Genomic DNA, 55,326 nt, shown 5'->3' on the forward strand with positions numbered 1-55,326 from the left:
GGCGTCGTGGCCAAGATCATCAAGTAATGAATCGACGGGGCGGGCCGAAAGGCCCGCCCCGTTTTGTCGGTTCTTTTCCTGGCGAAAGCCGGGGCCATTGAACCGGCAAGGCGAGAAGTACCCCGGCGGGGCAGGGATTCCAGCCTCCACCGGTCTCCGGTAATAAAAATTCGCCGGATTTGCTGCAAACCAGCAAAAACATCGCTATAATGCGCGCCCCCAGATGGCCCAGCCATCCCGGGATATCGCAATACCCGCGCCGGTCCCCCCTGGGAGGTATGCCGGCGCTACCGCGAAAAGAAGCGCAGGGAGTGCTTCGTGTTCGCCAGACAAGGAGAGTCGCGTGCCTGCCGCCCGGTTTCAGGGGTGGACGCCCCGCTATTGACGGGGCCAGTCATGCGTCCTATACTTTTCTGTCTGGGCGGGCCGGTTTACCGGCCTGCCCAGTTTTTCAGGATGAAACCCCAGGCCGCTCAGGCTCACCGTTACCGCGCTTTCCGGCGGTTCCGGGACGGGGCTGAACGTCTGGACCCTACCGGGGCAAGGCATCCCAGAAGCCGCGCCCGTCGCTCTTTAACGAAGGAAATTCCGTCATGGCGGACCAAAAGATCCGAATCCGGCTCAAGGCGTACGATCATCGCTTGATCGACCGCTCGGCCAGCGAGATCGTTGAGACGGCCAAGCGGACCGGCGCGCAAGTGCGCGGCCCGATCCCGCTGCCGACCAAGATCGAACGCTACACCGTCCTGGTTTCCCCGCACGTCGACAAGGACGCCCGCGACCAGTACGAAACCCGCACGCACAAGCGTGTGCTCGATATCGTCGACCCCAACGACAAGACCGTGGACGCGCTGATGAAGCTCGAACTCGCGGCCGGCGTCGACGTCCAGATCAAGCTGACCTGAGGCCAACGACCATGACCGCGAAGAAGTATTCGTTGGGAATCGTCGGCCGCAAGGCCGGCATGACCCGCGTGTTCACCGAGGACGGCAAGTCCATTCCGGTGACGCTGATTGAAGCCACCCCGAACCGCATCACCCAGATCAAGACCCAGGAAACCGACGGCTACAGCGCCGTGCAGGTTGCCGTCGGCACCCGCCGTGCGTCGCTGGTCACCAAGCCGGTCGCCGGCCACCTGGCCAAGGCCAAGGTCGAAGCCGGTCGTGGCCTGTGGGAACTGCGCGTCGAAGCCGACAAGCTGGGCGACTTCACCGTCGGCGGCGAAATCAAGGCCGACATTTTCGAAGTGGGCCAGAAGGTCGACGTCCAGGGCGTGACCAAGGGCAAGGGCTTCCAGGGCACCATCAAGCGCTGGAACTTCACCATGGGCGACGCCACCCACGGTAACTCGCTGTCGCATCGCGCGCCGGGTTCGCTGGGCCAGCGCCAGACCCCGGGCCGCGTTTTCCCGGGCAAGAAGATGTCCGGTCACATGGGCGCGGTGCAGCAGAGCACCCAGAACCTTGAAGTGGTTCGCGTCGATGCCGAGCGCGGCCTGATCGCCGTCCGCGGCGCCGTTCCGGGTGCTGCCGGTGGCGACGTGATCGTGCGTCCGGCTAGCAAGGCTTAAGGAGAACGACAATGGAACTAGCCATTACAGGTAGCGCCAACAAGCTGTCGGTTTCCGACGCCGTGTTCGGTCGTGAATTCAGCGAAGATCTGGTCCACCAGGTCGTCGTTGCCTATCGCAATGCCGGTCGTGCCGGTACCAAGGCGCAGAAGACCCGCGCCGAAGTCAACGGCACCACCAAGAAGTCGAAGAAGCAGAAGGGCGGTGGTGCCCGTCACGGTGCGCTGACTGCGCCGATCTTCGTCGGCGGCGGCGTGACCTTCGCAGCGAAGCCCCGCAGCTTCGACCAGAAGGTCAACCGCAAGATGTACCGCGCGGCCATCTGCGCGATCCTGTCGGAGCTGAACCGCCAGAACCGCCTGATGGTGGTGGATGCGTTCGACCTCGACACCACCAAGACCAAGACGCTGATCGAAAAGCTGAAGGGTCTGGAAGTCGGTCAGCGTCCGCTGATCGTCACCGAAGACGCCTCCGAGCATCTGTACCTGTCCGCCCGCAACCTGCCGTATGTGGAAGTGCGCGACGTGCAGGGCCTGGATCCGGTCGCCCTGGTGGGCGCCGACAGCGTCGTCGTCACCGCCGATGCCGTCAAGAAGATCGAGGAGTGGCTGGCATGAGCAACGAGAAAATCTTCAGCGTGCTGCGTGCTCCGCGTGTCTCCGAGAAGACGGCGCGCCTGCAGGAAGTTTCCAACCAATACGTCTTTGAAGTTTCGAACGACGCCACCAAGGCCGATGTGAAGGCCGCCGTGGAAAAGTTGTTCGACGTCAAGGTCGAGGCAGTCAATGTGGTCAACGTGAAGGGCAAGAACAAGTCCTTCCGTTTCCGCAACGGCCGTCGCGGCGACTGGCGCAAGGCGTACGTGCGTCTGGCCGAGGGCCAGGCTATCGACGTAACGGCCAAGGCCTGAGGTAGACCCACATGCCATTGATGAAATTCAAGCCAACCTCCGCCGGCCGCCGTTCCGCGGTCCGCGTGGTGACGCCGGACCTGCACAAGGGTGCCCCGCATGCTGCGCTGCTTGAAAAGCAGAGCAAGACCGGCGGTCGCAACCACCACGGCCGCATCACCACCCGCCACATCGGCGGTGGCCACAAGCAGCATTACCGCATCATCGACTTCAAGCGCGACAAGGAAGGCATCCCGGCGCGCGTTGAGCGGATCGAATACGATCCGAACCGCACCGCGCACATCGCGCTGCTGTGCTACGTCGATGGCGAGCGCCGCTACATCATCGCCCCGAAGGGCCTGAAGGCCGGTGACCAGGTCATCGCCGGCAGCGACGCGCCGATCAAGGTCGGCAACACGCTGCCGCTGCGCAACATCCCGGTCGGTACCACCGTGCACGGCATCGAGCTGAAGCCGGGCAAGGGCGCCCAGATCGCCCGCGCCGCCGGTGCTGCCGTGCAGCTGGTTGCCCGCGAGCAGGGCTTCGCCACGCTGCGCCTGCGCTCGGGCGAAATGCGCAAGGTGCAGGTCGAGTGCCGCGCCACCGTTGGCGAAGTCGGCAACGACGAGCACAGCCTGGAAAAGCTGGGCAAGGCCGGTGCCAAGCGCTGGCGCGGCGTCAAGCCGACCGTCCGCGGTGCGGCCATGAACCCGGTTGACCACCCGCACGGTGGTGGTGAGGCCAAGGCCGGCCAGGGCAACCCGCATCCGGTCACCCCCTGGGGTGTGCCGACCAAGGGTTACAAGACGCGCAAGAACAAGCGCACTCAGCAATTCATCGTCCGCGATCGTAGGGGCTAATCGACCATGGCACGTTCACTCAAGAAGGGCCCGTTCGTCGATCACCACCTCATCAAGAAGGTGGAGGCCGCGGGCGGCAGCAAGAAGCCGATCAAGACCTGGTCGCGCCGCTCGATGATCCTGCCGGAAATGGTGGGCTTCACGATCGCCATCCACAACGGCAAGAACCACGTTCCGGTGCTCGTCAACGAGAACATGGTTGGCCACAAGCTCGGCGAATTTGCCGTCACCCGTACCTTTAAGGGCCACGGTGGCGACAAGAAAGCCGGCGGGAAGAAGTAAGGAGAGATGACCATGGAAGCGAAAGCCATCCTGCGCACCGCGCGCATCTCCCCGCAGAAGGCCCGCCTGGTTGCTGACCAGGTGCGTGGCCTGTCGGCCGAACGCGCCGTCAACCTGCTGAAGTTCTCGGACAAGAAGGCCGCCCACCTGATCAAGAAGGTGGTCGAGTCCGCTATCGCCAACGCCGAGAACAACCAGGGTGCCGACGTCGACGAGCTGAAGGTCAAGACCATCATGGTCGACGAAGGTCCGGTGCTGAAGCGTTTCATGGCCCGTGCCAAGGGCCGTGGTACCCGCATTCTTAAGCGCACCAGCCACATCACCGTGGTCGTGGGCGAGGGCAAATAAGTATGGGTCACAAAGTTCATCCGACCGGAATCCGCCTGGGCATCGCCAAGGACTGGAATTCCAAGTGGTTCGCCAACAAGCGCGACTACGCCGACTACCTGGCCGCCGACCTCAAGGTGCGCGAAATGCTGCGCAAGAAGCTGGCGCAGGCGGGCATCTCCAAGATCCTGATCGAGCGTCCGGCCAAGACCGCCCGCGTGACCATCCACACCGCCCGTCCGGGCGTGGTGATCGGCAAGCGTGGTGAGGATATCGAGAAGCTGCGCAAGGAAGTCAGCGACCTGATGGGCGTTCCGGCGCACATCAACGTCACCGAAGTCCGCAAGCCGGAACTGGACGCGCAGCTGGTGGCCGAGTCGATCGCCCAGCAGCTGGAGCGCCGCATCATGTTCCGCCGCGCCATGAAGCGTGCGGTCGGCAACGCGATGCGCCTGGGCGCCCTGGGCATCAAGGTCAATGTCGCTGGCCGCTTGAACGGCGCCGAAATCGCCCGTTCGGAGTGGTACCGCGAAGGTCGCGTGCCGCTGCACACCCTGCGTGCGGACATCGACTACGGCTTTGCTGAAGCCAAGACCACCTACGGCATCATCGGCATCAAGGTGTGGGTCTACAAGGGCGAAATCTTCGATTTCAGCCAGGTGGGCCAGGAAAAGCAGGACGACACGCCGCGCGCCGAACGCAATGAGCGCAGCGACCGTCCGCGTGGACCGCGCCGTGATCGCGAGGCGAGGGAATAATCATGTTGCAACCCAAGCGAACCAAATTCCGCAAGATGCACAAGGGCCGTAACGACGGCCTGAGCTGGAACGGCAACCTCGTCAGCTTCGGCGAGTACGGCCTGAAGGCCACGGCGCACGGTCAGCTGACCGCGCGCCAGATCGAGGCGGCCCGCCGCTCCATCAGCCGTTACGTCAAGCGTGGCGGCAAGATGTGGATCCGCGTGTTCCCCGACAAGCCGATCACCAAGAAGCCGATCGAAGTCCGAATGGGCTCCGGTAAGGGCAACGTGGAGTACTGGGTCGCCCAGATCCAGCCCGGCCGCATGATTTATGAAATCGAAGGCGTCAGCGAGGAAATCGCGCGCGAGGCGTTCCGCCTGGCCGCGGCCAAGCTGTCCGTCACCACCCAATTCGTGACCCGGACGGTGCGCTAATGGAACTCAAGCAACTCCGCGAGAAGTCGGCTGACGAACTGAAGGCCCACCTGACCGATCTGCGCAAGGAGCAATTCTCCCTGCGCATGCAGAAGGTCACCGGCCAGCTGCCGAAGACCCATGAAACCCGCCGGGTTCGCCGCGAGATCGCTCGCGTCAAGACCCTGCTTGGCGGCAAGAAGTAAGGAGCGCCCGAGATGAGCGATAACAAAGACAAAGCGCAACGCACCATCGAAGGCCGCGTCGTCAGCAACAAGATGGACAAGACCGTCACCGTGCTGGTGGAGCGTCAGGTCAAGCATGCCCTGTACGGCAAGTACATTCGTCGTTCCACCAAGCTGCACGCGCACGACGCGGACAACAGCTGCAAGGAAGGCGACGTGGTGCGGGTGACCGAAATCGCCCCGATGTCCAAGACCAAGAACTGGCGCGTGGTGGAAATCATCACCCGCGCGGCTGAATAAGAGGAGATCTGAATCATGATCCAGATGCAGAGCTACCTTGACGCGGCCGACAACTCCGGCGCCAAGGAACTGATGTGCATCAAGGTGCTGGGCGGCTCCAAGCGCCGTTACGCCGGCATCGGCGACATCATCAAGGTGACCGTCAAGGACGCCATCCCGCGTGGCAAGGTCAAGAAGGGCGAAGTCTACGATGCCGTGGTCGTGCGCACCCGCAAGGGCGTTCGTCGCCCGGACGGTTCGCTGATCCGCTTCGACGGCAACGCCGCCGTGCTGCTCAACAACAAGCAGGAGCCGATCGGTACCCGCATCTTCGGGCCCGTGACCCGCGAGCTGCGTTCCGAGAAGTTCATGAAGATCGTTTCGCTCGCGCCTGAAGTGCTCTGAGCGGAGGACATAGAAATGGCAAACCGTATCAAGAAGGGCGACCAGGTGGTCGTCATCGCCGGCAAGGACAAGGGCAAGAAGGGCGACGTGGTGCGCGTGGACGGTGACCGCGTGGTCGTCTCCAACGTCAACGTCGTCAAGCGCCACACCAAGCCGAATCCGCAGGCGGGCATCGCCGGCGGCGTGGTCGAGCGTGAATCCTCGATCCACATTTCGAACGTCGCGCTGTTCAACCCGGCCACCGGCAAGGGCGAGCGTATCGGTTTCAAGGTCCTGGAGGATGGACGCAAACTGCGTGTGTTCCGCTCCAGTGGTGAGGCGCTCGACGCCTGAGGAATGAGGTCATGACCACCCGTCTCGAAAAAATTTACAAGGAAGAAGTGGCGCCGGCTCTGATGAAGAAGTTCGGTTACACCAATCCGATGGAAGTCCCGAAGATCACCAAGATCACCATCAACATGGGTGTGGGTGAAGCGGCGACCAACAAGAAGATCCTGGAAAACGCCGTGGCCGACCTGGCCAAGATCAGCGGCCAGAAGCCGATCACGACCAAGTCCCGCATTTCGGTGGCTTCGTTCAAGATCCGCGACGGCTGGCCGATCGGCTGCAAGGTGACCCTGCGTCGCGCCAAGATGTACGAGTTCCTGGACCGCCTGATCAACATCTCGCTGCCGCGCGTGCGTGACTTCCGCGGCGTGTCGGGTCGTTCGTTCGACGGCCGCGGCAACTACAACATGGGCGTGAAGGAACAGATCATCTTCCCGGAAATCGACTTCGACCAGGTCGACGCGCTCCGCGGCATGGATATCGCCATCACCACGACCGCCAAGAGCGACGCCGAAGCCAAGGCGCTGCTGGAAGCGTTCAAGTTCCCGTTCCGCAACTGATATCGCGAGGAATACCACACATGGCCAAGACCTCAATGGTGAACCGCGATATCAAGCGGGCCAAGCTGGCGAAGAAGTACGCCACCAAGCGCGAAGCGCTGAAGAAGATCATCTCGGGCACCACCGCTTCCTATGAAGAAAAGATGGAAGCCGTGACCAAGCTGCAGAAGCTGCCGCGCGACTCGTCGCCGTGCCGCGAGCGCAACCGCTGCGAGCTGTCCGGCCGTTCGCGCGGCGTCTACCGCAAGTTCGGCCTCGGCCGCAACAAGCTGCGCGAAGCCACCATGCGTGGCGACGTGCCGGGCCTGCGCAAGGCCAGCTGGTAAGCCATCCGGCCTCCCGGGCACGCTCCGGGATGGCCAGAATCCAAGTCCGGCACATGCCGGACTTGTTGCTGTATAATTGCCGGTTCCCGCGGCCCGCCGCGGACCTGGGCCCCGTCGGGGCCGCCACCTGGGGCTTCCAGGCACAACCCAAGATTTTCGCGAAAGCGGATATCGGTGCTACTCAAAAGGCATTTACTTATGAGCATGACTGATCCCATCGCCGACATGCTGGTCCGCATCAAGAATGCGGCCGCGGTCGGCAAGCAGACGGTGAAGATGCCGTCCTCCAAGATCAAGGCCTCGATCGCCAACGTCCTGAAGTCGGAAGGCTACATCGCCGACGCGCGCGTGACGAAGACGGAAAACAACAAGGCCGAGCTGGAAATCGTCCTGAAGTACTTCGAAGGCAAGCCGGTCATCGAGAAACTGTCGCGCGTGTCCCGTTCGGGCCTGCGCCAGTACCGTGGCAAGGCCGAGCTGCCGAAGGTCCTCGGCGGCCTGGGCGTCGCCATCATTTCCACCTCCAAGGGCATCATGACCGATGCGCAGGCGCGCCAGCAGGGCGTCGGCGGTGAAGTCCTGTGCTTCGTGGCCTAACGGAGTAAGCCAATGTCCCGTGTAGCCAAAAAGCCGATTGCCCTACCCAAGGGCGTTGAAATCAACCTCCAGGCGGAAACGCTGACCGTCAAGGGCCCGAAGGGCACCCTGGCGATCACCAAGCCCGCCGGCGTCGAAGTGAAGATCGAGAACGGCGTTGCCAACCTGGCGCCGGAAGCCATCGAGCACGACGCCATCACCGGTACCATCCGCGCCATCCTCGCCAACATGGTGAAGGGCGTGTCCGAAGGTTTCGAGCGCAAGCTGGAACTGGTCGGCGTGGGTTACCGTGCCGCGATGCAGGGCAAGGATCTGAGCCTGTCGCTCGGCTTCTCGCACCCGGTCGTGTTCAAGGCGCCGGAAGGCATCACCATCGCCACCCCGACCCAGACCGAAATCCTGGTCCAGGGCGCGGACAAGCAGCGCGTGGGCGAAGTCGCCGCCAAGATCCGCGGTTTCCGTCCGCCGGAGCCCTACAAGGGCAAGGGTGTGAAGTACTCCGACGAGACCATCATCCGTAAGGAAGCGAAGAAGGCGTAAGCACGCCTTCGGCTTCGAGGAACCAGATCATGAGCATCAAGAACACCGCCCGCCTGCGCCGCGCCAAGTCGACCCGTGCGCACATCCGCGAACTGGGTGTGCCGCGCCTGTCCGTCCTGCGTACCGGCCAGCACATCTACGCCCAGCTGTTCACCGCCGACGGCGCCAAGGTCATCGCTTCTGCGAACACCCTGCAGTCCGACGTGAAGGATGGCCTGAAGAATGGCAAGAACAGCGACGCCGCCGCCAAGGTCGGCAAGCTGATCGCCGAGCGCGCCAAGGCCGCGGGCATCGAGAAGGTGGCCTTCGACCGTTCCGGTTACCGCTTCCATGGCCGCATCAAGGCCCTGGCCGACGCGGCCCGCGAAGGCGGCCTGCAGTTCTAATCTTGAAAGGCATGGGGGCGACCCCATGCCTTGACCTGCCGGCGCGGGCTGCGCCGGGCGCCCCGGTCCTTGTGTGACCGGAAGCGTGGCAACGAAGTACTCCACAACCATAAGTGGCCAAGCCACAAATCCACATCAACCAAGGATTTCGAAATGGCAGAACAACGTGAACCGCGGGGTCGTGATCGCGACCGCAACCGCGAAGAGAAAGTCGACGACGGCATGATCGAGAAGCTGGTCGCGGTCAACCGCGTCAGCAAGACCGTCAAGGGCGGCCGCCAGTTCACCTTCACCGCGCTGACGGTGGTGGGCGACGGCGCCGGCAAGATTGGCTTCGGCTACGGCAAGGCGCGCGAAGTGCCGGTCGCCATCCAAAAGTCGATGGAGTATGCCCGCAAGAACATGTCCAACGTCGACCTGAACAACGGCACCCTGTGGCACCCGGTCAAGGCCGGTCACGGCGCGGCGCGCGTGTTCATGCAGCCGGCGTCGGAAGGTACCGGCGTGATCGCCGGCGGCGCGATGCGCGCCGTGCTGGAAGCGGTCGGCGTGAAGAACGTGCTGGCCAAGGCTGTCGGTTCGCGCAACCCGATCAACCTGGTGCGCGCCACCCTGAAGGGCCTGAACGACATGCAGTCGCCCACCCGCATCGCGGCCAAGCGCGGCAAGAAGGTGGAGGAACTCCTCAATGGCTAACGAGTCCAACAAGACCGTCAAGGTCCGCCTGGTGCGCGGCCTGCGTGGTTCCCAGTCCCGCCACCGCCTGTCGGTGAAGGCGCTGGGCCTGAACAAGCTGAACGATGTGCGTGAACTCAAGGACAGCCCGCAGGTTCGCGGCCTGATCGCCAAGGTCCACTACCTCGTCAAGGTCGAGGAGTAATCATCATGCGTCTGAATACGTTGAAGCCCGCCGAGGGCGCCCGCGCCGAACGCACCCGCGTTGGCCGCGGTATCGGTTCCGGCCTGGGCAAGACCGCCGGTCGCGGTCACAAGGGTTCCTTCGCCCGTGCGGGCAAGGGCAAGATCAAGGCGAAGTTCGAAGGCGGCCAGATGCCGCTGATCAAGCGTCTGCCGAAGGTCGGTTTCCGCTCCAAGCTCAAGCAGGACACCGCGGAAGTGCTGTCCTACCAGCTGGACAAGCTGGAAGCCGGCGAGATCGACTTCGCAGCATTGCGTGCCGCCAAGCTGGTCCCCAGCACCGCCAAGCGCGCCAAGATCGTCAAGAAGGGCGAACTGACCAAGAAGTTCGTGCTGAAGGGCGTGCTGGCCACCGCAGGTGCCAAGGCGGCTATCGAAGCCGCCGGCGGCAGCGTGCAGGAGTAAGTGACGCATGGCGCAGGGTAATGCCGCCAGCGCGCTGGCAGGCGCAGGCAAGTTCACCGAACTCCGCCAGCGCCTGCTGTTCGTGCTGGGTGCCTTGATCGTCTATCGCATCGGCTGCTACGTGCCGGTGCCGGGCGTCAATCCCGACGCCATGCTCGCGATGATGCAGAACCAGGGCGGCATCGTGGACATGTTCAACATGTTCTCGGGTGGCGCCCTGCATCGCTTCAGCATCTTCGCGCTGAACGTGATGCCGTACATCTCGGCGTCGATCGTGATGCAGCTGGGCGTGCACATCTTCCCCAGCCTGAAGGCGATGCAGAAGGAAGGCGAGTCCGGCCGCCGCAAGATCACCCAGTACTCGCGCATCGGCGCGGTGCTGCTGGCGGTCGTGCAGGGCGGCAGCATCGCCGTCGCGCTGCAGAACCAGGTCGCTCCGGGCGGCGTGCCGGTGGTTTATGCACCGGGCCTCGGCTTCGTCCTGACCGCCGTGGTGGCACTGACCGCCGGCACCATCTTCCTGATGTGGCTGGGCGAGCAGGTGACCGAGCGCGGCGTCGGCAACGGCGTGTCGTTGATCATCTTCGCCGGCATCGTCGCGGGCCTGCCGGGCGCCGTGCTGACCACCCTGGAAGCCTTCCAGGCCGGTACGCTCAGCGCCATCTCGCTGATCATCATCGTGCTGGTGGTCTTCGGCTTCACCTTCTTCGTGGTGTTCGTGGAACGCGGCCAGCGCCGCATCACGGTGAATTACGCACGCCGCCAGGGTGGCCGCAGCGCGTACATGAACCAGACCTCGTTCCTGCCGCTGAAGCTCAACATGTCCGGCGTCATCCCGCCGATCTTCGCCTCCAGCATCCTGGCCTTCCCGGCCACGCTGGCGATGTGGTCCGGCCAGAACGGCGCGACCACCTGGTTGCAGCGCATCTCGCAGGCGCTGGCGCCGGGCGAACCGCTGCACATGATCGTGTTCGCGGCGATGATCATCGGCTTCGCGTTCTTCTACACGGCGCTGGTGTTCAACTCGCAGGAAACCGCCGAAAACCTGAAGAAGTCGGGCGCGCTGATTCCCGGCATCCGTCCGGGCAAGGCGACGGCGGATTACGTCGACGGCGTGCTGACCCGCCTGACCGCGGCCGGCTCGCTGTACCTGGTGGCGGTGTGCCTGCTGCCGGAAGTGATGCGGACCCAACTGGGCACGTCGTTCTACTTCGGCGGCACCTCGCTGCTGATCGTGGTGGTGGTGGTGATGGACTTCATTGCGCAGGTCCAGGCGCACCTGATGTCGCACCAGTACGAAAGCCTGTTGAAGAAGGCAAATTTGAAGGGTGGTTCCCGCGGCGGACTTTCGCGCGGATAATCGCTCCCCTGGCGCGGAAGCCTTCCGCGCGGCCGGCCCGAGAGGACCGGACCAACCAAAAGGGCGGCCCGGGCGGCGATCTCGCGCACGGGTGTGAAGCCGCCGGTCCCGCGCCAGAGTAGCGCGGGCGGGGCCGGGCCCCGGGGGAAACCCCGGAAGCCCGGCACCAGGCAGCTTCCGGCGCCGGAGCATGGGCACACTCCCCATGCCGGGCTTCGTGCCGACCCCTGGTCGGCGCGGGCTTCCCAGTAACCCGAGATCTTGCTAAAATTTCCAGTTCACTCCGTCCGTCTGCCCGTTTTCCTTGCCGGAAGGCGGCCTGCCGGGCCATCAAACACAGTTGGAGACCGCGTCATGGCGCGTATTGCAGGTGTCAACCTGCCTGCCCAGAAGCATGTCTGGGTCGGTTTGCAAAGCATCTACGGCATTGGCCGTACCCGTTCCAAGAAGGTCTGCGAAGCCGCTGGCGTCGCATCGACCACCAAGATCCGCGACCTGTCGGAGCCGGAAGTCGAGCGACTGCGCGCCGAAGTCGGCAAGTACGTGGTCGAGGGCGACCTGCGCCGTGAAGTCGGCATCGCGATCAAGCGCCTGATGGATCTGGGCTGCTATCGCGGTCTGCGCCATCGCCGCGGCCTGCCGCTGCGCGGCCAGCGCACCCGCACCAACGCCCGTACCCGCAAGGGTCCGCGCAAAGCCATCAAGAAGTAAGGGGCGACCATCATGGCCAAGCCAGCTGCTGCCAAAGTCAAGAAGAAGATCAAGCGCGTCATCACCGACGGCGTCGCCCACGTCCACGCTTCTTTCAACAACACCATCGTCACCATCACCGATCGCCAGGGCAATGCGCTTTCCTGGGCGACCTCCGGTGGTGCCGGTTTCCGCGGTTCGCGCAAGTCGACCCCGTTCGCTGCACAGGTCGCCGCCGAGAAGGCCGGCCGAGCCGCACTGGATTACGGCGTGAAGTCGCTGGAAGTCCGCATCAAAGGCCCGGGTCCGGGCCGTGAGTCGGCCGTTCGTTCGTTGAACAACGTCGGCTACAAGATCACCAACATCATCGACGTGACGCCAATCCCGCACAACGGGTGCCGTCCGCCGAAGAAGCGTCGCGTCTAAGGGGGCGATAAGAAATGGCTCGTTATATCGGTCCTACCTGTAAGCTCGCGCGCCGCGAAGGCGCCGACCTGTCCCTGAAGAGCCCGGCCCGCGCGCTGGACTCCAAGTGCAAGCTGGAGCAGAAGCCCGGCCAGCACGGTGCCGCCCGCAAGGGCAAGCTGTCCGACTACGCCACCCAGCTGCGCGAAAAGCAGAAGGTCAAGCGTATCTACGGTCTGCTGGAGCGCCAGTTCCGCAACTACTACAAGAAGGCCTCGACCAAGAAGGGCAACACCGGCGAGAACCTGCTGCAGTTGCTGGAAACCCGCCTGGACAACGTGATCTACCGCATGGGCTTCGCCGTGACCCGTCCGGCCGCCCGCCAGCTGGTCTCGCACCGCGGCGTGCTGGTCAACGGCAAGCCGGTCAACCTGCCGTCCTACCAGGTCAAGGCCGGTGACGCGATCGCCCTGTCCGAGCGTGCCCAGAAGCAGCTGCGCGTGCAGGAGTCGCTGACCCTGTCCGAACAGCTCGACCTGAGCCCGTCCTGGATCGAAGTCGACGCGAAGAAGTTCAGCGGCGTGTTCAAGGCCGTGCCGGAACGTTCCGACCTGCCTGCGGACATCAACGAAGCGCTGATCGTCGAGTTGTACTCGAAGTAATTCATTCACGCACCCCCGATGCCCCCGTCGGGGGTTTGCAGGAGACAAAGCAACATGACGGGTATCACTCAGCAAGTGCTGCGCCCCCGCGGCCCGCAGATCGAGCGTCTGACCGACAACCGCGCCAAAGTGGTCATCGAACCGCTGGAGCGTGGTTACGGCCATACGCTCGGCAATGCGCTGCGCCGCGTGCTGCTCTCCTCGATTCCCGGCTTCGCGATCACCGAAGTCGAGATCGACGGCGTGCTGCACGAATACAGCACCATCGAAGGCCTGCAGGAAGACGTGCTGGAAGTCCTGCTGAACCTCAAGGATGTGGCCATCCGCATCCACACCGGTGATTCCTCGACCCTGACCCTGAGCAAGCAGGGCCCGGGCGTGGTGACCGCCGCCGACATCAAGACCGATCACAACGTCGAAATCCTCAATCCGGACCTGGTCATCTGCAACCTGACCAAGGACACCGCGATCAACATGCGCCTGAAGATCGAGCGCGGTTTCGGCTACCAGCCGGCGGCTGCCCGCCGTCGTCCGGATGAAGAGACTCGCAGCATCGGCCGCCTGCTGCTGGACGCTTCGTTCTCGCCGGTCCGCCGCGTCGCCTACGCCGTGGAAGCCGCGCGCGTGGAGCAGCGTACCGACCTGGACAAGCTGGTCCTGGACATTGAGACCAACGGCACGATCGACGCCGAGGAAGCCGTGCGCACCGCCGCCGACATCCTCAGCGACCAGCTGTCGGTGTTCGGCGACTTCACCCACCGCGACCGCGGCGCGGCCAAGCCGGCCAGCAGCGGCGTGGATCCGGTGCTGCTGCGTCCGATCGACGATCTGGAGCTGACCGTGCGTTCGGCCAACTGCCTGAAGGCCGAGAGCATCTACTACATCGGCGACCTGATCCAGAAGACCGAAGTGGAACTGCTCAAGACCCCGAACCTCGGCAAGAAGTCGCTGACCGAGATCAAGGAAGTCCTGGCGCAGCGCGGCCTGTCCCTGGGCATGAAGCTGGAGAACTGGCCGCCGGCCGGCGTCGCCCAGCACGGCATGCTCGGTTAAGCCGCACGCAGTCATCGCAATACCCCGCGCCTTCGGGCGCGGGTGGTTTCACCAGAGCAACAACGTCGACGGGCCTGAAGGTTCGCGACGGTTTCCGGCCAGGGAGCACAGGCCGGTTCGGGCCATCCGCAGTCCAAGTTCCAACGCCAGGAAGGCGACAACGACGTCCAACAGCTTCAACATTCATCATCAGGAATCAAAACCATGCGCCACCAGAAAGCCGGCCGCAAGTTCAGCCGCACCAGCGCCCATCGCGAAGCGATGTTCAGCAACATGGCTGCCTCGCTGATCAAGCACGGCCTCATCCGTACCACCCTGCCCAAGGCCAAGGAACTGCGCCGCGTCGCCGAGCCGCTGATCACTTTGGCCAAGGTCGACGGGGTCGCCAACCGCCGCCTCGCCTTCTCGCGCCTGCGCGACAAGGAAGCCGTCGGTACCCTGTTCACCACCCTCGGCCCGCGCTACCAGTCCCGTCCGGGCGGTTACCTGCGTATCCTCAAGTGCGGTTTCCGCGCTGGCGACAATGCGCCGATGGCCTACGTGGAACTCGTGGACCGTCCGGAAGCGGCCGAGTAATCCGCCGTCCCGCAGGACCCCGAAAGACCCCGGCGATGCCGGGGTTTTTTGTGCCCGGAGGATCCGGCCCCGGCGATGGGAACGGAATGCGGATTCCCGGCCGGCGTGCCGTCCTTGGGGAGGAGGCCGCGAAGGGAATCGCTGGTAACCAGGTGGAATTTGTTTTTGGCCTTCACACGGCGATAATGCGCCTTACCCGTCCGCAGCGAGCTTTCATGAACCCGTTCCGCTGGTCGTTCCGCGCGCAGTTTCTCCTTGGCTTCGTCATCTGCGCCGGCCTGTTGGGCTATGCGCTGTATCTGGAGCATGTCCAGGGGCTGATTCCCTGTCCGCTGTGCACCTTCCAGCGCGGTGCGTTCGCGCTGCTGGCGCTGGTGTTCCTGCTGGGTGGCCTGCACTCGCCGAAGGCGGCGGGCGGGCGCGGCTTCTACGGCATCCTCGGACTGGCGGCGGCCGGGCTGGGCATCGGTATCGCCGGACGTCACGTCTGGCTGCAGGGCCTGCCGCCGGATCAGGTGCCGGCCTGTGGCCCGGATCTGGCCTACATGATGGAAGCCTTCCCGATGGGCGACGTGCTGAGGCAGGTGCTGACCGGCTCCGGCGAATGCGCCAAGGTCGACTGGGCCTTCCTGGGCCTGTCGATGCCGGGCTGGGCGTTGGTCTGGTTCGTGCTGCTGGCCCTGTGGGCGCTGTTTGCTGCGTTCAAGCGGCGCAAGTCGCGCTACTACTGAGGTTTGACGCGGCGCACCATTCTGTCACCATGGTGGACCGCATGAGGAATCCCCCATGAGTTCCCCCGATCGCAATCTCCGCGCCGTCAGCCTGCCCGCGAACTGGGCGCCCGACAGTTGGCGCGAACGGCCGGCGGTGCAGATGCCGACCTATCCCGACGCCGCGGAGCTCGCGTCGGCGCTGGCCGAACTTCGGCAGTTGCCGCCGCTGGTGACGTCGTGGGAAATCTTCGCGCTGAAGAAGCAGCTGGCCGAGGCACAGGAAGGCAAACGCTTCCTGTTGCAGGGTGGTGACTGCGCCGAGAGTTTCAGCGATTGCGAATCGGGACTCATCTCCAACCGGTTGAAGGTCCTGCTGCAGATGAGCCTGGTGCTGGTGCATGGCCTGCGCCTGCCGGTGGTGCGGGTGGGACGGTTCGCCGGCCAGTACGCCAAGCCACGTTCGGCCGACAACGAGACCCGCGACGGGACCACGCTGCCCAGCTACCGCGGCGATCTGGTCAACCGGCCGGAGTTCACCGCGGAGGCGCGGATCCCGGATCCGCGCCGGATGATCAAGGCGCATGCGCGTTCGGCGATGACGATGAATTTCGTGCGCGCGCTGATCGACGGCGGTTTCGCCGATCTGCACCACCCGGAATACTGGAACCTGAGCTGGGTGGGCTACTCGCCGCTGGCGGCCGAGTACCAGGACATGGTGCGTTCGATCGGTGACGCCGTGCGCTTCATGGAGACCCTGTCCGGATCCGAAGTCCACAATCTCAACCGCATCGATTTCTATACCTCGCACGAAGCGCTGCTGCTGCCGTACGAGGAAGCGTTGACCCGTGAAGTGCCGCGCCAGTGGGGCTGGTTCAACCTGAGCACGCACTTCCCGTGGATTGGCATGCGCACCGCGGCGGTCGACGGCGCGCACGTGGAGTACCTGCGCGGCGTACGCAATCCGATCGCCATCAAGGTTGGGCCGTCGGTCTCGCCCGATCAACTGCTGCGCCTGATCGATGTGCTGAATCCGGAAGACGAGCCGGGCCGCTTGACCTTCATCCACCGCATGGGCGCGACCCAGATCGCCGAGAAGCTGCCGCCGTTGCTGGAAGCGGTCCGCCGCGACAGCCGGCGCGTGCTGTGGGTCTGCGATCCGATGCACGGCAATACCGAGAGCACTTCGAACGGCTACAAGACCCGTCGGTTCGACAACATCCGGGGCGAGGTCGAGCAGTCATTCGATCTGCACGCCGCGGCCGGAACCCGGCTGGGAGGCGTGCACCTGGAACTGACCGGCGAGGACGTCACCGAATGCACCGGTGGCGCGCGCGAACTGACCGACGCCGATCTGGAGCGCGCATATCGCTCGACCGTGGACCCACGTCTGAACTACGAGCAATCGCTGGAAATCGCGATGTCGATCGTGCGCAAGCAGAACCAGCTGGCGTCGCCGGCCGGGCGCTGAGCCCGACTCAGGACCAGTGCGCGTGCATCCCGCGCGCCGGTTGCGGAATGAACCATGAAGGCTCGCCTGCGAACAGGCGGGCGAAATCGGCCGCCGGAACCGGAGGGCTGAACAGGTTGCCCTGCAATTCGTCGCATCCGTTGGCCACCAGCCACGCCAGCTGTGCCTGGGTCTCGACGCCCTCGGCGACCGTGCGGCACTGGAGCTGGCCAGCGAGGCCGATGATGGCGCGGGTGATCGCGCCCTGGTTGGCCTCGGTGACGTCGCGCACGAACGACTGGTCGATCTTGAGCACGTTGAAGCCGTAGTTGCCCAGGTAACTCAGGCTGGAGAAGCCGGTGCCGAAATCATCGATGGCGATGCGCACGCCCAGTGCCTTGAGCGCGCGCAGGACGCGGTCGGTGCGCTGCACGTCGCGCATCAGCGTGGTTTCGGTGACTTCCAGTTCCAGGTACTCGGCGGGCAGGCCGCTTTCCCCGAGCGCGGAGACGACGGTGTCCACCAGCGTATCGGTGTCGAAGTTGGCGGCGGCGACATTCACCGAAACCCGGATCGGCGGTAGGCCCATCTGCTGCCACTGCCGGCTCTGTCGGCAGGCGGCGCGGATGGCCCATTGGTCGAGATCGACGATGAGGTTGGTTTCCTCGGCGATCGGCAGGAATTCGCCGGGCAGCATCAGCCGCTCGCCGCGCTTCCAGCGCACCAGTCCTTCGACGCCGACGATGCGGCCGGTGCGGCGGTCGATCTGCGGCTGGTAGTAGAGGGTCAGGTCGCCGTTGCGCAGACTGCGGCGCAGGCTGCTTTCCAGCTCGATGCGCGCATCCACGCTCGACGCCAGTTCGCGGGTGTAGAAACGGAACGCATTGCGGCCGTTGCGTTTGGCCAGGTACATCGCCGCGTCGGAACGCATCATCAGGGTGGGCGCATCGTAGCCATCCTCCGGGAACAGGCTGACGCCGATGCTGAAGGCCTGGTGCAACTCGTGCGAGGCCACCGTGTAGGGCGTGCCGCCGGTCGCCAGCAATCGCTCTGCGATCAGCGCGACGCCGTCGCGGTTGACCACGTTGTCCAGCAGCACGACGAACTCGTCGCCGCCGGTCCGGTAGACCGTGCCCAGGTTGCCGATGTTGCGCTGGATCCGCTTGGCCACCTGTTGCAGCAGTTGATCGCCGATGTGGTGGCCCAGCGCGTCGTTGACGTGCTTGAACAGGTCCAGATCGATGAACAGCACCGCGACGCTGGTGCCGCGATGGGTGGCGTTGGCGATCGACTGCGCCAGCGCCTCGTTGAGCTGGAGGCGGTTGGGCAGCGTGGTCAGCGAGTCGTGGTGCGCCAGATAGGCCATGCGCGCGCTGAGCGTGCGCTCCTCGGTGATGTCGCGCAGGACCATGACCGATCCCATCAGGCTGTCGTCGTGCCCATGCAGGGGCGAGACGGAGCGCTTCACCAGCATCCGTCGGCCGTCCCGCCGAGCCAGTTCCAGATCACCCGGCACTGAAACCGGCGCACCGGTTTCGCCTTCTTCCGCGGATTCGGCGACGGACCGCAATGGCAGCACTTTCTCCAGCGCGAGGCCGACGGCCTCCTGCAGCGTCCAGCCACCGATCGCTTCCGCCGCCGGGTTCATGTAGGTGACGCGGCCTTCGGTATCGACCGTGACCACCGCCTCGCTGATCGAGGACAGGGTGACCTCGGCGCGCTCGGTGGCGTCGTGCAGCGCGCTTTCCAGCTGTGCCTTGTCGGTGATGTCGATCACCATCACCAGGAAACCGTTCACCGCGCCGTCGTCGCCGATGTCGGGTGTGTAGTAGACGTGCATCCGGCGCGGGCCGGAGGGCAGGGTGAAGGATGTCTCGAAGTCGACATCGCGGCCGGAGAGCACGGCGTCGATGTAGGGCTTGCGGCGCGCGTAGTGCTCTTCACCCAGCATCTCGCGAATCGGCACGCCCGGCGAGTACGGGCGTTGCCAGATCGGCAGCTCCTGGCAGGCGCGGTTGAAGAACACCGTGCGTTCCTGGCGATCGTACTGGGCGATCATCGCCGGCAGCTTGTCGGTGATGCGCTGCAGATGATCGCGGGCGAGCGAAATTTCGCGCTGCGCGCGCTTCTGCTCGCTGGTGTCGGTGGCCATCAGGTACCAGCCGGCGATGGTCCGGTCGGGGTCCACGTCCGGCACCAGATAGGCCTGGACCGGGCGTTCCGGGTCGCCGATGCGGGTCTCCCACACCGCGCCGTGATCCGGAGTGCTTTCCTCCAGCGCCCGGCGCAGATCGGCCAGGAACGCGGGATTGCCGGCATGGACTTCCTCGATGGTGCGATCCGTCCAGGGCGCCTGGTCGCCGAACCAGTCGCGGGTGGCCCGGTTGGTGAAGCCGTAGCGGCGATCCCGGCCCACGTAGGCGATCAGCGCCGGCAGGTGATCGGCGACCGCATCGAGCAAGGCGCGGCTGCGGTGCTCCGCGCGTGCCAGGCTGCGCAGGAGGAGGAACATCAGCACGCCGAAGGCCAGGCCGCAGAGCGTCAGTGCCGCAATGGGCAGCAGGCCGGGAATGGCGACGCGCGCGGGGGCCGAAAACAGGGTCAACTCCCAGGCGCCGCCGAGGAAATCCAGGTTGCGGGTGTAGTGGAAAGCCGGCTCCATGTCGGTGCCGTAGCGCGCACGCAGATTGGCGCGTTCGAACACCAGCATCGGAGGGGCGCCGGGCGCGCGGACGAGCAGGCGCAGATCGAGCGGATCTCCGCCGCCGGTTTCGCCCGCGACTTCCTGCATCACCTGGGCCCAGCCGAATCCCGCCGTCGCAAAGCCGCGCAGGTGCGCGCGGCGCAATGCCGCATCGGCCTCCAGCGGCATCGCGGCGTCGTAGACCGGCGAATAAAGCAGGAAGCCGGGACGTCCGGAATCGCCGCGCGAACTGTCGGCCAGGGCGATCCGTGGGGCGATGCTCAGTTGTCCGCTGTCACGGGCCCGCTGCATGGCCACGCGCCGGTCAGGTTCGGCGAACACGTCCTTGCCCAGCAGCGGCAGCATGCCGTCCCGTTCGGGGTAGACCAGGTCGAGCACCACGTATTCGTCGCGCGCGCCGTCGGGATGCAGACGGAATGCCGGCCCGTGGATTTCGCGCTGGCGGGCCAGATAGGCGGGTAGCTCGGCCGCCGCCACCCGGCGCGCGAAGCCCAGGCCATGCACGCCGGTGGGCTGGTTGGGAATCCGCAACCGGCGGGCGAAGGTCTGGAAGCCGGCGCGATCCAGACCCGGCTGCGCCTCCAGCACGGCCGCGGCGGCGCGCACCGTGTCCTCGTAGGCATTCATGTGGGTGGCCAGCGCGGTGGCCATGGCTTCGGCCCGCGCATGGAAGCGCGCGCCGGCGCCGGCCCGCGCCTGCTGCCAGGCCATCACCCCGAACCACAGCGACAGCAGGAAGGACAGCACCAGCACGCCCCATGCCAGCCGGTCCAGGCGCCGCCGGCGCTCTGCGGCGGCGAAGCGGGAGCTGCCCAGGGCACGCAGTTCCGAGGCGCGTTGCGGATCGAGCTCCATCAGCGTTCTGGTCGGGTGGCCGCGCGGACAGTTGGGGCCATGCTACGCCGGCTCCCGGATGGTCGCCAGAACCGGGAAGGGAGTGGAGCGTTCAGCGGCGGACCGCCTGCGACCCGCGGGTATCCAGGGTTGGCCAGTACTCGGGGGGATTGCGGGCACGGGTCAGTTGCTCGTAGGCGTAGCCGAGTTCGATCAGGCGGCCCTCGCTCCAGGCGGTTCCCATGAAGACGATGCCCAGCGGCAGGCCATCGCTGTGGCCCATCGGCACCGTCAGGCTGGGATAACCCGCGACCGCGGCGGCGCCGTAGCCCGCACCCGGGAAGTGATCGCCGGCCTTGTGGTCGGTCAGCCATGCCGGACCGGTGGCTGGCGCGATCAGCGCATCGAGCCGCTGCGCCTTGAGCGCCGCATCGATGCCCTCCGGACCGGCCAGCCGGCGCGCGCGACTGCGCGCGCTGATGTAGTCGCTTTCGCCGAGGCCACCCTTGGCGTTGGCCATCTCGAACAGCTCCTGCCCGAAATACGGCATCTCCGAGACGCGGTACTGCTGGTTGTAGCCGATCAGCTGCGACAGGGTTTTCACCGGCGCGCCGTGGCCGGCGAGGTAGCGCTCCAGCCCGGCCTTGAACTCGTACAGCATCAATTCCAGTTCGGCCTCGTCCCATTGGCCATCGGTCGGGATTTCGGCATCGACGATCGTCGCGCCGGCCTCGCGCATCACCTTGATCGCGCCTTCCATCGCGGCGGCGGCGTCCGGGTGGATCGCGAGCTTGCTGCGCAGCACGCCGATGCGCGCGCCCTTCAGTCCGTCCGGTTTCAGCCGCGCGTGATAGTCGAGGGTGATGTTCCAGGCCGCGTTGGTGGTGGCGGGATCGGCGGCGTCGCGACCGGCCAGTGCCGTCAGCAGCAGCGCCGCGTCCGCCACGCTGCGGGTCATCGGTCCGGCGGTGTCCTGGCTGAACGAGATCGGGATGATGCCGTCGCGGCTGATCAGGCCGACCGTCGGCTTCAGCCCGACCACGCCGCTGACCGCGGCCGGGCAGATGATGCTGCCGTCGGTTTCGGTGCCGATGCTGGCGGCGGCGAGGTTGGCCGAAACGGCGACCGCGCTGCCGGAACTGGAGCCGCAGGGATTGCGATCCAGCACGTAGGGATTGCGGGTCTGGCCGCCGCGGGCGCTCCATCCGGAAGTGGAATGGGTGGAACGGAAGTTCGCCCATTCGCTCAGGTTGGTCTTGCCCAGGATGACCGCGCCGGCCTCGCGCAGGCGCTTGACCAGGAAGGCGTCGCTGGCGGGCCGGAAATCCTTCAGCGCCAGCGAACCGGCCGAGTTGACCATCGGGGTGGCGTCGATGTTGTCCTTGAGCAGGATCGGGATGCCGTGCAGTGGGCCGCGCACCGCGTTGTTCTTGCGCTCGAGATCTCGCAGGGCCGCTTCCTTCATGGCGTCGGCGTTGATTTCGATGACCGAGTTCAGTTGCGGCCCGGCCTTGTCGATCGCGGCGATGCGGTCCAGGTAGGCGCGGGTGAGGGTGCGGCTGTCGAGTTCGCCGCGCTGCATGCGTCCCTGCAGGTCGTCGATGTCCAGTTCGGCGTAGGCGAAGTCCGTCGGCGCGTCGGCGGGCGCGTTGGTGACGGCGGCGGGCTGGCGCTGGCAGGCGGCCAGCATCAGGGCGGCTGAAAACAGCAGCGTTCGCGAACGCATGTGGCGGATTCCCCCGGTGAGCTAGCGTGAGGCTAGCAGGCCGGGAGGTCCTTTCAAACCCTGCGGCGCCTGTGCAGGTCGCGGCCGAGTATGTAGACCACGGCCAGATTGATCAGCAGCACCGCCCAGGTGTGCCAGCCGGGATGGTGGTACAGCGCGTACAGATCCAGAGGCAGGTACAGCGCCGAGCCGATGCAGCCCAGCCAGGAAGCCCACGCCCGGGCGCGCCACAGGCCCCAGGCTTCAGCCAGTCGCATGATCGCGTACAACACGACCACCAGGACGGCCAGGTGGACCGCTTCGGGATTGATGGCGTTGAGCAGCGACGGCAGGGTGCCGTGCTCGGTATCGAGGTGGAAGCGGGCGATCATCGCCTCCACCCAGCGCCGCAGCGGCTGCGGTCCCAGCAGCGCCAGCCCGGTCGCGGCGGCCAGCGCCAGTACCCCCTTCAACCCCTCGAACAGGGCGATGACATGCAGGCCCGGATGCGCCTTGGGATCCGGGTTGTAGGGGGCCTCGACCATCCGTGGGCGATCAGGCGGCGCGCGAGGCGCGCTTGCGATCGCTTTCGGTCAGCATCTTCTTGCGCAGGCGGATTTCCTTCGGGGTGACTTCCACCAGCTCGTCGTCCTCGATGAAATCCAGGGCCTGTTCCAGCGAGTACTTCAGCGCGGGGGTCAGCTTGATCGCGTCGTCCTTGCCCGAGGCGCGCATGTTGGTGAGCGGCTTGGGCTTGATCACGTTGACGGTCAGGTCGTTGTCCTTGGAATGGATGCCGACCAGCTGGCCTTCATAGACGTTGTCGCCTTCGGCGGCGAACAGGCGGCCGCGCTCTTCCAGCGGTCCCAGCGAGTAGGCCGGGGTGACGCCGGGGGCGTTGGCGATCATCACGCCGTTCTGGCGCTTGGCGATCGGGCCGGTTTCCTTCGGACCGTAGTGGTCGAACACGTGGAACAGCAGGCCCGAACCCTGGGTGAGGGTCCTGAACTCGTTCTGGAACCCGATCAGGCCGCGCGCCGGAATCGTGTAGTCCAGGCGCACGCGGCCCTTGCCATCCGACTCCATGTTCTTCAGCTGCGCCTTGCGGGTGCCCAGCTTTTCCATCACGCCGCCCTGGTGCACTTCCTCGATGTCGACCACCAATTGCTCGACCGGCTCCATCAACTGGCCGTCGATTTCCTTGATGATGACTTCCGGGCGCGACACCGCCAGCTCGAAGCCTTCGCGGCGCATGGTTTCGATCAGCACCGACAGGTGCAGTTCGCCGCGGCCGGAGACCAGGAACTTGTCGGCGTCGGCGGTCTCTTCGACCTTCAGCGCGACGTTGTGCAGGGTTTCGCGCTCGAGGCGTTCACGCAGCTGGCGGCTGGTGATGAACTTGCCGCCGGAGAAATCCTTGTGGCCGGCGAACGGCGAGTTGTTGACCTGGAAGGTCATGCTGATGGTCGGCTCGTCCACGGTCAGCGCCGGCAGCGCTTCCGGGGTGTCCAGCGCGCACACGGTATCGGAGATGCTCAGGTCCTGGATGCCGGCGATGGCGACGATGTCGCCGGCCTCGGCTTCCTCGACCTCGATGCGCTCCAGGCCCATGAAGCCCAGCACCTGCACGATCTTGCCCTGGCGCTTCTTGCCTTCGCGATCGACCACGCTGACCGGCTGGTTCTTCTTGACCTTGCCGCGCTGGATCCGGCCGATGCCGATCAGGCCGACGAAATTGTTGTAGTCCAGCTGGCTGATGCGCATCTGGAACGCGCCTTCCGGATCCACCGACGGCGCCGGGACGTGCTTCATGATCGCTTCGTACAGCGGGGTCATGTCGCCGTCGCGGGTGGTGTCGTCGAGGCTGGCGTAGCCGTGCAGCGCCGAGGCGTAGACGATCGGGAAGTCCAACTGTTCGTTGGTGGCGCCCAGCTTGTCGAACAGATCGAACACCTGGTCGATGACCCAGTCCGGACGCGCGCCGGGGCGGTCGATCTTGTTGACCACGACGATCGGCTTGAAGCCCATCGCGAACGCCTTCTGGGTGACGAAGCGGGTCTGCGGCATCGGGCCGTCCATCGCGTCGACCAGGATCAGCACCGAGTCGACCATCGACAGCACGCGCTCCACTTCGCCGCCGAAGTCGGCGTGCCCGGGGGTATCGACGATGTTGATGCGGTTGCCCTGCCAGGTGATGGCGGTGTTCTTGGCCAGGATGGTGATGCCGCGTTCCTTTTCCTGGTCGTTGCTGTCCATCACCCGCTCGGCAAGCACCGTGCGCTCGGACAGGGTGCCGGACTGCTTCAGCAGGCAGTCGACGAGAGTGGTCTTGCCGTGGTCGACGTGGGCGACGATGGCGATGTTGCGGAGATTCTGGATGGACATGCGGAAAAGCGCGCCAGTGTGCGCGCAGGGGCTGTGGAGGAATGGGGCGTATTATAACGGGTTACGTCCCCGCAATTAGCGTCCGGGCGTCCTGGCTGAACGGGCCGGGGCTGGAAACGGTGCCAACGGCCCCCAGATTCGGGCCAGGCCCGGTTTCCGGACCCCCGGCCCCCTGAACCCCTGTCCCGTATCTGGAGCTCCCGATGTCCCTCATCGCCACTTTCGACACCTCCCGCGGCCCCATCAAGGTCGAGCTGTACCCCGACAAGGCCCCGCTGACGGTCGCCAACTTCGTCAACCTGGCCAAGCGCGGCTTCTATGACGGCCTGAACTTCCACCGGGTGATTGCCGATTTCATGATCCAGGGCGGCTGCCCCGAGGGGTCCGGCCGCGGCGGCCCGGGCTACCGGTTCGAGGACGAAACCAACAACGGGGTGCGCCACGAGCGCGGCGTGCTGTCGATGGCCAATGCCGGCCCCAACACCAATGGCAGCCAGTTCTTCATCACCCACGTGGCGACCCCCTGGCTGGATGGCAAGCACACCGTGTTCGGCAAGGTCCTGGAGGGCCTGGACGTGGTCGACGCGGTCCAGCAGGGCGACCTGATCAACCGCCTCACCATCGAGGGTGACGCCGACGCCGTGCTGGCCGCCAAGGCCGACCGCGTGGCCGAGTGGAACCGTTACCTGAGCGCCTGACCCGCGCCGGCCGTGCGCTCCCCCGGTCGGGGGAGCCTCGGCTACGACCAAGGGAGGAGGCCGGACCCTCCGATCCACCCCGGCCGGACCGGGGCGGCGTGGTAAAATTCCGCGCCGCAAAAAACGGCGCACGCACGCTCCTCCCGCGAAACATCCCCTGCGAGGTAATGCAATGCCCCAGCTTGCCCGGCGCACCGGTCGCGCCAAGCCCAGCGCGATCATGGCGGTCGCGGAAAAGGCGAAGAAGCTCAAGGCCGAAGGCCGCGACACCATCAGCTTCTCGATCGGCGTACCGAATTTCCTGCCCGGCGAGCATGTCTACGAGGCCGCGCGCAAATCGCTGGACAAGGATTCCGGTCAGTACGGTTCCAACCGCGGTACCGACGCGCTGCTGGATGCCTTCCTGCATCATCTTGAAGGCAGCGGGCTGACCGGCTACACCCGCCGCAACATCGTCGCCGGCGTCGGCGCCAAGCACGTGCTGTACAACCTGGCCGAGGCGCTGCTGGACGAGGGTGACACCATCGCCTATCCGACCCCGTACTGGACCACTTACCAGGACATCGCCGACATCGTCGGCGCGGTGTCGCTGAAGCTGCCGTGCCCGCCCGAGCAGAACTACAAGCTCACCCCGGAACAACTGGACGCCGCGCTGGCTCAAAGGCCCAAGGTGTTCCTGTTCAACAACCCGTCCAACCCGACCGGCATGGTCTATTCGAAGGACGAGGTCGCCGCGCTGGCCGAGGTGGTGGCGCGCCATCCGGACACCTGGATCCTGCTGGACGACATCTACAACCGCCTGGTGTTCGATGGCGTCGGCTACCACAACTTCCTGCATTTCCGCCCGGAACTGCGCGAACGCACCGTCGTCATCGACTCGCTGTCGAAGACCTACGGCATGCCGGGCTGGCGGGTGGGCCTGATCGCCGCGCCGGAGAACGTCGCCCAGGCGCTGGTGGCGCTCAACTCCAACCACATCACCAACTTGCCGGAAGTGGTCACCGCCGCGGCGGTCGCCGCGTTGACCGGCCCGCAGGACATTCCGCAGCGCAAGTGCGCCGAATTCGCCGCCAAGCGGGATCGCGTGCTGGCGGCGCTGGCCGGGATTCCGGGCGTGGTGTGCCCGCGTCCGGAAGGCGCGTTCTATGCGTTCCCGGACATCTCGGTCGCGTTCGGCAAGACCCATGATGGCGTGGTCATCCACAACGACGTGGACTTCTGCAACGCCCTGCTGGAAGCCAAGGGCGTGGCCTGCGTGCCGGGTTCGGCCTTCGGCGAACCGCGCGCGCTGCGCATTTCCTACACCTGTGCCGACGCCCAGCTGGATGAAGGCCTGTCGCGCATCCAGGCCTTCTTCGCTGAACTCGCGTGAGTCCGGCTTTCCTTTCTCTCGGAGACAACCCCATGAAGACCCCCGTCCGTGTTGCAGTCACCGGCGCCGCCGGCCAGATCGGTTATGCCCTGCTGTTCCGCATCGCCTCCGGTGAAATGCTCGGCAAGGACCAGCCGGTCATCCTGCAGTTGCTGGAGCTGCCGATCGACAAGGCCCAGGCCGCGCTGAAGGGCGTGATGATGGAGCTGGAAGACTGCGCGTTCCCGCTGCTGGCCGGCATGGTCGGCACCGACGACCCGGAAGTGGCGTTCAAGGACGCCGACGTGGCCCTGCTGGTCGGCGCGCGTCCGCGCGGCCCGGGCATGGAGCGCAAGGACCTGCTGCTGGAGAACGCCAAGATCTTCACCGCCCAGGGCGCCGCGCTGAACAAGGTCGCCAGCCGCGACGTCAAGGTGCTGGTGGTCGGCAACCCGGCCAACACCAACGCCTACATCGCCATGAAGTCGGCGCCGGACCTGCCGGCCAGGAACTTCACCGCGATGCTGCGCCTGGACCACAACCGCGCGCTGAGCCAGCTCGCCAACAAGGCCGGCGTGGCCGTCGGCGACATCGAGAAGCTGGTGGTGTGGGGCAACCACAGCCCCACCATGTACCCGGACTACCGCTTCGCCACCGCCAACGGCGTGTCGCTGAAGGACAAGATCAACGACGCCGACTGGAACGCCAACGCGTTCATCCCGCAGGTCGGCAAGCGCGGCGCCGCGATCATCGAGGCGCGCGGCCTGTCCTCGGCCGCTTCCGCCGCCAATGCCGCGATCGACCACATCCGTGACTGGGTGCTGGGCAGCAACGGCAAGTGGGTGACCATGGGCGTGCCGTCCGACGGCAGCTACGGCATTCCGGAAGGCGTGATCTACGGCGTGCCGGTGATCACCGCCAACGGCGAATACACCCGCGTGGAAGGCCTGGAAGTCGATGCGTTCAGCCGCGCCGCGATGGACAAGACCCTGGCCGAGCTGGAAGAAGAGCGCGCCGGCGTGGCGCACCTGCTGGGCTGAGCCTTTCCAGCTCTGGCACTGTAATCAGAACGCTGGGCGAGAGCCCGGCGTTCCTTTTTTAGTTCTTCTTGACGGATTTTTGCGCATGGGTACCCGCCTGTGGAGCCACGCTAGGCCTGATAGTATGCATACCGGATGATGATCAGAATCTGGGCGCAGATGATGGAGATGGTGGGGTCACGGCCGAAGATTTGGCACTACCTCGCAATCGTGCAATTCCTATTGCTGGCAATGGCAGCGATCATTCTGGGGATATGGTGGCATCCAGAGCCTCATAGTGACTGGCTCTATTACTGGAATGCGGCGGGTGTTCCAAGCGCTTACGAGCGGGGAGGAATTGGTATTTGGCTGCTGGCAATTCCAAAGGCAATGGGGGCTTCACCACTGGCAGCCGCATTGCTTCTCAATGTATCCGCTTTGGGATGGTTGTCCTGGTTGGCCTATAGGTTGGACGGTTCTCGATGGCGCTGGCTCGCCCAGATCGTCGTCGCAGCACTTTTTCTGATCGTACCTTTCATGTCGCTTGTGCAATTGGACCTCATAGCGGCAACAGGATTGGCGACGGCATTCTGGCTGCTTGCCGATGAGCGGCTCGTCCTTGCGGCGCGATGGCGGTCGCTGCTTGTACTGCTGACGGTTGCCATGGGTGTATCGACAAAGCCGCAATTCGCACTGATTCTTTGGACGCTTGTAGGCCTTGGGGCAATGTTCGGCTTGTTGCCGTTTTTCCGGAAGGAGAAAAGTCGTGGCAGGCGGGTTCTGCTGATTCTGCTGGTTGGCTCGATTCTGGGATTCCTGATGGATATGGGCTTCCGACAACTGAGCGGAAGGACAGAACAGATCAGGACCAGTTCTGCCGTGACCCTATATGGTGGTTTACTTGTGTCCAGCAACGAGCCCGACCAGGGATGCGGATATTGGTCAACCCGTGCGGCCGAGGCTGCCAAGGAAGATCTGTCGCGCACGTTGCCCGTAGCGGTCATTCAGCGGCTGCAGGCCCGACCCTTTCAGCACTGGCTGTCTGTCATGCGCTGCAAGGCACCCGAAATTCTGAATCCCCCGCCTTTCGCGCTCTATTGGCTGATTGAATCGCCCAATGTCCGGGCCGATATCAATGCGGCACCGAATGCGGCCGAATTCCAGAAACGCTATTACCAGGCGCTTGCCCTGGAAAGGTTCGCCTACGGTTGGCTGAAAATTGCTGTCTTCTTTGCCTGTTTTTTGACGACCCTCTGGCTATGGAGAAGAGACCGGCTCCTGTCATTGCTGCCCATGCTCTGGCCGATTTCTTTCTGGTGCGTTCACCTGGTCTTCGAGATCCAAGGCAGGTATTTCCTGGGTCTCTTCCTGCTTGCGCCGCTGCTTTGCATGATGGTCCTACGCATGACTGTGCAGCCGGATCGCGAGATGGCAGGGATATTGAATCCTGAACGTTCCGGGCGGCTCGTCGAAGGAACCAGCAACGACCTGCTGGAGACACCTGCCAGATAGGGATGCTCCAGGGCGAACCTGACGACGGAAAGGCGAGAACGATGCCGCGACACCTGGTATGCGCCGGCACGTCGCGGGTGGCACCGCTCATGCGACCAAGGTCGCAGGGCATGGACTGCGGTGCAGCTCTATGCTCTAGGGCGTCTCGGCGGCCCGGGAGAGGCCATGCGGTACGAAGACGTTTATGGCAGATCCATCGAGCAACCGGAAGCCTTCTGGGGCGAAGAGGCACGCGCCATCCACTGGCATGTGCCGCCGCGGCAGGTGCTGGACTATTCGAAGCCGCCGTTCCGGCGCTGGTTCGTGGGTGGCCAGACCAATCTCTGCTACAACGCGGTGGACCGGCATCTGGCGGAACGCGCCGATCAGCTGGCGCTGGTGGCGGTATCCACCGAAACCGGCACCACGCGCGAGATCAGCTACCGCGAACTGCATCGCGAGGTGAACGCATTCGCCGCGATTCTCCAGCGCCTGGACGTGGGGCGTGGCGATCGGGTGGTCATCTACATGCCGAACATGGCCGAGGCGGTGTTCGCGATGCTCGCCTGCGCGCGCATCGGAGCCATCCATTCGGTGGTCTTCGGCGGTTTCGCCGCGCACAACCTCGCGCTGCGCATCGACGATGCCCAACCCAGGCTGTTGATCGCCGCCGATGCCGGCATGCGAGGCGGCAAGGTCATCCCCTACAAGCCGCTGGTCGACGAAGCCTGCGCGAAGGCGGCCACGCCGCCGCCCAAGGTGCTGATTGTCTCGCGCGGACTGGATCCGGCCGAACCGAGGATGGCGGGGCGCGACGAGGACTACGCCACGCTGCGCCAGGCGGTCGGCGACGAGCAGGTGGACGTGGCATGGCTGGAATCCAACGAGCCCAGCTACCTGCTGTACACCTCCGGCACCACCGGCAAGCCCAAGGGCGTGCAGCGCGATGTCGGCGGCTACGCGGTCGCGCTGGCGCTGTCGATGCGCACGGTATTCGACGTCGCGCCGGGGCAGGTGATGTTCTCCACCTCCGACGTCGGCTGGGCGGTCGGACACTCGTACAACGTCTATGGGCCGCTGATCGTCGGCGCCACTTCGGTGTTGTACGAAGGCCTGCCATTCCACCCGGATGCCGGCATCTGGTGGTCGCTGTGCGAGAAGTACGGCGTGCGCACCATGTTCTCTTCGCCGACCGCGATCCGGGTACTGAAGAAGCACGATGTCGATTTCATCCGCCGGCATGATCTGTCGAAGCTGCAATACCTGTTCCTGGCCGGCGAGCCGCTGGACGAACCGACCGCGCACTGGATCAACGACGTGCTGGGCAAGCCGGTCATCGACAACTACTGGCAGACCGAGACCGGCTGGCCGGCGCTGACGCTGCTGCCGGGCCTGGACATGAAGCCGGTGAAGTTCGGCTCGCCCGGTTTTCCCAATCTAGGGTACCGGATGAAGGTCATCGACGAAGGCACCGGCGCGGAAGTCGGGCCGGGCGAGAAGGGCGTGCTGGTCATCCAGCCGCCGCTGCCGCCGGGTTGCATGACCACCATCTGGAATGACGACGCCCGCTTCCTGTCCAGCTATTTCAGCCACTTCAAGGAACTGCTGTACAGCTCGCTGGACTGGGCCATCCGCGACGAGCAGGGCTACACCTTCATCCTCGGACGCACCGACGACGTAATCAATGTCGCCGGCCATCGTCTGGGCACGCGCGAGATCGAGGAATCGGTGTCCGGCTTTCCCGCCGTGGCCGAGGCCGCGGTGATTGGTGTCAACGACGAACTGAAAGGGCAGGTACCGGTGGTATTCGCGACGCTGCGGCAGGCGACCGAGGAACCGCACGAACGCGTGCGTGCGGCCGAAGGCATGCGCCGTACCGTGGAACAGAGCCTGGGCGCGGTGGCGCGGCCGGCGCGCGTGTACATCGTCAATGCGTTGCCCAAGACCCGTTCCGGCAAGCTGCTGCGGCGTTCGTTGCAGGCGCTGGCGCAGGGCGCGGATCCCGGCGACCTTTCCACCCTGGATGATCCGAACGCGCTGGAGGAAGTGAGGAAGGCGCTGCAACGCGGGCCGGAGGCCGGCAACTGATGCCGAGTCATTCCGCCGTGGCGGGCGGCACGCCGGCGTAGCTGGCGCGGGGGCGGATCAGCCGGCCCTGGGCCTGCTGTTCCAACGCATGCGCGAGCCAGCCTGCCAGCCGCGCCGCCGCGAACATCACCAATGCCGGCGCGGCGGGCAGGGCGTTGGCGTGGCAGATCGCCGCCAGGGTGAAATCGACGTTGGGGCGCAGTCCGTTGATGTCCTCGGTGGCGCTGATCACCGCCTCCATCCGCTGCATCACCGGCGTATCCGCGTGTAGCCGGCGCAGCCGCGCCAGCAATTCCGTCGCGCGGGGATCGCCATGCGGATAGAGCGCATGACCAAAGCCGGGCAGATCCTCGCCTTGCTGCCAGCGTGCGGCGATGAAATCACGGGGCGAGTCGGCCGCGCAGGCGGCTTCTATCAGCGAATAGGCGCGTGCGGTGGCGCCGCCGTGGCGCGGGCCGGACAACGCCGCCAGGCCGCTGCATACGGTCGCGTGCAGGTGCGCGCCGGTCGAGGCGACCACGCGCGCGGCGAACGCGGAGACGTTGAGTTCGTGCTCGGCGCACAGCACCAGCGCCGCGCGCACCGTATCTGCGAAACCTTCGTCGCCCGGTTTCCACGCATCCGCCAGCAGCCGATGGACCGGCCCCGCGGAAGGTGGGCGCGCCACCAGCAACGCGGCATTGTGGCGCAGCAGGGTGGCCGCGATTTCGTGGCGGACCAGGGCGGAGGCGCCCACGGATTGGCGCACGTCCAGCGCCAGCAGCGGAATCGCCGACATCGCGCGCGCCAGCGGCGGCAGGTCCGCGTCGCCGGCAATGGGGGCGACGTGCGCCGGCCATTGCGTCTCCAGCGTCGCCGTGAAGGGATCCTGGTCGCCGCAGTCCCACAGCAGCCGGGCGGCGTCTTCCAGGGTGGCGCCTTCGCGCACCGCGGCGACCGCCGAACGCCCGCGGTAGTAGGGGCCCTCCGGGCGGATCAGCGAAATCCGCGTCTCCAGCACCGGCAGGCCGCGATCCAGGCTCTGCGCGGCCCCGCGGGCGGCGCCGCGCCCGGCGCGCTTGCGCTGGGCCAGCCGGTCGACGTCGCGACGCAGGTACAGCCGGCTGCGGTGGTCCGGGCCGGGGCGCGACTCGATCAGGCCACGGCTGACATACGCATACAGGGTGGCCTGGCTGATGCCGAGCAGTCGGCAGGTGTCCTGGGCGGAGAGCAGGTCGGTGTCCATGGCCGATAGATTGATTGATTTGATCAAGATTGATCAACCCGAGCGATGGTGCCAGATTGTGCGCCGCCGGTGCGCGTACCCTTGCGCGCACCCCCGGCCCGCTCCGCCGAGGAACGGGCGCCATCCGCTTCCGCAGGAGACATGCATGAGCAACGCATCCGCCGGCGCGCGCTTCCGCGCCGCGATCGCCGAGGAATCCCCGCTGCAGGTGATGGGCGCCATCACCGCCTATGCCGGCCTGATGGCCCGCCGCGTCGGCTACAAGGCGCTGTACCTGTCCGGCGGCGGCGTCGCCGCCAACTCGCTGGGCATGCCCGATCTGGGCATCAGCACAATGGAAGACGTGTTGACCGACGCGCGCCGCATCGTCGACGCCACCGGTTTGCCGCTGCTGGTCGACATCGACACCGGCTGGGGCGGCGCGTTCAACATCGCGCGCACCATCCGTTCGTTCGAGCGCGTCGGCGTTGCCGCCGTGCACATGGAGGACCAGGTCGGCCAGAAACGCTGCGGCCATCGGCCCGGCAAGGAAGTGGTGTCGAAGGACGAGATGGTCGATCGGGTCAAGGCCGCGGTGGACGCGCGTGGCGATGAAGGCTTCGTGATCATGGCGCGCACCGACGCCGCCGCCGTCGAGGGCATCGACTCGGCGATCGAACGCGCGGTGGCCTATGTCGAGGCGGGCGCGGACATGATCTTCCCCGAGGCGATGAAGACGCTGGAGGACTACCGCCGTTTCAAGGACGCGGTGAAGGTGCCGATCCTGGCCAACCTGACCGAGTTCGGCTCCACCCCGTTCTTCACCGTCGACGAACTGCGCACGGCCGGCGTGGACATCGCGCTGTACTGCTGCGGCGCCTATCGCGCCATGAACAAGGCGGCGTTGAACTTCTACGAGACCGTGCGCCGCGAAGGCACCCAGAAGAACATCATCGATACCCTGCAGTCGCGCGCGGACCTGTACGACTACCTGGGCTACCACGCCTACGAAGACAAGCTCGACGCCCTGTTCGCGAAGAAGGGCGACGCCTGACATCAGCCCGGGGGGCGGTTCGGTCCGTCCCCGGTCATTCCAGCGCGGTGGAGCAGCTTCCGCCGCACCGCCACACCATCGGGAGGCAGCAATGAGTGAACCCACCCCAGCCACCGGCTTCAAGCCGAAGAAGTCCGTCGCCCTGAGCGGCACCGCCGCCGGCAACACCGCGCTGTGCACGGTCGGCCGCAGCGGCAACGATCTGCACTACCGCGGCTATGACATCCTCGACATCGCCACTACCAGCGAGTTCGAGGAAGTCGCCTACCTGCTGGTCCACGGCAAGCTGCCCAACTGCGCCGAACTGGCCGGCTACAAGGCCAAGCTGAAGTCGCTGCGCGGCATCCCGGCCTCGGTCAAGACCGCGCTGGAACAGCTGCCGCCGTCGGCGCACCCGATGGACGTGATGCGCACCGGCGTGTCGGTGCTGGGCTGCGTGTCGCCGGAGAAGGACGACCACAACCACCCGGGCGCGCGCGACATCGCCGACAAGCTGATGGCCTCGCTGGGTTCGATGCTGCTGTATTGGTACCACTACAGCCACAACGGAAAGCGCATCGACGTGGAGACCGACGACGACTCGATCGGCGGCCACTTCCTGCACCTGCTGCATGGCGAGAAGCCGCGCGACTCGTGGGTGCGCGCGATGCACACCTCGCTGATCCTGTACGCCGAGCATGAGTTCAACGCCTCGACCTTCACCGCGCGCGTGATCGCCGGCACCGGCAGCGACATGCACTCATGCATCACTGGCGCCATCGGCGCGCTGCGCGGACCCAAGCACGGCGGCGCCAACGAAGTGGCGTTCGAGGTGCAGAAGCGTTACGAGACGCCGGACGAGGCCGAGGCCGACATCAAGGCGCGGGTCGAACGCAAGGAAGTGGTCATCGGTTTCGGCCATCCGGTCTACACCGTCGGCGATCCGCGCAACGACGTGATCAAGCAGGTGGCGAAGGATCTGTCCGAGGAACAGCAGAGCACCAAGATGTACGCCATCGCCGAGCGCCTGGAAGCGGTGATGTGGGACATCAAGAAGATGTTCCCCAACCTGGACTGGTTCAGCGCGGTGAGCTACCACATGATGGGCGTGCCGACCGCGATGTTCACCCCGCTGTTCGTCATCGCCCGCACCAGCGGCTGGAGCGCGCACGTCATCGAGCAGCGCATCGACGGCAAGATCATCCGCCCCAGCGCCAACTACACCGGCCCCGAAAACCTGAAGTTCGTCCCGATCGACCAGCGTTGATTCGGCCGTGCCCGCGCGTTTCCGTCCGGGAACGCGCGGAGCCGCCATCGATGGCCTGGAATCCCGACCGCCGCAAAGCCACGCCGACCGCGAAGCCATGAACACCGAATACCGCAAGGCCCTGCCGGGCACCTCACTGGACTACTTCGACGCGCGCGCCGCGGTCGACGCGATCGCGCCCGGCGCCTACGACCGGCTGCCGTACACCTCGCGTGTGCTGGCGGAAAACCTGGTACGCCGCTGCGAACCGGCAGCGCTGACCGATTCGCTGAAGCAGCTGATCGAACGTCGCCGCGATCTCGACTTTCCGTGGTTCCCGGCGCGCGTGGTCTGCCACGACATCCTCGGCCAGACCGCGCTGGTCGACCTGGCCGGCCTGCGCGACGCCATCGCCGACAAGGGCGGGGATCCGGCCAAGGTCAATCCGGTGGTGCCGGTACAGCTGATCGTGGATCACTCGCTGGCGGTGGAATGCGGCGGCTACGATCCGGACGCGTTTTCCAAGAACCGCGCCATCGAGGATCGCCGCAACGAGGATCGCTTCCACTTCATCGAATGGACGCGGCATGCGTTCGAGAACGTCGACGTCATCCCGCCGGGGAACGGCATCATGCACCAGATCAACCTGGAGAAGATGTCGCCGGTGATCCAGGTGCGTGGCGGCGTGGCCTTCCCGGATACCTGCGTGGGCACCGACAGCCACACCCCGCATGTCGATGCGCTGGGCGTGATCGCGATCGGTGTCGGCGGCCTGGAAGCGGAGAACGTGATGCTGGGGCGCGCCTCCTGGATGCGCCTGCCCGACATCGTCGGCGTCGAGCTGACCGGCCGCCCGCAGCCCGGCATCACCGCCACCGACATCGTGCTGGCGCTGACCGAGTTCCTGCGCAAGCAGAAGGTGGTCGGCGCCTATCTGGAGTTCCGCGGTGAAGGCGCCGCCGCGCTCACCCTGGGCGACCGCGCGACCATCTCCAACATGGCGCCGGAGTACGGCGCCACCGCGGCGATGTTCTTCATCGACGGCCAGACCCTGGACTACCTGCGCCTGACCGGTCGCGAGGAAGAGCAGGTCCGCCTGGTCGAAACCTACGCGAAGACCGCCGGCCTGTGGGCCGACAGCCTGGGCAACGCCGAATACGAACGGACGCTGGCGTTCGATCTTTCCAGTGTCGTCCGCAACATGGCCGGTCCGTCCAATCCGCATGCCCGAGTCGCCACCGCCGATCTGGCGGAGAAGGGCATCGCCGGCGATCTGGCGCAGGCACGCGCGCAGGAGGCCGAGGGCCTGATGCCGGATGGCGCGGTCATTATCGCCGCCATCACCAGCTGCACCAACACCAGCAATCCGCGCAACGTGATCGCCGCCGCGCTGCTGGCACGCAACGCCAACCGGGTCGGCCTGACCCGCAAGCCATGGGTGAAGTCGTCGCTGGCACCCGGTTCCAAGGCGGTCGCGCTGTACCTGGACGAGGCCGGACTGACCCCGGAACTGGAAAAGCTCGGCTTCGGCGTGGTCGCCTTCGCCTGCACCACCTGCAACGGCATGTCCGGCGCGCTGGATCCGAAGATCCAGCAGGAAATCGTCGATCGCGACCTGTATGCGACCGCCGTGCTGTCCGGCAACCGCAACTTCGACGGCCGCATCCATCCCTACGCCAAGCAGGCCTTCCTGGCCTCGCCGCCGCTGGTGGTGGCCTACGCGATCGCCGGCACCGTGCGTTTCGATATCGAGAAGGACGTGCTGGGCACGTTCGAGGGGCGCGAGATCCGGCTGAAGGACCTGTGGCCGAGCGACGAGGAAATCGACGCGGTGGTGCGCGCCTCGGTGAAGCCGGAACAGTTCCGCCGCGTGTACGGTCCGATGTTCAACGTGCGGGTCGAACACGGCGAACGCGCCAGCCCGCTGTACGACTGGCGCCCGATGAGCACTTACATCCGCCGCCCACCGTACTGGGAGGGCGCGCTGGCCGGCGAACGCTCGCTGCGCGGCATGCGCCCGCTGGCGGTGCTGCCGGACAACATCACCACCGATCACCTGTCACCGTCCAACGCGATCCTGCTGGACAGCGCGGCCGGCGAGTATCTGGCGAAGATGGGCCTGCCGGAAGAGGACTTCAATTCCTATGCCACCCACCGCGGTGACCACCTGACCGCGCAGCGCGCGACCTTCGCCAATCCGAAGCTGTTCAACGAGATGGTGCGCAACCCCGACGGCGGCGTGAAGCAGGGCTCGCTGGCGCGGGTCGAGCCGGAAGGCCGGGTGATGCGCATGTGGGAAGCGATCGAGATCTACATGGAGCGCAAGCAGCCGCTGATCATCATCGCCGGTGCCGACTACGGACAGGGTTCGTCGCGCGATTGGGCGGCCAAGGGCGTGCGCCTGGCGGGCGTCGAGGCGATCGTCGCCGAGGGCTTCGAACGCATCCACCGCACCAACCTGATCGGCATGGGCGTGCTGCCGCTGGAGTTCCAGCCCGGCACCACCCGCCTGACCCTGGGCATCGACGGCACCGAGACCTTCGACGTCGTCGGTGAACGCAGGCCACGCGCGACGCTGACCCTGGTGATCCATCGCCGCGACGGCGAGCGCATCGAGGTACCGGTGACGTGCCGCCTGGACAGCGACGAGGAAGTCTCGATCTACGAAGCCGGCGGCGTGCTCCAGCGCTTCGCCCAGGACTTCCTGGAGTCGGCGCAGGCGGCGTGACGCCGTCTTGCGCCCGCCGCGCTAGAGTGGGACGGACCATCCCCGAGAGGCCATGACCATGTCGAACGAGACCGGAACCGTCCGCCTGCACCGCGTCCTGCGCGCGCCGCCCGAGCGCGTCTACCGCGCCTTCCTGGATCCGGAGGCCATGGTGAAGTGGCTGCCGCCACACGGCTTCACCGGCAAGGTCCACCACATCGATCCGGTGGTCGGCGGGACCTACCGGATGTCGTTCACCAATTTCGGCACCGGCTCCAGCCATGCCTTCGGCGGCACCTATCGCGAACTGGTGCCGGGTGAGCGCATCCGCTACGACGATCAGTTCGAGAACCCGGCGTTGCCGGGCACCATGCAGGTCAGCGTCTCGCTCAAGGCGGTGGCCTGCGGCACCGAGATCAGCATCGTGCAGGAAGGCATTCCGGCGATGATTCCGGTGGAGTTCTGTTACCTCGGCTGGCAGGAGTCGTTGACCCTGCTGGCCAACGTGGTCGAACCCCAGATTCCCGACAACCCCTGACCGAACACCGAGACCTCCATGCCGCACGTGCCCCAGATCCGAATCCCCGCCACCTACATGCGCGGAGGCACCAGCAAGGGCGTGTTCTTCCGGCTGCAGGATCTACCCGAACCCGCGCGCGCGCCGGGCGCGGCGCGCGATGCGCTGATGCTGCGGGTAATCGGCAGCCCCGATCCCTACGGCAAGCAGATCGACGGCATGGGCGGCGCGACTTCCAGCACCAGCAAGACGGTGATCCTGGCGAAGAGCGAGCGGCCGGACCACGATGTCGATTACCTGTTCGGCCAAGTGTCCATCGACAGCGCCTTCGTCGACTGGAGCGGCAACTGCGGCAACCTGTCGGCGGCGGTGGGATCGTTCGCCATCGCGGGTGGACTGGTCGATGCCGCGCGCATCCCTCAGGACGGTGTCTGCACGGTGCGTATCTGGCAGTCGAACATCGGCAAGACCATCGTCGCACACATGCCGATCACCGGCGGGCAGGTGCAGGAAACCGGGGACTTCGAACTGGACGGCGTGACATTCCCGGCAGCCGAGGTGCAGCTGGAGTTCCTGGATCCGGCCGACGAGGGCGAAGGCGAGGGCGGCGGCGCGATGTTTCCGACCGGCAACCTGGTCGATGAGCTGGACGTGCCAGGCGTCGGCAAGTTTCCGGCGACGCTGATCAATGCCGGCATCCCGACCATCTTCGTCAACGCCACCGACATCGGCTACACCGGCGCGGAATTGCAGGACGCCATCAACGGTGACCCGAAGGCGCTGGCGATGTTCGAGGCGATCCGTGCGCACGGCGCGGTAAGGATGGGATTGATCGCCGATGTGTCGGAGGCCGCGCGCCGCCAGCACACGCCGAAGGTGGCGTTCGTGGCGCCGGCGAAGGACTACGTCACTTCCAGCGGCAAGCAGGTGGGCGCGGATGATATCGACCTGCTGGTGCGCGCGATGTCGATGGGCAAGCTGCATCACGCGATGATGGGCACCGCCGCCGTCGCCATCGGCACCGCCGCGGCGGTGCCGGGCACGCTGGTCAATCTGGCCGCGGGCGGTGGTGAACGCAGCGCGGTGCGCTTCGGTCATCCGTCCGGCACGTTGCGGGTGGGCGCGGAAGCCACGCAGGAAAATGGCGAATGGAAAGTCGCCAAGGCCATCATGAGCCGCAGCGCCCGCATCCTGATGGAAGGCTGGGTGCGCGTTCCCGGCGATGCGTTCTGAATCGGCGCGGAGCCGACGTCTCCGCGCGCATATGGGGATGTCGGCTGGTGGCATCGATTGTTGAAACGAGAAGGGCGGGCCTTGGCCCGCCCTTCCGTTTGTTTCAGTGCAGGCCTTCGGCCTTGAGCGCCGCCTGCACGCCCGGGTCGGCTTCCATGCGCTGGCGGAATGCCGCCAGGTTGTCCAGGCCGCCCAGATCCACGCCGACGTTACCCGCCCAGCGCAGGGTGATGTAGAGATAGGGATCGGCGAAGCTGCGGAAGCCCGCCAGCCACTGCCGGCCTTCAAGCCGCTGGTTGGCGCTTTCGAACAGGCCGCGCAGGCGCTTGCGGGCGGTGGCCTTGATGGCATCGAACTCGGATTCGTCGGCGATGAACTTGCCCGGCGCGAACAGCGGGGTGAAAGCCGGATGCACGTCGGAGTTGACGAAGGACAGCCAGCGCGCCGCCTCGGCGCGCTGCTGCGCGGAACCGTCGCCGCCCAGCCCGGCCTGCGGGTAGCGGTCGGCGATATAGCCCATGATCGCGGCGTTCTGGGTCAGGACGAAGTCGCCGTCGACAATCGCCGGGACCGCGCCGGTCGGGTTGATCGCCAGGTACTCCGGCGCCTTCATCTCCGCGGCGGTCATCACCTTCAACTCGAAGGGCTGGCCGGTCCATTGCAGGGCGATATGGTCGGCGGTGGAACAGGCGCCGGGCTTGCTGTACAGCTTCATGGGTGGACTCCAGGTACTAGAAAGCGATCCGGGAACTCTCCCAGACCTGTCCAGGGCCCACAAGGCCACCGCCGTAACGGACCGTCACGGACGGCCCGCTTGCCGGAAGGGGAAAATCGCCGCGTCGGCGACCGGGCGCTCGGGTTTACGAGCGCGGTGGCTGCGGCTTGAGCGACTGCACGCGCAGGAAGGTGTGATCGCCGATGGTGGCCACGCGGTAGGCGTTGCGCCAGCTCGGGCTGGCGATCTGGTGGGCCATGAAGTGGCTGGCGCCGGGCACGATTTCCTTGCGCTGGCCGGGCGGGAGGGCCCAGTTGCGCTCGGCGTTCAGGGCCACGCTGACCGACTTGGCCCAGGCGTCCGCGTTCTGCAGGCGGGTGCCGGGGGCGACGATGGTGGGGGCGAACTGCTTGCGGGCGGTCACCACCTCGCAGACCGAATCACCCCACAGGCCGCTGTCGCGGCGGCGCAGGGCGACCTCGGCGACGGCTTGCTGGCCGCGCAGGGTCTGGTCGCGGGCTTCCAGGTATACGGTGGTACTGAGGCACAACGAATCAGCGGCCGGCTGCGGCAACATCTGCGACAGCCAGAGAATCCAGGCCAGTTTCATGGGAACTCCTTGCTCCGTCTTTGCCGGTCCCGACCGTTCCGATCCATTGGAAGCGGCGGGGGAGGGACGCGGCAGGGCGTCATGGGGAGGCAGCCTTCACACGGGCTGCCCGGGGTCCCGGCTGAATGATGAGGGCGCCGGGGCGGCCTGCCGGAACTGGGGGGCGGGCCGAAAAAGTTGGCGCAAGGTACGGGCGAAAACCGGAACCCCCCCTGAACACGCCGGGTTGACAGCTCTACTAAGTATTTGATTGGAAATGCTTGTTGGTGAAAACCGTGTCAAGGTCGAGGCGGCTTGGCGGTGCATCCGAGAACCGTCGCGCGCTGGCGGGAAGCGCCTGAAAAGCCCGGGAAAAGCGCCGTGGTCGCATGCATGCGCGGCGATGCGCGCGCATGATTCCGTGATGGCCGTCATCAAGCGCGGCGAGGGACCGCCTCGCCGCCCGTCGGTTCAGAGCGCCGCGGCCAGCCGGCTGCCCTGCGCGATGGCGCGCTTGGCGTCGAGTTCGGCGGCCACGTCGGCACCGCCGATCAGGTGCGGGGTGCGGCCAGCGGCCAGCAACGCCGCCTGCAGTTCCCGGCGTGGCTCCTGGCCGGCGCAGACCACCACGTGATCGACTGGCAGCACCTGTTCGGTATCGTCCACGCGGATGTGCAGGCCGGCGTCGTCCACGCCCAGATACTCGACCCCGCCCAGCATCTTCACCTGCTTCGCCTTGAGCGTCGCCCGGTGGACCCAGCCGCTGGTCTTGCCCAGCCGCGCGCCCGGCTTGCCGGCGCTGCGCTGGAGCAGCCAGACCTGGCGGGCCGGCGGTTCGGGGTGCGGGCGGGCCAGGCTGCCGCGGCCCTCGAAGGTCGCGTCCACGCCCCATTCGGCCATCCAGCGCGCGGGATCCAGGCTGGACGAGGGGCCTTCCTGGACCAGGAACTCGGCCACGTCGAATCCGATGCCGCCGGCGCCAATCAACGCCGCGCGGGCGCCGACCGTGACCCGGCCCGACAGTACGTCGGTATAGCTGATCACCCTGGGGTGATCGGCGCCGGGAAAATCCACGCGGCGCGGGGTGATGCCGGTCGCCAGCACCACTTCGTCGAAGCCGGCCAGCAGCGCCGCATCGGCGTGCGTGGAGAGCTTCACTTCGACGCCGGTCTCTTCCAGCCGATGGCGGAAATAGCGCAGGGTCTCGTGGAATTCCTCCTTGCCGGGGATGCGCTTGGCGAAATTGAACTGCCCGCCGATTTCCGGCTCGGCATCGAACAGGGTGACCCGGTGTCCGCGTTCGGCGGCCACGGTCGCGCAGGCCAGCCCGGCCGGCCCGGCGCCGACCACGGCGACGCGTTTGGCGGCGAAGGTCTTCGGATAGTTCAGCTCGGTTTCCGCGCAGGCGCGCGGATTGACCAGGCAGCTGGCGGTCTTGTTCTCGAACACATGATCCAGGCAGGCCTGGTTGCAGGCGATGCAGGTATTGATGGCGTGCGCGCGGCCGGTGCGTGCCTTCTCCGGCCACTGCGGATCGGCCAGCAGGGGCCGCGCCAGCGACACCATGTCGGCCTTGCCGGCGGCCAGGATGCCCTCGGCCACGTCCGGCATGTTGATGCGGTTGGTCGCGACCACCGGCACCGACACATGCGGCTTGAGCTTGGCGGTGACGTCGACGAACGCCGCGCGCGGCACCGAGGTGACGATGGTCGGCACCCGCGCCTCGTGCCAGCCGATGCCGGAATTGATGATTGTCGCGCCGGCCGCCTCCACCGCGCGGGCCTGGGCGAGGATCTCCTCCCACTGGTTGCCGTCCTCCACCAGATCCAGCAGCGACAGCCGGTAGATGATGATGAAGTCCGGCCCGCAGGCCTCGCGGATGCGGCGGACGATCTCGACCGCGAAGCGCATGCGCTTTTCCGGGGTGCCGCCCCAGGCATCGTTGCGGCGATTGGTGCGCGGCGCGGTGAACTCGTTGATCAGATAGCCTTCCGAGCCCATCACCTCGACACCGTCGTAACCGGCATCGCGGGCGCGCCGGGCAGCGCCGGCATAGGCGTTGATTTGCGACTGCACGGCGCGCGCGGACATCGCGCGCGGGGTGAACGGATTGATCGGCGCCTTCAGCTTCGACGGCGCCACCGAGAGCGGGTGGTAGGCGTAGCGGCCGGCATGCAGCAGCTGCAGGCAGATCAGCGCGCCGTGCTCGTGCGCGGCGCGGGTGACGAACTTGTGCGGACGCACTTCCCACGGCCAGGACAATTTGCCGCCGAACGGCTTCAGCCAGCCGACCAGGTTGGGCGAGAAGCCGCCGGTCACCATCAGGCCCACGCCGCCGGCGGCGCGTTCGGCGAAATAGGCGGCCAGCCGCGGGAAGTCGCGGGCGCGGTCCTCCAGGCCGGTGTGCATCGAACCCATCAGGATGCGGTTGCGGACGCGGGTGAAACCCAGATCCAGCGGGGCGAACAGGTGCGGATAGTGCTCGGCGGGGAGGGCGGCGGCGCTGGACGTCATGCGGGCGATGGATACGCTGGCGTATGGATGCGACACGATGCCCCGGGCAGCGCGCCGGCGCAAGTGCTGGCGCCACCTCCGGGACAAGCGCAAGCACGGCACAGAACGCGCCCGCTTGGCAAGAGTTGTCCCGTCCGGCCGGCTCGGGGACCATAGGGGACCAAGGCTTTCGGGACGTCATGGACGCCGCATCACCTCCCCTGCACGACTACCTGCGCGACGGCATCGCCGCCGCGGATCTGCCGGACCTCCACCCCCTGCTTGCCGCCCGCGATCAGTTGCGGGCCTTCTCGACCCTGTTCCACGGGGGCGAGGAGAACGTCATGGTGCGCCTGCTGGTCTTGCGCACGATCGGCGAGCGCGGGCAGGCGCCGGACTGGAGTCCGCAGGAACTGCGCGACCAGTTCGCGTATCTGGATCCGGTCAAGTTCGACACCGTGCTGGGACGCCTGCGCGAGAACGGCCTGCTGCTATGGGAAGCGCACAGCCAGCGCTACCGCATCAGTCCGGTCGGGCGCCAGGCGCTGGCGGCGATCGGCATGCTGCTGCAGTTCAACCGCGAAGGCGACGAACTGGCCTACGTCACCGCGCAGCTGGCCGCGGGCCAGGCGGTGGGCCGGGTCGGCGCCGACGATCTGCAGCACCTGCTGTCGCGGCTCAACGAACTGCGCGAGGACTTCGACCAGGCCGTGCTGAGCGGTTCGGAACACCGCATCCAGCGCGCCGCCGATACGTTGCAGTCGGTCTGGCAATGGGTGGAGAAGGGCACCGAACTGATTCGCGACATCGCCGCCGACGGCGATCTGGATACCGCGACCCATCGGGTGGCCCAGCAGATCGGCCGCGCGCAGAGCGCGTTGCTGCGCCAGGCGTCGGTGTTCCAGCGCGCGCTGAACCAGCTGGATCGCCACCGCGTGCACCTGGGCGCGAGCGGACTGTCCTCTTCCGACGTCAACCGTTTCCTGCGCGCCCGCGACATCGACGCGCTGGCCGCCCTGGCCGACGACGTGCTGGTGCGCACGCCGATGCCGGCCTTCGTGCTCGGGCCGATCGCCCTGGACGTGGCCGAGTACGAACTGGTCGAGCGCGAACGCGAAGGCCAGGAAAGCACCGCGCTGCCGCCGGCGCAGCAGGCGCCCAGCGATACCCAGGCCCCGGTCGCGCAGAACGACTACGCCCATGCCGAACAATGGCTGGATCAGCTCGCCGGCCTCGACCAGGAGGCCCCGCTGGCCGACTGGGTGCCGCAGGAAAGCTTTGCGCTCAGCGCGTACCGGCTGTCGCTGCTCGGGTTGATCGGCGATGCCGGTGCCGAGAACCGGCAGGGTGTGGGCGCGTCGCTGGCGCAGTTGCCGATGCAGTGGCGGGTCGAACCGGTGTTCGAAAAGGTCCAGCGCGCCGGCGTCGCCTATATGAGCCGCGGCCAGTTGCTGCCGCAATCCGCGCCGACACCTGCCATGCCCGTCGCCACGCGCAAGCCAGACAAACAAGACAAGCAAGACAAACCGAAGAAACGGAAGACCCAGACCGCATGAGTGACCCCATCGCATCCCTGATCGCGCGGCTGCTGGCCGAGCGCTGGCTGCCGCGCGAGGACCGCGCCATGCGCCAGGTCCTGGTCGACGCCGAGCTGCGCGACGATCTCGATCGCCGCCTCGCCGCCGCCGGCCTGCGCCTGCTCGAACATCCCTATGCCGCGCATGTGGCGGTGGGCGTGGCACGCGCGCAGGAGAACGAGGTATTCGGCAACGCCGAGGCGTGGGCGGCCAGCAACCTGTCGCTGGGCCGCGACGCGCTGGCGTTGCTGGTGGTCCTGTGGGCGCTGCTGGTGCTGCCCAAGCGCCAGCGCCAGATCGCGCGCCAGGAAGGCGAGCGCGCGCAGGAACAGGAGCAGATGTTCGCCGAACTCAAGCCGGTGCCGGTGGGCGCGGAAGTGATCGAGCCGATCAACGAACGCACCCTGCTGGCCGACTTCAGCGACAAGCTGGGCGGCAAGGGGCGATTGCAGATGAACCTGGGCGCGCTGCAGCGCCAGGGTTTCATCGTCCGCCGCCGCGAGCGCATCCACGAGGGCCCGCTGCTGGACCTGGCGTTCGACTACGAGCGCATCGCCAGCCGGGTGATGGACGGCGCGCTGTCGCAGGTCATCGAGGAAGCGCGGCAGTCGCAGGCCGCCGCCCGCGAACGCGGCGAGGAAGCGGGCGTGGATGCGTCCGGGAATATGCCGGGCGACGACATGCCCGACGAGGACGCACTCGACGAGAGCGCGTTGGACGAAGAGGTGCAGGCCGATGTTTGAGTTCCGTCAGCTGGAAGTCGTCCACTGGGATTACTGGCAGCGCTACACGCTGCCGCTGGATGCTTCGATCATCACCGTGGTCGGCCCCAACGGCTCCGGCAAGACCACCCTGCTGGATGCGCTGCGCACGCTGCTGGCGATCGATGATCGCGACATGGCGCGCGACTACAAGACCTACCTGCGCCACAACGGCAAGCCCTATGCCTGGTTGCGCGCGGTGGTCAGCAATCCCGCCGACCGGCGCGGCAAGCGCGCGTTCTTCCCATACATGGACGAGCAGGTCACGATTGCCTGCCGGGTGCGCAAGCGCGGCGGCGACTGGTCCCGCGACTACCAGATCGTGCCCGGCGACGTGCCGATCGAGACGCTGGAGCAGGGTGGCGAATGGCTGGGCGTACGCGACTACCGGGTGCGCCTGGCCGGCGCGGGCCTGAGCCGCGCGATCTGCCGCGTGCTGACGCTGGAGCAGGGCGCCACCGACAAACTCTGCCAGCTTTCGCCGCGCGAATTGCTGCAACTGGTGTTCGACGTGTTCGAGGACAAGGCGGTGCTGGACGACTACCAGCGCGCGCGCAGCGAGCAATTCGACGTGGAGAAGGAAATCGGCCAGCTCCAACAGGGCCTGGCCGAGCTCCATCTGCGGCTGGAGTCCTCGCGCGCCGATGTGCGCTCGTTCGAAGACGGCCTGTCGCTGCGGTCGCAGCGCAACCGCCTGCATACCGAGATCGTGCCGAAGGTGGAACTGGCGGATCTGCGTGCCACCATCGAAGGCGCGCGGCCGCGCCTCACCGGCCTGCGCCGCGCGCTGCGCGAACGCGGGCATGCGCACGCCGCGTTGCTGGCGCAGGAAGCCGGCGCGCAGGCGCAGCGCACCACGTTGCAGCAGGCGCTGGCCGAGGTGCGCGCGCGCCAGGCCGAGGCCGAAGCGGTGTTCACCCATGCTCGCGACCATGCGCGCGATGCGGAGATGCTGGTCAAGCGACGCGACGATCTGGATCGCCTGCAGGGTGGACGCAAGGGCGCCGATGTCAAGGCGCTGAGCCGGGAAGTCGAGGAGGGCCGCCGGCGCCAGGCCGAGCTGAAACTGGAAGGCCAGCGCGATCGCCAGCGCGCCGCCGAGATAACCGCCCAGGTCGCCGCGCTCAGCGGCGGCGGTCGGGTCACCGAGCCGTTCGAACGCGACTTCCGTGCCGCGCTCGACGCCAAGGGCATCGGCCACAAGGTGCTGACCGAACTGGTCGAGATTGCAGAGCCGGAATGGGCGACGGCGGTGGAAGCGGTGCTCGCGCCCTACCGCCATCTGCTGGTGCTGGATTCGCCCAAGGACGCCGCCGCGGCGTGGCAATTGGGCGAGCAGATGCAGTACCGCCACTTCCTGGTCGCCGATCGCGCGCCGGCCGACAAGCCGACCCGCGGTTCGCTGCTGGAAGTGGTGCGCTTCCTCGACGACCCGCCGGCGTGGCTGCCGCGCCAACTGGATCGGATCCAGCGGGTGGAGGACGTGCAGGCTGGCCATCGCCTGCCCAAGGGCCAGGACTGGATTACCGCCAAGGGCTATCTGCGCGAACAGCGTGGCGGTCGTCATATCGGCGGCAACGCGCATCACTTCGGCGCGGGTGCCCGCCAGGCGCAACTGGCCGAACTGCGCGCGGAACTGACGGCCCTCCAGCAGCGTGCGCATGCGCGCGAGGAAGAACTGAGCGGGTTGGGCCAGCAGGTCGACGCCAGCCAGGCGCGCCTGCTCGGACTGGGCGCGGGCAACGAACTGGTGACGCGCGCGGCCGAGTTCGCCGATGCGGCCGAACGCCTGCCGGAACTGGCCGAGGCCGCGCAGCAGGCGGCCACCGCTTTGATGGAAGTGCGCACCGAGCTCGATCGCCTGGCCGCCGAGGACAAGGCGGAGAGCATCGCCGCCGCCAGCCGGGCGGGTGAACTGAAGGCGCTGCAGAATGAACTGCGCGAGCGCGAACACCAGATCGCGCAGGAGCGGATGGCGCTGGTGCAGCGGATCGTCGACTTCCGCCGCCGCCGCGCGCAGATGCCGGTGGAGTGGCGCGGCGTGGCCGCGTTGCGGGCCGCACGCGACGAATACGAAAGCGCCAACGCGGTGCGTCGCGAAGTCGAGCGCATCGACGAGCGGCTGGCGCGCGGCGCCTACGTGGAGGACGACGGCTGCGTCGCGCTGCGAGACAAGTTCGCCGCCGACCACGCCGGGCTGGAAGCCGCCATCGGCAAGCGCGAGGCGCACCTGCACCGCGCGCGCAAGTTGACCGAGGAAGCGCGGGGCGCCTACATCAACGTGCTGCGTGCCACCGTCCGCCGCTACCGCAAGAACCTGGTCGCGCTGGGCGAGCTGTCCGGCATCGGCGTCGACGTGGAGATGCCGGAACTGGTCAACGAGGACACCGCGCTGGCGCAGGCGGCCCTGACCGTGCGCTTCGATTTCGATCGCAAGGGCTGGATCGGCCTGGACGACGGCGAAGCGTCCGGCGGCCAGCAGGTGATGAAGTCGCTGCTGTTGCTGGTGGCGCTGCTGCGCGACGAGGAACAACCGGGCGGATTCGTCTTCATCGACGAACCGTTCGCGCACCTGGACGTGGCCAACATCGAAAAGGTCGGCCGCTTCCTGCGCTCGACCGACGCCCAGTACATCCTGACCACGCCGATCACCCACAACGTCAACGTGTTCGAACCCTCGGACCTGGTGCTGGCGACCAGCAAGCGGCGCGCCGGCAGCAGTTGGGCCGAACCGGTGGCGGTGCTCAAGCGCGATCGCGGGCAGGACGCGGCCGCGGCCTGAGTCCGCGCGGCGTCAGGTGGCCTGCCTGCGCAGTCGCAGCAGGCCCAGTCCCAGCCCGATGAACAACGTGCCGCTGAGGCGCTGCCACCAGCGCCCACGGGCGCCACCCAGCCAGCGGCGCAGGTGGCGCGCGGCGGCGACGTAGCACAGGTGCGACAGCACCGTGCAGGCGGCGAAGGTGACGGTCAGCAGCAGGCCCTGCCGCCAGGGCGAAGCCTGCGGCTGCATGAACTGCGGCAGCAGCGCGGTGAAGAACAGGATGCTCTTCGGATTGGTCGCCGCCACCAGCACGCCCTGGCCGAACAACCGCCATGCATCGCCATTCGCCGGCGACAGCGAAGCGTCTGCCGCGAACGGCGGCGGGCTGCGCCATTGGCGGATGCCCAGATAGACCAGATACATCGCACCGGCGATCTTGAGCACGGTGAACGCGGTCGAGGACGCCTGCAACAACGCTCCCAGCCCCAGCAACGCGGTGACCGCGACGACGAACACGCCGGTCGCGTTGCCGAGCGAACTGATCAGCGCCCGCCGCGCGCCCAGCGTGGCGGCATTGGAAACCGCCAGCAGCACCGCCGGTCCCGGCGTGAATGCGGTGATCAGTGACAGCGTGCAGAACAGCCACCAGGCGCCTGCGCTCATGCCGTCACTCCCAGCCCGCCAGCACCAGCTTGCCGATGGTGGTGCCGGACTCCAGCCGGCGATGCGCCTCGCGCAGGTTGGCGGCGTTGATCGGCCCCAATGTCTCGCGATGGTTGCTGCGCAGTTCACCCGCATCGATCAGGCTGGCGGCGCGGCTGAGCAGCCGGTGCTGTTCGATCAGATCGGGTGTCTGGAAGCGCGGGCGCGCGAACATCATTTCCCAGTGGATGCCGACCGACTTGGCCTTGTAGGGATCGCCGATGCGCGGCTCGCCCCTGGGTTCGACGATCAAGCCGACATGGCCGAGCGGAGCAATGATTTCGCCAATCGCGGTCCAGTAGCGGTCGGTGTCGGCCAGGTTCAGCACCGCGTCGACCTGTGAAAACCCGATCGCCGCCAGTTGCGGCGCCAGATCCCGTCGATGATCGATGACGTGCTGCGCGCCCAGCGAACGGCACCATTCGATCGTTTCCGGACGCGAGGCGGTGGCGATGACGGTGAAGCCGGCGCGGCGCGCCAGTTGGATCGCCATCGACCCTACGCCACCGGCGCCGGCGATGACCAGCAGGCTGCGGCGGTTGCATTCGTTGTCGATCGAATAGGGCATGCGGTGGAACAGCAGCTCCCAGGCGGTGATGGTGGTCAGCGGCAGCGCCGCGGCCTCGGCGAAGTCCAGCGTCGCCGGCTTGCGGCCGACGATGCGCTCGTCGACCAGTTGGAACTGCGCGTTGCTGCCGGCACGGGTGATGTCGCCGGCGTAGTAGACCTCGTCGCCGGGCGCGAACAGGGTCACCTGGTCGCCGACCGCCTCGACCACACCGGCGGCGTCGTAGCCGAGCACGCGCGGCGGATCTTCCTGCTGCGGCTTGGGCGCGCGCACCTTGGTATCGACCGGGTTGACCGAGATCGCTTCCACCCGCACCAGGATGTCGTGGCCGGTGGGTTCTGGCTTGGGCAGTTCGATGTCCTGCAGGGATTGCGGATCGTCGATGGGCAGGTAGCGGGTAAGGCCGACGGCTTTCATGGGGGACTCCGGTTGCGACGAGGATTCGGGCGAGTGATTCAGACGGGAAGCGGGCTGCGCTCGGCGAACTGCCCGCGCCAGTAGGGATAGTACGGATACGGCGTTTCGGTCGCGCTCACGGCGTCAAGGCGGGCGATCTGATCCGGCGTGAGCTGCCAGCCGACCGCGCCAAGGTTCTGCTTCAGCTGCTCTTCGTTGCGCGCGCCGATCAGTACGGTCGACACGGTGGGACGCTGCAGCAGCCAATTGATGGCGATCTGCGGGACCGCCTTGCCGGTCTCGGCGGCGATTTCATCGAGGACGTCGACGATGCGGTACAGGCGTTCGGAATCCACCGCCGGACCGATCGCGGCGGTGTCGTGCAGGCGGCTGGTTTCCGGCAGCGGCTGGCCGCGGCGGATCTTGCCGGTCAGCCGGCCCCAGCCCAGCGGACTCCAGACCACCGCGCCGACACCCTGGTCGAGGCCCAGAGGCATCAGTTCCCATTCGTAATCGCGGCCGATCAGCGAGTAGTAGGCCTGGTTGGCGACGTAGCGGCTCCAGCCGTGGCGCTCGGCGATGCCCAGCGATTTCATCAGCTGCCAGCCGGAGAAGTTGGAGACGCCGAGATAACGCACCTTGCCCGCACGGACCAGGTCATCGAGGGTGGAGAGGGTCTCCTCGATCGGCGTCATCGCATCGAAGGCATGCAGTTGCAGCAGGTCCAGGTAGTCGGTATCCAGCCGCTTCAGCGAAGCGTCCACCGCCTTGAGCAGGCGCAGCCGCGAGGTGCCGGCGTCGTTGGCGCCGTCGCCCAGCCGCAGCCCGGTCTTGCTGGACAGGATCACCTGGTCGCGGCGGCCGCGCAGCGCTTCGCCGAGGATGGATTCGGACGCGCCGTCGGAATAGACATCGGCGGTGTCGAAGAAATTGATGCCGGCTTCGATGGACAGATCGATCATGCGGCGTGCTTCGGCGACATCGGTGTTGCCCCAGGCGCTGAACAGCGGACCCTTGCCGCCGAAGGTGCCGGCACCGAAGCCGAGCGCGGAGACTTTGAGGCCAGAACGGCCGAGAAAACGGGTTTCCATGGAATGTCCTAGAAGGGAGAAGGGGAGGGGAAAGGTAGGAGGTGCGTCAGGCGCACTCGCCGGCGCGCAGTGTGGCCGGAGTGGCGGCGTCGCGAAGCTGGCGGCGCTCCAGCGCGATGCTCCACAGCGCCACCACGAAGGCCGACAGCGGCACCAGCGCGCCAATCCAGGTCAGCGCGGACAGGCCGGCGCCGTGGGCGATGACCAGGCCGCCCAGCCAGGCGCCCATCGCATTGCCCAGATTGAAGGCACCGATGTTGAGGCTGGAGGCCAGGCTCTGCGCGGCGCCAGCCTTCTGCAGCACCCACAGCTGCAGCGGCGAGACCGTGGCGAACGCGGCGGCGCCGAGCAGGCCGGTGAACAGCACCATCGCCCAGCGGCTGTGCAGCGCGAAACTCATCAGCCCCATCACCAGCGCCAGCGCGATCAGCGTGCCGAGCAGCGCCGGTTGCAGGCGGCGGTCGGCGAAGCGGCCGCCCAGCAGGTTGCCGACAATCATGCCGACGCCGAAAACAAGCAGGATGGGCGACACCGCCGCGTCGGCGAAGCCGGTGATCTGGGTGAGCAGCGGCTGGATATAGGTGTACACGGTGAACATGCCGCCGAAGCCCAGCACCGTCATCAGCAGGCCCAGCAGCACCTGCGGCTGCGCGATCGACTTCAATTCCTCGCGGAAGGCGATCGGCGCGGTGTCGCCGCGATCGGAGGGCACCAGCGTGGCGATCACGATGGTGGCGATCACGCCGATCGCGGTCACCGCCCAGAATGTCGCGCGCCAGCCGAACTGCAGACCCAGCCAGGCGCCGGCGGGCACGCCGAGCAGGGTCGCCACGGTCAGGCCGGTGAACATGATCGAGATCGCCGACGCCTTGCGGTCCTCGGCCACCAACCCGGTGGCGACCACCGCGCCGACACCGAAGAAGGTGCCATGCGCCAACGAAGTGATCACCCGCGCGATCATCAGCGTGGTGTAGTCCGGCGCGATCGCGCAGGCCAGGTTGCCGAGCGTGAAGATGATCATCAGCGCCACCAGCACCGCCTTGCGCGGCATCCGGCTGGTGGCTGCGGTCAGCAGCGGCGCCCCGGCGAACACGCCCAGCGCGTAGCCGGAGATCAGCAGCCCGGCGGCGGCGATGGAGACATGCAGATCGGTGGCGACCTGCATCAGCAGGCCCATGATGACGAATTCGGTGGTGCCGATGCCGAATGCCCCGGCGGTCAGGGCGTACAGCGCGATCGGCATACGGGAGCGGGGGGCGGCAGCGGTCACGGGGAAGGGTCCGGGTGGAGAAGGTGCGCACTCTGGACCTTCCACAGATTGCGAAAAAGCGCGAATATGTCGAATCACTATCAATGAATATTTGATAATCATGGACCGTGTCGGCGACCTGACCCTGTTCCTGCGCGTGCTGGACCTGGGGTCCATCACCGCGGCGGCGCACAGCCTGGACCTGTCGGTGGCGGTTGCCAGCCAGCGGCTGAAGCGGCTGGAGCGCGAACTGGGCGTGCGCCTGCTGCACCGGACCACCCGTCGCCTGCACCCCACCCCGGAAGGCGCGGCGCTGGCCCAGCAGGGCCGGGCGCTGGTGGAGGATCTGGAGTCGCTGGGCGCCGGCCTGCGCGAAGCCGCCACCGAGGTGGCCGGCACCCTGCGGGTGACCCTGTCGGCGACCTTCGGACGGCAGTACGTCTCGCCGCTGCTGCCCGCGTTCCTGGCCGAGCATCCGAAACTGCGGATGGCCGTGCACCTGAGCGATCAGGTGGTCGATCTGGTCAGCGAGGGCTTCGATCTGGCGATTCGCATCGGCGCGCTCGAGGACTCGGGGCTGGTCGCACGCCGCATCGCGCCCAACCGACGGCTGCTGTGCGCCTCGCCGGACTATCTGCGGCGGCGCGGGCGTCCGTTGCATCCGGAACAACTGGCGCAGCACGAATGTCTGCTGCTGGTCGGCAGCCAGGGTCGGCAGGATGTGTGGCGGTTGCAGGATCCGCAGGGCAAGGAGGTCGCGGTGCGGGTGAACGGACGCTACGAAAGCAACTTCGGCGAACTGCTGCGCGACGCGGCGGTCGCGGGCGAGGGCATTGCCGTGCATTCCCTGTGGCATGTCGCCGACGACCTGCGCGCCGGCCGGCTGGAAGTCGTGTTGCCGATGTACCCGCCGGCCACCACCGCGATCAGTGCGGTGATGCCGCAGCGGCGGCTCGTGCCGCCGCGGGTGCGCGCGTTCATCGACCTGCTGGCCGCACGATTCGGCGAGAACCCGCCCTGGGAGCAGGGACTTCCCTCGCTGGTCGGCTGAACGTCCGGTTCGGGCGCGCCGGTCGGCGCCTCAGGTCCAGGTGTCGAAGGCGAAGGCGTCCAGCGCCAGGCCCGCCATCTCCACGTCGCGATGCAGCAGCCGGCCGTGCGCGCCGTCGCCACCCGCGCCAAGGGCGACGTAAAGCGGATACAGGTGTTCCTGGGTCGGATGGTTGCGCAATGCTTCGGGCAGCGCGCGCCAGTCCAGCGCGCCGGCGGTGTCACCCGCCTCCAGTTTCGCGCGCAGCGCGTCGGTGAACGCGGCGACCCACGGGAACTCGGCGGCTCCGGGGTTGCGCCAGTCCAGCGCGCGCAGGTTGTGTGAGAAACCGCCGGAGCCGACCACCAGCACGCCATCGGCGCGCAGCGGCGCGAGCGCATGGCCAACCCGATAGTGCTCCTCGGCGTCGCCGTCCGGATTCACCGACAGCGCCACGACCGGTATGTCCGCCTGCGGATACATGCGCCGCAGCGGCACCCAGACGCCGTGATCGATGCCGTGCTGATCGTCCTGGCGCGCGTCGATGCCGGCCTCGCGCAGCAGTTCGAAGACCGTGCCGGCCAGCGACGGCGAGCCCTGCGCCGGATAGCGGATTTCGTACAGCGGCGCGGGAAAGCCACCGAAGTCGTGGATGGTGCGGGGCGCGCCGGTGGCGGTGACGGTCGGAACCGCCGCCATGAAGTGCGCCGACGCCACCACGATGGCGCGGGGACGCGGCAGCAGTTCGCCGAGCCGATCCAGGAACCGGCCGGTGGGCGAGTCCTCGACCGCCAGCATCGGCGAACCGTGGGAAAGGAAGACGGCGGGAAGCGCGGCGGGAGTGTCCATGCCGTGCAGCATGGGCCTGCTCCGGGCCTACGCCAATAGACGGCGGCACACCGATGTGTTGCGGCGCCGGAACGCCCTGCGAAGCCGGCGCGGGATCGGGTTCTGGCAAGATGGCGATGCCCTCAATCCAAGGAGGCCCCATGAGCCAGGATGATCTGCGTTCGGCGCGCCGCCCGGATCCCGATCCGCCGATGGTCCAGGTGGCCGACTATGTCGTCGACCATCGCATCGACTCGGCCGAGGCCTACGACACCGCCCGCTGGGTGCTGCTGGATTCGCTGGCCTGCGCGATGCTGGCGACGGAGTTTCCCGAGTGCGCCCGCCACCTGGGACCAGTAGTACCCGGAGCGGAGATGGCCGGCGGCGTCCGGATACCGGGAACGGTCCACGAACTGGATCCCGTCCAGGCGGCGTTCGCCATCGGCACCCAGATCCGCTGGCTGGACTTCAACGACACCTGGCTGGCCGCCGAATGGGGGCATCCGTCCGACAACCTGGGCACCCTCTTGGCGCTGGGGGACTATCTGAGCCGGCAGGCGCGCCGCGAAGGCCGCGCGCCGATGACGGTACGCGACCTGTTGGGCCATGCCATCAAGGCTCACGAGATCCAGGGCGGCTATGCGCTGCTCAATGCCTTCAACCGGGTTGGCCTGGATCACGTCATCCTGGTCAGGCTGGCCTCCACCGCGGTGGCGACCCACATGCTCGGCGGCACCCGCGGGCAGATCATCAATGCGATTTCCAACAGCTGGATCGACAACGGCGCCTTGCGCACCTATCGACACGCGCCCAACACCGGCCCTCGCAAGAGCTGGGCGGCGGGCGACGCCTGCCGCCGTGCGGTGATCCACGCCTTGAACGCAATGAAGGGCGAAACCGGCTACCCCAGCGCCCTCAGCGCCCCGGTCTGGGGCTTCTACGACGTGGCCTTCGGCGGCCAGCCGTTTCGCTTCGAGCGACCCTTCGGCAGTTACGTGATGGAAAACATCCTCTTCAAGATCAGCCATCCCGCCGAGTTCCATGCGCAGACCGCGGTCGAATGCGCCCTGCGCCTGCATCCGCAGGTGGCGCCCCGCCTGGACCAGGTGGAGCGCGTGGTCATCGAGACCCAGCAGGCGGGCCAGCGCATCATCGACAAGACCGGCCCCCTGGCCAACTACGCCGATCGGGACCACTGCCTGCAATACATGGTGGCGGTGCCATTGATCTTCGGGCAACTGGAAGCAGGGGACTACGGCGACGTCCGTGCCGCCGATCCGCGCATCGACTGGCTGCGCAAGCTGATGATTGTCAATGAGAATCCGGATTTCACCCGAGACTATCTGGATCCCGGCAAGCGTTTCATCGGCAACGCGGTGCAGGTGTTTTTCAGCGACGGAAGCCGGACGGAGCGGATCGCGATCGATTACCCTGTC

At 66.7% G+C, this 55,326-nt stretch carries 57 protein-coding genes (1 of these 57 only partly in view); 44 read left to right on the top strand and 13 right to left on the bottom strand.

Annotation, left to right across the window (positions count from 1 at the left end; genetic code table 11):
* Positions 1–593 precede the first annotated feature (593 nt).
* The 29 genes from rpsJ to IQ458_RS05080 all read left to right on the top strand — a co-directional run bounded on the left by rpsJ (position 594) and on the right by IQ458_RS05080 (position 16,936).
* A complete protein-coding gene (gene rpsJ / locus IQ458_RS04940) occupies positions 594–905 on the top strand; it encodes a 30S ribosomal protein S10 (protein WP_022968186.1) in 312 nt (103 codons plus the stop codon).
* 11 nt (positions 906–916) lie between these two features.
* Positions 917–1,570, top strand: a complete 654-nt coding sequence (rplC, locus tag IQ458_RS04945) for a 50S ribosomal protein L3 (RefSeq protein ID WP_183638685.1) — start codon at positions 917–919, stop codon at positions 1,568–1,570.
* A gap of 11 nt (positions 1,571–1,581) precedes the next feature.
* Complete coding sequence (gene rplD, locus IQ458_RS04950) at positions 1,582–2,187, top strand: 50S ribosomal protein L4 (RefSeq protein ID WP_141455881.1); 606 nt, start codon at positions 1,582–1,584, stop codon at positions 2,185–2,187.
* Complete coding sequence (gene rplW, locus IQ458_RS04955; RefSeq protein WP_141455882.1) at positions 2,184–2,480, top strand: 50S ribosomal protein L23; 297 nt, start codon at positions 2,184–2,186, stop codon at positions 2,478–2,480. The genes rplD and rplW overlap by 4 nt, the downstream gene beginning before the upstream one ends.
* A gap of 11 nt (positions 2,481–2,491) precedes the next feature.
* Positions 2,492–3,319: a 50S ribosomal protein L2 gene (gene rplB / locus IQ458_RS04960; protein ID WP_141455883.1), complete on the top strand. Its 828-nt coding sequence runs from the start codon at positions 2,492–2,494 to the stop codon at positions 3,317–3,319.
* 6 nt (positions 3,320–3,325) lie between these two features.
* Positions 3,326–3,601, top strand: coding sequence for a 30S ribosomal protein S19 (gene rpsS, locus IQ458_RS04965; protein ID WP_183638682.1), 276 nt, complete (start codon positions 3,326–3,328; stop codon positions 3,599–3,601).
* Between the two features lie 12 nt (positions 3,602–3,613).
* A complete protein-coding gene (rplV, locus tag IQ458_RS04970) occupies positions 3,614–3,949 on the top strand; it encodes a 50S ribosomal protein L22 (protein ID WP_079724420.1) in 336 nt (111 codons plus the stop codon).
* Positions 3,950–3,951: 2 nt separating this feature from the next.
* Entirely contained in the window at positions 3,952–4,686 is a 735-nt protein-coding gene (rpsC, locus tag IQ458_RS04975; RefSeq protein ID WP_141455884.1) for a 30S ribosomal protein S3, read from the top strand.
* A 2-nt stretch (positions 4,687–4,688) separates the two neighbouring features.
* On the top strand, positions 4,689–5,102 hold the full coding sequence (gene rplP, locus IQ458_RS04980) for a 50S ribosomal protein L16 (protein WP_183638680.1): 414 nt from the start codon (positions 4,689–4,691) through the stop codon (positions 5,100–5,102).
* Positions 5,102–5,287 carry a 50S ribosomal protein L29 gene (gene rpmC / locus IQ458_RS04985; protein ID WP_141455886.1) on the top strand — a complete coding sequence of 62 codons (186 nt, stop codon included), beginning with the start codon at positions 5,102–5,104 and terminating at the stop codon, positions 5,285–5,287. The genes rplP and rpmC overlap by 1 nt, the downstream gene beginning before the upstream one ends.
* A gap of 12 nt (positions 5,288–5,299) precedes the next feature.
* Positions 5,300–5,566, top strand: a complete 267-nt coding sequence (gene rpsQ / locus IQ458_RS04990) for a 30S ribosomal protein S17 (protein WP_183638678.1) — start codon at positions 5,300–5,302, stop codon at positions 5,564–5,566.
* Between the two features lie 15 nt (positions 5,567–5,581).
* Positions 5,582–5,950: a 50S ribosomal protein L14 gene (gene rplN / locus IQ458_RS04995; protein WP_013535986.1), complete on the top strand. Its 369-nt coding sequence runs from the start codon at positions 5,582–5,584 to the stop codon at positions 5,948–5,950.
* Positions 5,951–5,965: 15 nt separating this feature from the next.
* Positions 5,966–6,283 (top strand): 50S ribosomal protein L24, encoded by a 318-nt coding sequence (gene rplX, locus IQ458_RS05000; RefSeq protein WP_141455888.1) that lies wholly within the window; start codon positions 5,966–5,968, stop codon positions 6,281–6,283.
* 11 nt (positions 6,284–6,294) lie between these two features.
* Positions 6,295–6,837, top strand: a complete 543-nt coding sequence (rplE, locus tag IQ458_RS05005; RefSeq protein WP_141455889.1) for a 50S ribosomal protein L5 — start codon at positions 6,295–6,297, stop codon at positions 6,835–6,837.
* 20 nt (positions 6,838–6,857) lie between these two features.
* Entirely contained in the window at positions 6,858–7,163 is a 306-nt protein-coding gene (gene rpsN / locus IQ458_RS05010) for a 30S ribosomal protein S14 (protein ID WP_183638676.1), read from the top strand.
* A gap of 198 nt (positions 7,164–7,361) precedes the next feature.
* Positions 7,362–7,760 carry a 30S ribosomal protein S8 gene (gene rpsH / locus IQ458_RS05015; RefSeq protein WP_141455891.1) on the top strand — a complete coding sequence of 133 codons (399 nt, stop codon included), beginning with the start codon at positions 7,362–7,364 and terminating at the stop codon, positions 7,758–7,760.
* A 12-nt stretch (positions 7,761–7,772) separates the two neighbouring features.
* On the top strand, positions 7,773–8,300 hold the full coding sequence (gene rplF, locus IQ458_RS05020) for a 50S ribosomal protein L6 (RefSeq protein ID WP_183638674.1): 528 nt from the start codon (positions 7,773–7,775) through the stop codon (positions 8,298–8,300).
* Between the two features lie 29 nt (positions 8,301–8,329).
* A complete protein-coding gene (rplR, locus tag IQ458_RS05025; protein ID WP_183638672.1) occupies positions 8,330–8,686 on the top strand; it encodes a 50S ribosomal protein L18 in 357 nt (118 codons plus the stop codon).
* Positions 8,687–8,839: 153 nt separating this feature from the next.
* The gene (gene rpsE / locus IQ458_RS05030; RefSeq protein ID WP_141455894.1) at positions 8,840–9,382 is read left to right on the top strand and encodes a 30S ribosomal protein S5; all 543 of its coding nucleotides are present in this window, start codon (positions 8,840–8,842) and stop codon (positions 9,380–9,382) included.
* Positions 9,375–9,566, top strand: a complete 192-nt coding sequence (gene rpmD / locus IQ458_RS05035) for a 50S ribosomal protein L30 (RefSeq protein WP_055941302.1) — start codon at positions 9,375–9,377, stop codon at positions 9,564–9,566. Before rpsE ends, rpmD begins: the two co-directional genes overlap by 8 nt.
* The gene (gene rplO, locus IQ458_RS05040; protein ID WP_181444278.1) at positions 9,566–10,009 is read left to right on the top strand and encodes a 50S ribosomal protein L15; all 444 of its coding nucleotides are present in this window, start codon (positions 9,566–9,568) and stop codon (positions 10,007–10,009) included. Before rpmD ends, rplO begins: the two co-directional genes overlap by 1 nt.
* A 7-nt stretch (positions 10,010–10,016) precedes the next feature.
* Positions 10,017–11,369: a preprotein translocase subunit SecY gene (gene secY / locus IQ458_RS05045; RefSeq protein ID WP_183638670.1), complete on the top strand. Its 1,353-nt coding sequence runs from the start codon at positions 10,017–10,019 to the stop codon at positions 11,367–11,369.
* Between the two features lie 354 nt (positions 11,370–11,723).
* Positions 11,724–12,080, top strand: a complete 357-nt coding sequence (gene rpsM / locus IQ458_RS05050) for a 30S ribosomal protein S13 (protein ID WP_055943298.1) — start codon at positions 11,724–11,726, stop codon at positions 12,078–12,080.
* A 12-nt stretch (positions 12,081–12,092) separates the two neighbouring features.
* Positions 12,093–12,485, top strand: coding sequence for a 30S ribosomal protein S11 (gene rpsK / locus IQ458_RS05055; protein ID WP_055941307.1), 393 nt, complete (start codon positions 12,093–12,095; stop codon positions 12,483–12,485).
* Positions 12,486–12,499: 14 nt separating this feature from the next.
* Entirely contained in the window at positions 12,500–13,126 is a 627-nt protein-coding gene (gene rpsD / locus IQ458_RS05060; protein WP_141455897.1) for a 30S ribosomal protein S4, read from the top strand.
* A 54-nt stretch (positions 13,127–13,180) separates the two neighbouring features.
* Positions 13,181–14,179 (top strand): DNA-directed RNA polymerase subunit alpha, encoded by a 999-nt coding sequence (locus tag IQ458_RS05065; RefSeq protein ID WP_203322106.1) that lies wholly within the window; start codon positions 13,181–13,183, stop codon positions 14,177–14,179.
* Positions 14,180–14,383: 204 nt separating this feature from the next.
* Positions 14,384–14,755: a 50S ribosomal protein L17 gene (gene rplQ / locus IQ458_RS05070; protein ID WP_183638668.1), complete on the top strand. Its 372-nt coding sequence runs from the start codon at positions 14,384–14,386 to the stop codon at positions 14,753–14,755.
* A gap of 215 nt (positions 14,756–14,970) precedes the next feature.
* Entirely contained in the window at positions 14,971–15,486 is a 516-nt protein-coding gene (locus IQ458_RS05075) for a disulfide bond formation protein B (RefSeq protein WP_183638666.1), read from the top strand.
* Positions 15,487–15,541: 55 nt separating this feature from the next.
* Positions 15,542–16,936 (top strand): class II 3-deoxy-7-phosphoheptulonate synthase, encoded by a 1,395-nt coding sequence (locus tag IQ458_RS05080; protein ID WP_203322107.1) that lies wholly within the window; start codon positions 15,542–15,544, stop codon positions 16,934–16,936.
* Between the two features lie 7 nt (positions 16,937–16,943).
* Here the strand turns inward: IQ458_RS05080 and IQ458_RS05085 are convergent, their stop codons facing one another.
* From IQ458_RS05085 to typA, 4 genes are all read right to left on the bottom strand, one after another.
* Positions 16,944–20,474, bottom strand: a complete 3,531-nt coding sequence (locus tag IQ458_RS05085; RefSeq protein WP_203322108.1) for a bifunctional diguanylate cyclase/phosphodiesterase — start codon at positions 20,472–20,474, stop codon at positions 16,944–16,946.
* Between the two features lie 91 nt (positions 20,475–20,565).
* The gene (locus IQ458_RS05090; protein WP_203322109.1) at positions 20,566–22,179 is read right to left on the bottom strand and encodes an amidase; all 1,614 of its coding nucleotides are present in this window, start codon (positions 22,177–22,179) and stop codon (positions 20,566–20,568) included.
* Positions 22,180–22,232: 53 nt separating this feature from the next.
* Positions 22,233–22,703, bottom strand: coding sequence for a DUF2127 domain-containing protein (locus IQ458_RS05095; RefSeq protein WP_183638657.1), 471 nt, complete (start codon positions 22,701–22,703; stop codon positions 22,233–22,235).
* Positions 22,704–22,713: 10 nt separating this feature from the next.
* Positions 22,714–24,543 carry a translational GTPase TypA gene (typA, locus tag IQ458_RS05100; protein WP_192199240.1) on the bottom strand — a complete coding sequence of 610 codons (1,830 nt, stop codon included), beginning with the start codon at positions 24,541–24,543 and terminating at the stop codon, positions 22,714–22,716.
* 203 nt (positions 24,544–24,746) lie between these two features.
* On the opposite strand from typA, the gene IQ458_RS05105 reads away from it, so the two are divergent.
* The 5 genes from IQ458_RS05105 (at position 24,747) to prpE (ending at position 31,190) form a co-directional block, all read left to right on the top strand.
* Positions 24,747–25,241, top strand: a complete 495-nt coding sequence (locus IQ458_RS05105) for a peptidylprolyl isomerase (RefSeq protein WP_141455906.1) — start codon at positions 24,747–24,749, stop codon at positions 25,239–25,241.
* Positions 25,242–25,413: 172 nt separating this feature from the next.
* Positions 25,414–26,613, top strand: coding sequence for a pyridoxal phosphate-dependent aminotransferase (locus IQ458_RS05110; protein ID WP_203322110.1), 1,200 nt, complete (start codon positions 25,414–25,416; stop codon positions 26,611–26,613).
* Between the two features lie 32 nt (positions 26,614–26,645).
* On the top strand, positions 26,646–27,632 hold the full coding sequence (locus IQ458_RS05115; RefSeq protein ID WP_203322111.1) for a malate dehydrogenase: 987 nt from the start codon (positions 26,646–26,648) through the stop codon (positions 27,630–27,632).
* Positions 27,633–27,770: 138 nt separating this feature from the next.
* Entirely contained in the window at positions 27,771–29,123 is a 1,353-nt protein-coding gene (locus IQ458_RS05120; protein ID WP_203322112.1) for a hypothetical protein, read from the top strand.
* Positions 29,124–29,288: 165 nt separating this feature from the next.
* Positions 29,289–31,190 carry a propionate--CoA ligase gene (prpE, locus tag IQ458_RS05125; protein ID WP_203322113.1) on the top strand — a complete coding sequence of 634 codons (1,902 nt, stop codon included), beginning with the start codon at positions 29,289–29,291 and terminating at the stop codon, positions 31,188–31,190.
* A gap of 7 nt (positions 31,191–31,197) precedes the next feature.
* Here prpE and IQ458_RS05130 read toward each other — a convergent pair whose 3' ends face one another.
* Entirely contained in the window at positions 31,198–32,415 is a 1,218-nt protein-coding gene (locus tag IQ458_RS05130) for a citrate synthase family protein (protein WP_203322114.1), read from the bottom strand.
* Positions 32,416–32,560: 145 nt separating this feature from the next.
* Here IQ458_RS05130 and prpB point away from each other — a divergent pair, with 145 nt between their 5' ends.
* The 5 genes from prpB (at position 32,561) to prpF (ending at position 39,130) form a co-directional block, all read left to right on the top strand.
* Positions 32,561–33,448 carry a methylisocitrate lyase gene (gene prpB / locus IQ458_RS05135; protein WP_192199245.1) on the top strand — a complete coding sequence of 296 codons (888 nt, stop codon included), beginning with the start codon at positions 32,561–32,563 and terminating at the stop codon, positions 33,446–33,448.
* Between the two features lie 91 nt (positions 33,449–33,539).
* Positions 33,540–34,694 (top strand): bifunctional 2-methylcitrate synthase/citrate synthase, encoded by a 1,155-nt coding sequence (gene prpC, locus IQ458_RS05140; protein ID WP_203322115.1) that lies wholly within the window; start codon positions 33,540–33,542, stop codon positions 34,692–34,694.
* Positions 34,695–34,791: 97 nt separating this feature from the next.
* Positions 34,792–37,401: a Fe/S-dependent 2-methylisocitrate dehydratase AcnD gene (gene acnD, locus IQ458_RS05145; RefSeq protein ID WP_203322210.1), complete on the top strand. Its 2,610-nt coding sequence runs from the start codon at positions 34,792–34,794 to the stop codon at positions 37,399–37,401.
* A 58-nt stretch (positions 37,402–37,459) separates the two neighbouring features.
* Positions 37,460–37,918: an SRPBCC family protein gene (locus tag IQ458_RS05150; protein ID WP_203322211.1), complete on the top strand. Its 459-nt coding sequence runs from the start codon at positions 37,460–37,462 to the stop codon at positions 37,916–37,918.
* Positions 37,919–37,936: 18 nt separating this feature from the next.
* Entirely contained in the window at positions 37,937–39,130 is a 1,194-nt protein-coding gene (gene prpF / locus IQ458_RS05155) for a 2-methylaconitate cis-trans isomerase PrpF (RefSeq protein ID WP_203322116.1), read from the top strand.
* A 103-nt stretch (positions 39,131–39,233) separates the two neighbouring features.
* On the opposite strand, the gene IQ458_RS05160 is transcribed toward prpF, so the two are convergent.
* The 3 genes from IQ458_RS05160 to IQ458_RS05170 all read right to left on the bottom strand — a co-directional run bounded on the left by IQ458_RS05160 (position 39,234) and on the right by IQ458_RS05170 (position 42,948).
* Complete coding sequence (locus tag IQ458_RS05160; protein WP_183638620.1) at positions 39,234–39,845, bottom strand: glutathione S-transferase N-terminal domain-containing protein; 612 nt, start codon at positions 39,843–39,845, stop codon at positions 39,234–39,236.
* Between the two features lie 145 nt (positions 39,846–39,990).
* Complete coding sequence (locus IQ458_RS05165; protein ID WP_192199249.1) at positions 39,991–40,455, bottom strand: cell wall hydrolase; 465 nt, start codon at positions 40,453–40,455, stop codon at positions 39,991–39,993.
* Between the two features lie 450 nt (positions 40,456–40,905).
* A complete protein-coding gene (locus IQ458_RS05170; protein ID WP_203322117.1) occupies positions 40,906–42,948 on the bottom strand; it encodes an NADPH-dependent 2,4-dienoyl-CoA reductase in 2,043 nt (680 codons plus the stop codon).
* A 179-nt stretch (positions 42,949–43,127) separates the two neighbouring features.
* On the opposite strand from IQ458_RS05170, the gene IQ458_RS05175 reads away from it, so the two are divergent.
* The 3 genes from IQ458_RS05175 to IQ458_RS05185 are packed head-to-tail and all read left to right on the top strand — an operon-like array spanning position 43,128 to position 48,047.
* Positions 43,128–44,483: a hypothetical protein gene (locus tag IQ458_RS05175; protein WP_203322118.1), complete on the top strand. Its 1,356-nt coding sequence runs from the start codon at positions 43,128–43,130 to the stop codon at positions 44,481–44,483.
* Complete coding sequence (locus tag IQ458_RS05180) at positions 44,480–45,247, top strand: hypothetical protein (RefSeq protein WP_203322119.1); 768 nt, start codon at positions 44,480–44,482, stop codon at positions 45,245–45,247. Before IQ458_RS05175 ends, IQ458_RS05180 begins: the two co-directional genes overlap by 4 nt.
* Positions 45,240–48,047 (top strand): AAA family ATPase, encoded by a 2,808-nt coding sequence (locus IQ458_RS05185; RefSeq protein WP_203322120.1) that lies wholly within the window; start codon positions 45,240–45,242, stop codon positions 48,045–48,047. Before IQ458_RS05180 ends, IQ458_RS05185 begins: the two co-directional genes overlap by 8 nt.
* Positions 48,048–48,059: 12 nt before the next feature.
* Here IQ458_RS05185 and IQ458_RS05190 read toward each other — a convergent pair whose 3' ends face one another.
* Genes IQ458_RS05190 through IQ458_RS05205 form a run of 4 tightly spaced genes read right to left on the bottom strand, consistent with a single transcriptional unit; the run spans position 48,060 to position 52,026 of the window.
* Positions 48,060–48,689 carry a LysE family translocator gene (locus tag IQ458_RS05190; RefSeq protein WP_203322121.1) on the bottom strand — a complete coding sequence of 210 codons (630 nt, stop codon included), beginning with the start codon at positions 48,687–48,689 and terminating at the stop codon, positions 48,060–48,062.
* 4 nt (positions 48,690–48,693) lie between these two features.
* Entirely contained in the window at positions 48,694–49,713 is a 1,020-nt protein-coding gene (locus IQ458_RS05195) for a zinc-binding alcohol dehydrogenase family protein (RefSeq protein WP_203322122.1), read from the bottom strand.
* Between the two features lie 38 nt (positions 49,714–49,751).
* Positions 49,752–50,783, bottom strand: coding sequence for an aldo/keto reductase (locus IQ458_RS05200; RefSeq protein WP_203322123.1), 1,032 nt, complete (start codon positions 50,781–50,783; stop codon positions 49,752–49,754).
* A gap of 46 nt (positions 50,784–50,829) precedes the next feature.
* On the bottom strand, positions 50,830–52,026 hold the full coding sequence (locus IQ458_RS05205; RefSeq protein WP_183641161.1) for an MFS transporter: 1,197 nt from the start codon (positions 52,024–52,026) through the stop codon (positions 50,830–50,832).
* A 127-nt stretch (positions 52,027–52,153) separates the two neighbouring features.
* Between IQ458_RS05205 and IQ458_RS05210 the strand changes: the two genes are divergently transcribed.
* The gene (locus IQ458_RS05210; protein WP_203322124.1) at positions 52,154–53,083 is read left to right on the top strand and encodes a LysR family transcriptional regulator; all 930 of its coding nucleotides are present in this window, start codon (positions 52,154–52,156) and stop codon (positions 53,081–53,083) included.
* Positions 53,084–53,113: 30 nt separating this feature from the next.
* On the opposite strand, the gene IQ458_RS05215 is transcribed toward IQ458_RS05210, so the two are convergent.
* A complete protein-coding gene (locus IQ458_RS05215; protein WP_235996628.1) occupies positions 53,114–53,923 on the bottom strand; it encodes a DODA-type extradiol aromatic ring-opening family dioxygenase in 810 nt (269 codons plus the stop codon).
* Between the two features lie 128 nt (positions 53,924–54,051).
* Between IQ458_RS05215 and IQ458_RS05220 the strand changes: the two genes are divergently transcribed.
* A protein-coding gene (locus IQ458_RS05220; protein WP_203322125.1) for a bifunctional 2-methylcitrate dehydratase/aconitate hydratase crosses the window boundary here: on the top strand, positions 54,052–55,326 show its 5' portion. 177 nt of this gene lie beyond the right edge of the window; only the first 1,275 of its 1,452 coding nucleotides appear in the window; it begins with the start codon at positions 54,052–54,054; its stop codon lies off the right edge, out of view.

Source organism: Pseudoxanthomonas beigongshangi (assembly GCF_016820515.1).
GTDB classification, from domain to species: Bacteria; Pseudomonadota; Gammaproteobacteria; order Xanthomonadales; family Xanthomonadaceae; genus Pseudoxanthomonas_A; species Pseudoxanthomonas_A beigongshangi.

Coding starts and splice junctions, on each gene's coding strand:
- rpsJ (WP_022968186.1), top strand. CDS start 594: ATGGCGGACCAAAAGATCCGAATCCGGCTCAAGGCGTACGATCATCGC.
- rplC (WP_183638685.1), top strand. CDS start 917: ATGACCGCGAAGAAGTATTCGTTGGGAATCGTCGGCCGCAAGGCCGGC.
- rplD (WP_141455881.1), top strand. CDS start 1,582: ATGGAACTAGCCATTACAGGTAGCGCCAACAAGCTGTCGGTTTCCGAC.
- rplW (WP_141455882.1), top strand. CDS start 2,184: ATGAGCAACGAGAAAATCTTCAGCGTGCTGCGTGCTCCGCGTGTCTCC.
- rplB (WP_141455883.1), top strand. CDS start 2,492: ATGCCATTGATGAAATTCAAGCCAACCTCCGCCGGCCGCCGTTCCGCG.
- rpsS (WP_183638682.1), top strand. CDS start 3,326: ATGGCACGTTCACTCAAGAAGGGCCCGTTCGTCGATCACCACCTCATC.
- rplV (WP_079724420.1), top strand. CDS start 3,614: ATGGAAGCGAAAGCCATCCTGCGCACCGCGCGCATCTCCCCGCAGAAG.
- rpsC (WP_141455884.1), top strand. CDS start 3,952: ATGGGTCACAAAGTTCATCCGACCGGAATCCGCCTGGGCATCGCCAAG.
- rplP (WP_183638680.1), top strand. CDS start 4,689: ATGTTGCAACCCAAGCGAACCAAATTCCGCAAGATGCACAAGGGCCGT.
- rpmC (WP_141455886.1), top strand. CDS start 5,102: ATGGAACTCAAGCAACTCCGCGAGAAGTCGGCTGACGAACTGAAGGCC.
- rpsQ (WP_183638678.1), top strand. CDS start 5,300: ATGAGCGATAACAAAGACAAAGCGCAACGCACCATCGAAGGCCGCGTC.
- rplN (WP_013535986.1), top strand. CDS start 5,582: ATGATCCAGATGCAGAGCTACCTTGACGCGGCCGACAACTCCGGCGCC.
- rplX (WP_141455888.1), top strand. CDS start 5,966: ATGGCAAACCGTATCAAGAAGGGCGACCAGGTGGTCGTCATCGCCGGC.
- rplE (WP_141455889.1), top strand. CDS start 6,295: ATGACCACCCGTCTCGAAAAAATTTACAAGGAAGAAGTGGCGCCGGCT.
- rpsN (WP_183638676.1), top strand. CDS start 6,858: ATGGCCAAGACCTCAATGGTGAACCGCGATATCAAGCGGGCCAAGCTG.
- rpsH (WP_141455891.1), top strand. CDS start 7,362: ATGAGCATGACTGATCCCATCGCCGACATGCTGGTCCGCATCAAGAAT.
- rplF (WP_183638674.1), top strand. CDS start 7,773: ATGTCCCGTGTAGCCAAAAAGCCGATTGCCCTACCCAAGGGCGTTGAA.
- rplR (WP_183638672.1), top strand. CDS start 8,330: ATGAGCATCAAGAACACCGCCCGCCTGCGCCGCGCCAAGTCGACCCGT.
- rpsE (WP_141455894.1), top strand. CDS start 8,840: ATGGCAGAACAACGTGAACCGCGGGGTCGTGATCGCGACCGCAACCGC.
- rpmD (WP_055941302.1), top strand. CDS start 9,375: ATGGCTAACGAGTCCAACAAGACCGTCAAGGTCCGCCTGGTGCGCGGC.
- secY (WP_183638670.1), top strand. CDS start 10,017: ATGGCGCAGGGTAATGCCGCCAGCGCGCTGGCAGGCGCAGGCAAGTTC.
- rpsM (WP_055943298.1), top strand. CDS start 11,724: ATGGCGCGTATTGCAGGTGTCAACCTGCCTGCCCAGAAGCATGTCTGG.
- rpsK (WP_055941307.1), top strand. CDS start 12,093: ATGGCCAAGCCAGCTGCTGCCAAAGTCAAGAAGAAGATCAAGCGCGTC.
- rpsD (WP_141455897.1), top strand. CDS start 12,500: ATGGCTCGTTATATCGGTCCTACCTGTAAGCTCGCGCGCCGCGAAGGC.
- IQ458_RS05065 (WP_203322106.1), top strand. CDS start 13,181: ATGACGGGTATCACTCAGCAAGTGCTGCGCCCCCGCGGCCCGCAGATC.
- rplQ (WP_183638668.1), top strand. CDS start 14,384: ATGCGCCACCAGAAAGCCGGCCGCAAGTTCAGCCGCACCAGCGCCCAT.
- IQ458_RS05075 (WP_183638666.1), top strand. CDS start 14,971: ATGAACCCGTTCCGCTGGTCGTTCCGCGCGCAGTTTCTCCTTGGCTTC.
- IQ458_RS05080 (WP_203322107.1), top strand. CDS start 15,542: ATGAGTTCCCCCGATCGCAATCTCCGCGCCGTCAGCCTGCCCGCGAAC.
- IQ458_RS05085 (WP_203322108.1), bottom strand. CDS start 20,474: ATGGAGCTCGATCCGCAACGCGCCTCGGAACTGCGTGCCCTGGGCAGC.
- IQ458_RS05090 (WP_203322109.1), bottom strand. CDS start 22,179: ATGCGTTCGCGAACGCTGCTGTTTTCAGCCGCCCTGATGCTGGCCGCC.
- IQ458_RS05095 (WP_183638657.1), bottom strand. CDS start 22,703: ATGGTCGAGGCCCCCTACAACCCGGATCCCAAGGCGCATCCGGGCCTG.
- typA (WP_192199240.1), bottom strand. CDS start 24,543: ATGTCCATCCAGAATCTCCGCAACATCGCCATCGTCGCCCACGTCGAC.
- IQ458_RS05105 (WP_141455906.1), top strand. CDS start 24,747: ATGTCCCTCATCGCCACTTTCGACACCTCCCGCGGCCCCATCAAGGTC.
- IQ458_RS05110 (WP_203322110.1), top strand. CDS start 25,414: ATGCCCCAGCTTGCCCGGCGCACCGGTCGCGCCAAGCCCAGCGCGATC.
- IQ458_RS05115 (WP_203322111.1), top strand. CDS start 26,646: ATGAAGACCCCCGTCCGTGTTGCAGTCACCGGCGCCGCCGGCCAGATC.
- IQ458_RS05120 (WP_203322112.1), top strand. CDS start 27,771: ATGATCAGAATCTGGGCGCAGATGATGGAGATGGTGGGGTCACGGCCG.
- prpE (WP_203322113.1), top strand. CDS start 29,289: ATGCGGTACGAAGACGTTTATGGCAGATCCATCGAGCAACCGGAAGCC.
- IQ458_RS05130 (WP_203322114.1), bottom strand. CDS start 32,415: ATGGACACCGACCTGCTCTCCGCCCAGGACACCTGCCGACTGCTCGGC.
- prpB (WP_192199245.1), top strand. CDS start 32,561: ATGAGCAACGCATCCGCCGGCGCGCGCTTCCGCGCCGCGATCGCCGAG.
- prpC (WP_203322115.1), top strand. CDS start 33,540: ATGAGTGAACCCACCCCAGCCACCGGCTTCAAGCCGAAGAAGTCCGTC.
- acnD (WP_203322210.1), top strand. CDS start 34,792: ATGAACACCGAATACCGCAAGGCCCTGCCGGGCACCTCACTGGACTAC.
- IQ458_RS05150 (WP_203322211.1), top strand. CDS start 37,460: ATGTCGAACGAGACCGGAACCGTCCGCCTGCACCGCGTCCTGCGCGCG.
- prpF (WP_203322116.1), top strand. CDS start 37,937: ATGCCGCACGTGCCCCAGATCCGAATCCCCGCCACCTACATGCGCGGA.
- IQ458_RS05160 (WP_183638620.1), bottom strand. CDS start 39,845: ATGAAGCTGTACAGCAAGCCCGGCGCCTGTTCCACCGCCGACCATATC.
- IQ458_RS05165 (WP_192199249.1), bottom strand. CDS start 40,455: ATGAAACTGGCCTGGATTCTCTGGCTGTCGCAGATGTTGCCGCAGCCG.
- IQ458_RS05170 (WP_203322117.1), bottom strand. CDS start 42,948: ATGACGTCCAGCGCCGCCGCCCTCCCCGCCGAGCACTATCCGCACCTG.
- IQ458_RS05175 (WP_203322118.1), top strand. CDS start 43,128: ATGGACGCCGCATCACCTCCCCTGCACGACTACCTGCGCGACGGCATC.
- IQ458_RS05180 (WP_203322119.1), top strand. CDS start 44,480: ATGAGTGACCCCATCGCATCCCTGATCGCGCGGCTGCTGGCCGAGCGC.
- IQ458_RS05185 (WP_203322120.1), top strand. CDS start 45,240: ATGTTTGAGTTCCGTCAGCTGGAAGTCGTCCACTGGGATTACTGGCAG.
- IQ458_RS05190 (WP_203322121.1), bottom strand. CDS start 48,689: ATGAGCGCAGGCGCCTGGTGGCTGTTCTGCACGCTGTCACTGATCACC.
- IQ458_RS05195 (WP_203322122.1), bottom strand. CDS start 49,713: ATGAAAGCCGTCGGCCTTACCCGCTACCTGCCCATCGACGATCCGCAA.
- IQ458_RS05200 (WP_203322123.1), bottom strand. CDS start 50,783: ATGGAAACCCGTTTTCTCGGCCGTTCTGGCCTCAAAGTCTCCGCGCTC.
- IQ458_RS05205 (WP_183641161.1), bottom strand. CDS start 52,026: ATGCCGATCGCGCTGTACGCCCTGACCGCCGGGGCATTCGGCATCGGC.
- IQ458_RS05210 (WP_203322124.1), top strand. CDS start 52,154: ATGGACCGTGTCGGCGACCTGACCCTGTTCCTGCGCGTGCTGGACCTG.
- IQ458_RS05215 (WP_235996628.1), bottom strand. CDS start 53,923: ATGCTGCACGGCATGGACACTCCCGCCGCGCTTCCCGCCGTCTTCCTT.